Origin of the sequence: Planomicrobium sp. CPCC 101079 (genome assembly GCF_007859275.1) — a bacterium.
In the GTDB taxonomy this organism is placed as follows: Bacteria; Bacillota; Bacilli; order Bacillales_A; family Planococcaceae; genus Planococcus.
In genome coordinates this window covers 229,622-286,653 of sequence record NZ_VOHC01000028.1, presented here as the reverse complement: position 1 = coordinate 286,653, position 57,032 = coordinate 229,622, and the positions used below count along the sequence as shown (strand labels likewise).

General features: G+C 44.6%; 55 protein-coding genes (1 of these 55 cut by a window edge). 39 read left to right on the top strand and 16 right to left on the bottom strand.

What is annotated here, in order from left to right; all coding sequences use genetic code 11:
- The 4 genes from FQV28_RS13530 to FQV28_RS13515 form a co-directional block, all read left to right on the top strand.
- Window positions 1-915, top strand: partial view of a S8 family peptidase gene (locus FQV28_RS13530; protein ID WP_146497025.1) — the 3' portion only. It extends 57 nt beyond the left edge of the window; 915 of the gene's 972 nt are visible here — the last part of the coding sequence; the start codon falls outside the window, past its left edge; the stop codon is at window positions 913-915.
- Window positions 916-993: 78 nt separating this feature from the next.
- On the top strand, window positions 994-2,421 hold the full coding sequence (locus tag FQV28_RS13525) for an anion permease (RefSeq protein ID WP_146497024.1): 1,428 nt from the start codon (window positions 994-996) through the stop codon (window positions 2,419-2,421).
- A gap of 402 nt (window positions 2,422-2,823) precedes the next feature.
- Window positions 2,824-3,231: a DUF485 domain-containing protein gene (locus tag FQV28_RS13520; RefSeq protein ID WP_255472947.1), complete on the top strand. Its 408-nt coding sequence runs from the start codon at window positions 2,824-2,826 to the stop codon at window positions 3,229-3,231.
- Window positions 3,228-4,763 (top strand): solute symporter family protein, encoded by a 1,536-nt coding sequence (locus FQV28_RS13515; protein WP_146497023.1) that lies wholly within the window; start codon window positions 3,228-3,230, stop codon window positions 4,761-4,763. Before FQV28_RS13520 ends, FQV28_RS13515 begins: the two co-directional genes overlap by 4 nt.
- A gap of 107 nt (window positions 4,764-4,870) precedes the next feature.
- On the opposite strand, the gene FQV28_RS13510 is transcribed toward FQV28_RS13515, so the two are convergent.
- Entirely contained in the window at window positions 4,871-5,659 is a 789-nt protein-coding gene (locus FQV28_RS13510) for an alpha/beta fold hydrolase (RefSeq protein WP_146497022.1), read from the bottom strand.
- A gap of 199 nt (window positions 5,660-5,858) precedes the next feature.
- Here FQV28_RS13510 and FQV28_RS13505 point away from each other — a divergent pair, with 199 nt between their 5' ends.
- On the top strand, window positions 5,859-7,496 hold the full coding sequence (locus FQV28_RS13505) for an ABC transporter substrate-binding protein (protein ID WP_146497021.1): 1,638 nt from the start codon (window positions 5,859-5,861) through the stop codon (window positions 7,494-7,496).
- 67 nt (window positions 7,497-7,563) lie between these two features.
- Here the strand turns inward: FQV28_RS13505 and FQV28_RS13500 are convergent, their stop codons facing one another.
- Both FQV28_RS13500 and FQV28_RS13495 read right to left on the bottom strand, forming a co-directional pair.
- On the bottom strand, window positions 7,564-8,118 hold the full coding sequence (locus tag FQV28_RS13500) for a chloramphenicol phosphotransferase CPT family protein (protein WP_146497020.1): 555 nt from the start codon (window positions 8,116-8,118) through the stop codon (window positions 7,564-7,566).
- A 45-nt stretch (window positions 8,119-8,163) separates the two neighbouring features.
- A complete protein-coding gene (locus FQV28_RS13495) occupies window positions 8,164-8,397 on the bottom strand; it encodes a hypothetical protein (protein WP_146497019.1) in 234 nt (77 codons plus the stop codon).
- Between the two features lie 292 nt (window positions 8,398-8,689).
- On the opposite strand from FQV28_RS13495, the gene coaW reads away from it, so the two are divergent.
- Window positions 8,690-9,493 (top strand): type II pantothenate kinase, encoded by an 804-nt coding sequence (coaW, locus tag FQV28_RS13490; protein ID WP_146497018.1) that lies wholly within the window; start codon window positions 8,690-8,692, stop codon window positions 9,491-9,493.
- Window positions 9,494-9,529: 36 nt separating this feature from the next.
- Here coaW and FQV28_RS13485 read toward each other — a convergent pair whose 3' ends face one another.
- The gene (locus FQV28_RS13485) at window positions 9,530-10,090 is read right to left on the bottom strand and encodes a nitroreductase family protein (protein WP_146497017.1); all 561 of its coding nucleotides are present in this window, start codon (window positions 10,088-10,090) and stop codon (window positions 9,530-9,532) included.
- 151 nt (window positions 10,091-10,241) lie between these two features.
- Here FQV28_RS13485 and FQV28_RS13480 point away from each other — a divergent pair, with 151 nt between their 5' ends.
- Window positions 10,242-11,639 (top strand): protoporphyrinogen oxidase, encoded by a 1,398-nt coding sequence (locus FQV28_RS13480; protein ID WP_146497016.1) that lies wholly within the window; start codon window positions 10,242-10,244, stop codon window positions 11,637-11,639.
- A gap of 102 nt (window positions 11,640-11,741) precedes the next feature.
- Here FQV28_RS13480 and katA read toward each other — a convergent pair whose 3' ends face one another.
- Together katA and FQV28_RS13470 are read right to left on the bottom strand one after the other, a co-directional pair.
- Complete coding sequence (gene katA, locus FQV28_RS13475) at window positions 11,742-13,208, bottom strand: catalase KatA (RefSeq protein WP_146497015.1); 1,467 nt, start codon at window positions 13,206-13,208, stop codon at window positions 11,742-11,744.
- Between the two features lie 278 nt (window positions 13,209-13,486).
- The gene (locus FQV28_RS13470) at window positions 13,487-14,749 is read right to left on the bottom strand and encodes a C40 family peptidase (protein ID WP_146497014.1); all 1,263 of its coding nucleotides are present in this window, start codon (window positions 14,747-14,749) and stop codon (window positions 13,487-13,489) included.
- A gap of 406 nt (window positions 14,750-15,155) precedes the next feature.
- On the opposite strand from FQV28_RS13470, the gene FQV28_RS13465 reads away from it, so the two are divergent.
- From FQV28_RS13465 to FQV28_RS13385, 17 genes are all read left to right on the top strand, one after another.
- On the top strand, window positions 15,156-16,721 hold the full coding sequence (locus tag FQV28_RS13465; protein WP_146497013.1) for a fatty acid--CoA ligase: 1,566 nt from the start codon (window positions 15,156-15,158) through the stop codon (window positions 16,719-16,721).
- A gap of 40 nt (window positions 16,722-16,761) precedes the next feature.
- Window positions 16,762-17,157 (top strand): hotdog fold thioesterase, encoded by a 396-nt coding sequence (locus tag FQV28_RS13460; protein WP_146497012.1) that lies wholly within the window; start codon window positions 16,762-16,764, stop codon window positions 17,155-17,157.
- Window positions 17,158-17,318: 161 nt separating this feature from the next.
- Window positions 17,319-18,410: a CdaR family transcriptional regulator gene (locus FQV28_RS13455; protein WP_146497011.1), complete on the top strand. Its 1,092-nt coding sequence runs from the start codon at window positions 17,319-17,321 to the stop codon at window positions 18,408-18,410.
- Window positions 18,411-18,555: 145 nt separating this feature from the next.
- Window positions 18,556-19,968, top strand: coding sequence for an FAD-binding oxidoreductase (locus FQV28_RS13450; protein ID WP_146497010.1), 1,413 nt, complete (start codon window positions 18,556-18,558; stop codon window positions 19,966-19,968).
- Window positions 19,961-21,280 carry a (Fe-S)-binding protein gene (locus tag FQV28_RS13445; protein ID WP_146497009.1) on the top strand — a complete coding sequence of 440 codons (1,320 nt, stop codon included), beginning with the start codon at window positions 19,961-19,963 and terminating at the stop codon, window positions 21,278-21,280. Before FQV28_RS13450 ends, FQV28_RS13445 begins: the two co-directional genes overlap by 8 nt.
- Before the next feature lie 11 nt (window positions 21,281-21,291).
- Window positions 21,292-22,311: a DctP family TRAP transporter solute-binding subunit gene (locus tag FQV28_RS13440; protein WP_146497008.1), complete on the top strand. Its 1,020-nt coding sequence runs from the start codon at window positions 21,292-21,294 to the stop codon at window positions 22,309-22,311.
- Window positions 22,312-22,325: 14 nt separating this feature from the next.
- Window positions 22,326-22,853, top strand: a complete 528-nt coding sequence (locus tag FQV28_RS13435; RefSeq protein WP_146497007.1) for a TRAP transporter small permease — start codon at window positions 22,326-22,328, stop codon at window positions 22,851-22,853.
- Window positions 22,850-24,175 carry a TRAP transporter large permease gene (locus FQV28_RS13430; protein ID WP_146497006.1) on the top strand — a complete coding sequence of 442 codons (1,326 nt, stop codon included), beginning with the start codon at window positions 22,850-22,852 and terminating at the stop codon, window positions 24,173-24,175. The genes FQV28_RS13435 and FQV28_RS13430 overlap by 4 nt, the downstream gene beginning before the upstream one ends.
- A 14-nt stretch (window positions 24,176-24,189) precedes the next feature.
- A complete protein-coding gene (locus FQV28_RS13425) occupies window positions 24,190-24,939 on the top strand; it encodes an SDR family NAD(P)-dependent oxidoreductase (protein WP_146497005.1) in 750 nt (249 codons plus the stop codon).
- Window positions 24,932-25,501, top strand: coding sequence for a PPC domain-containing DNA-binding protein (locus FQV28_RS13420; protein WP_255472946.1), 570 nt, complete (start codon window positions 24,932-24,934; stop codon window positions 25,499-25,501). Before FQV28_RS13425 ends, FQV28_RS13420 begins: the two co-directional genes overlap by 8 nt.
- Entirely contained in the window at window positions 25,489-26,970 is a 1,482-nt protein-coding gene (locus FQV28_RS13415) for a class I adenylate-forming enzyme family protein (RefSeq protein WP_146497004.1), read from the top strand. Before FQV28_RS13420 ends, FQV28_RS13415 begins: the two co-directional genes overlap by 13 nt.
- Window positions 26,967-28,100 (top strand): thiolase C-terminal domain-containing protein, encoded by a 1,134-nt coding sequence (locus tag FQV28_RS13410; protein ID WP_146497003.1) that lies wholly within the window; start codon window positions 26,967-26,969, stop codon window positions 28,098-28,100. Before FQV28_RS13415 ends, FQV28_RS13410 begins: the two co-directional genes overlap by 4 nt.
- 5 nt (window positions 28,101-28,105) lie before the next feature.
- Window positions 28,106-28,426 carry a Zn-ribbon domain-containing OB-fold protein gene (locus FQV28_RS13405; RefSeq protein WP_146497002.1) on the top strand — a complete coding sequence of 107 codons (321 nt, stop codon included), beginning with the start codon at window positions 28,106-28,108 and terminating at the stop codon, window positions 28,424-28,426.
- A 226-nt stretch (window positions 28,427-28,652) separates the two neighbouring features.
- A complete protein-coding gene (gene fabG, locus FQV28_RS13400) occupies window positions 28,653-29,417 on the top strand; it encodes a 3-oxoacyl-ACP reductase FabG (RefSeq protein ID WP_146497001.1) in 765 nt (254 codons plus the stop codon).
- 15 nt (window positions 29,418-29,432) lie between these two features.
- A complete protein-coding gene (locus tag FQV28_RS13395) occupies window positions 29,433-29,882 on the top strand; it encodes a MaoC family dehydratase N-terminal domain-containing protein (RefSeq protein WP_146497000.1) in 450 nt (149 codons plus the stop codon).
- Window positions 29,879-30,277, top strand: a complete 399-nt coding sequence (locus tag FQV28_RS13390) for a MaoC/PaaZ C-terminal domain-containing protein (protein ID WP_146496999.1) — start codon at window positions 29,879-29,881, stop codon at window positions 30,275-30,277. The genes FQV28_RS13395 and FQV28_RS13390 overlap by 4 nt, the downstream gene beginning before the upstream one ends.
- Before the next feature lie 131 nt (window positions 30,278-30,408).
- Window positions 30,409-30,978, top strand: coding sequence for a TetR/AcrR family transcriptional regulator (locus tag FQV28_RS13385; RefSeq protein WP_146496998.1), 570 nt, complete (start codon window positions 30,409-30,411; stop codon window positions 30,976-30,978).
- A 38-nt stretch (window positions 30,979-31,016) separates the two neighbouring features.
- Here FQV28_RS13385 and FQV28_RS13380 read toward each other — a convergent pair whose 3' ends face one another.
- Together FQV28_RS13380 and FQV28_RS13375 are read right to left on the bottom strand one after the other, a co-directional pair.
- Window positions 31,017-31,535, bottom strand: coding sequence for a methylated-DNA--[protein]-cysteine S-methyltransferase (locus FQV28_RS13380; RefSeq protein ID WP_146496997.1), 519 nt, complete (start codon window positions 31,533-31,535; stop codon window positions 31,017-31,019).
- On the bottom strand, window positions 31,510-32,100 hold the full coding sequence (locus FQV28_RS13375) for a bifunctional transcriptional activator/DNA repair enzyme AdaA (RefSeq protein ID WP_146496996.1): 591 nt from the start codon (window positions 32,098-32,100) through the stop codon (window positions 31,510-31,512). The genes FQV28_RS13380 and FQV28_RS13375 overlap by 26 nt, the downstream gene beginning before the upstream one ends.
- A gap of 174 nt (window positions 32,101-32,274) precedes the next feature.
- Here FQV28_RS13375 and FQV28_RS13370 point away from each other — a divergent pair, with 174 nt between their 5' ends.
- Entirely contained in the window at window positions 32,275-33,231 is a 957-nt protein-coding gene (locus FQV28_RS13370; RefSeq protein WP_146496995.1) for a hypothetical protein, read from the top strand.
- Window positions 33,232-33,252: 21 nt separating this feature from the next.
- Here FQV28_RS13370 and FQV28_RS13365 read toward each other — a convergent pair whose 3' ends face one another.
- The 4 genes from FQV28_RS13365 to FQV28_RS13350 form a co-directional block, all read right to left on the bottom strand.
- Window positions 33,253-34,155, bottom strand: coding sequence for a LysR family transcriptional regulator (locus tag FQV28_RS13365; RefSeq protein ID WP_146496994.1), 903 nt, complete (start codon window positions 34,153-34,155; stop codon window positions 33,253-33,255).
- A 171-nt stretch (window positions 34,156-34,326) separates the two neighbouring features.
- Entirely contained in the window at window positions 34,327-36,048 is a 1,722-nt protein-coding gene (locus FQV28_RS13360) for a GMC family oxidoreductase (protein ID WP_146496993.1), read from the bottom strand.
- 22 nt (window positions 36,049-36,070) lie between these two features.
- Entirely contained in the window at window positions 36,071-36,832 is a 762-nt protein-coding gene (locus tag FQV28_RS13355; RefSeq protein ID WP_146496992.1) for a gluconate 2-dehydrogenase subunit 3 family protein, read from the bottom strand.
- A gap of 226 nt (window positions 36,833-37,058) precedes the next feature.
- A complete protein-coding gene (locus FQV28_RS13350) occupies window positions 37,059-37,313 on the bottom strand; it encodes a hypothetical protein (protein WP_146496991.1) in 255 nt (84 codons plus the stop codon).
- Between the two features lie 155 nt (window positions 37,314-37,468).
- Here FQV28_RS13350 and FQV28_RS13345 point away from each other — a divergent pair, with 155 nt between their 5' ends.
- The 5 genes from FQV28_RS13345 (at window position 37,469) to FQV28_RS13325 (ending at window position 41,127) form a co-directional block, all read left to right on the top strand.
- Window positions 37,469-37,660 carry a twin-arginine translocase TatA/TatE family subunit gene (locus FQV28_RS13345; protein ID WP_146496990.1) on the top strand — a complete coding sequence of 64 codons (192 nt, stop codon included), beginning with the start codon at window positions 37,469-37,471 and terminating at the stop codon, window positions 37,658-37,660.
- A gap of 435 nt (window positions 37,661-38,095) precedes the next feature.
- A complete protein-coding gene (gene tatC / locus FQV28_RS13340; RefSeq protein WP_146496989.1) occupies window positions 38,096-38,833 on the top strand; it encodes a twin-arginine translocase subunit TatC in 738 nt (245 codons plus the stop codon).
- A 23-nt stretch (window positions 38,834-38,856) separates the two neighbouring features.
- On the top strand, window positions 38,857-39,078 hold the full coding sequence (gene tatA, locus FQV28_RS13335; RefSeq protein WP_146496988.1) for a twin-arginine translocase TatA/TatE family subunit: 222 nt from the start codon (window positions 38,857-38,859) through the stop codon (window positions 39,076-39,078).
- Between the two features lie 103 nt (window positions 39,079-39,181).
- On the top strand, window positions 39,182-40,846 hold the full coding sequence (locus FQV28_RS13330; RefSeq protein WP_146496987.1) for a formate--tetrahydrofolate ligase: 1,665 nt from the start codon (window positions 39,182-39,184) through the stop codon (window positions 40,844-40,846).
- A 53-nt stretch (window positions 40,847-40,899) separates the two neighbouring features.
- A complete protein-coding gene (locus FQV28_RS13325; RefSeq protein ID WP_146496986.1) occupies window positions 40,900-41,127 on the top strand; it encodes a hypothetical protein in 228 nt (75 codons plus the stop codon).
- A gap of 17 nt (window positions 41,128-41,144) precedes the next feature.
- Here the strand turns inward: FQV28_RS13325 and FQV28_RS13320 are convergent, their stop codons facing one another.
- The gene (locus FQV28_RS13320; protein WP_146496985.1) at window positions 41,145-42,173 is read right to left on the bottom strand and encodes a threonine aldolase family protein; all 1,029 of its coding nucleotides are present in this window, start codon (window positions 42,171-42,173) and stop codon (window positions 41,145-41,147) included.
- A gap of 181 nt (window positions 42,174-42,354) precedes the next feature.
- Here FQV28_RS13320 and FQV28_RS13315 point away from each other — a divergent pair, with 181 nt between their 5' ends.
- The gene (locus tag FQV28_RS13315; protein WP_186763877.1) at window positions 42,355-43,872 is read left to right on the top strand and encodes an AbgT family transporter; all 1,518 of its coding nucleotides are present in this window, start codon (window positions 42,355-42,357) and stop codon (window positions 43,870-43,872) included.
- Between the two features lie 18 nt (window positions 43,873-43,890).
- On the top strand, window positions 43,891-45,195 hold the full coding sequence (locus tag FQV28_RS13310) for a M20 family metallo-hydrolase (RefSeq protein ID WP_146496983.1): 1,305 nt from the start codon (window positions 43,891-43,893) through the stop codon (window positions 45,193-45,195).
- 54 nt (window positions 45,196-45,249) lie between these two features.
- Here FQV28_RS13310 and FQV28_RS13305 read toward each other — a convergent pair whose 3' ends face one another.
- Window positions 45,250-46,689, bottom strand: coding sequence for a M20 family metallopeptidase (locus FQV28_RS13305; protein ID WP_146496982.1), 1,440 nt, complete (start codon window positions 46,687-46,689; stop codon window positions 45,250-45,252).
- Between the two features lie 175 nt (window positions 46,690-46,864).
- On the opposite strand from FQV28_RS13305, the gene FQV28_RS13300 reads away from it, so the two are divergent.
- The 3 genes from FQV28_RS13300 (at window position 46,865) to FQV28_RS13290 (ending at window position 51,640) form a co-directional block, all read left to right on the top strand.
- Window positions 46,865-48,145: a DUF4139 domain-containing protein gene (locus FQV28_RS13300; RefSeq protein WP_146496981.1), complete on the top strand. Its 1,281-nt coding sequence runs from the start codon at window positions 46,865-46,867 to the stop codon at window positions 48,143-48,145.
- A 148-nt stretch (window positions 48,146-48,293) separates the two neighbouring features.
- Window positions 48,294-48,800 (top strand): RrF2 family transcriptional regulator, encoded by a 507-nt coding sequence (locus FQV28_RS13295; RefSeq protein WP_146496980.1) that lies wholly within the window; start codon window positions 48,294-48,296, stop codon window positions 48,798-48,800.
- Window positions 48,797-51,640 carry a YhgE/Pip domain-containing protein gene (locus tag FQV28_RS13290; RefSeq protein ID WP_146496979.1) on the top strand — a complete coding sequence of 948 codons (2,844 nt, stop codon included), beginning with the start codon at window positions 48,797-48,799 and terminating at the stop codon, window positions 51,638-51,640. Before FQV28_RS13295 ends, FQV28_RS13290 begins: the two co-directional genes overlap by 4 nt.
- Before the next feature lie 38 nt (window positions 51,641-51,678).
- Here FQV28_RS13290 and FQV28_RS13285 read toward each other — a convergent pair whose 3' ends face one another.
- A complete protein-coding gene (locus tag FQV28_RS13285) occupies window positions 51,679-52,143 on the bottom strand; it encodes a GNAT family N-acetyltransferase (RefSeq protein ID WP_146496978.1) in 465 nt (154 codons plus the stop codon).
- Between the two features lie 143 nt (window positions 52,144-52,286).
- Here FQV28_RS13285 and FQV28_RS13280 point away from each other — a divergent pair, with 143 nt between their 5' ends.
- The 4 genes from FQV28_RS13280 to FQV28_RS13265 all read left to right on the top strand — a co-directional run bounded on the left by FQV28_RS13280 (window position 52,287) and on the right by FQV28_RS13265 (window position 55,534).
- Window positions 52,287-52,787 carry a TspO/MBR family protein gene (locus FQV28_RS13280; RefSeq protein WP_146496977.1) on the top strand — a complete coding sequence of 167 codons (501 nt, stop codon included), beginning with the start codon at window positions 52,287-52,289 and terminating at the stop codon, window positions 52,785-52,787.
- 112 nt (window positions 52,788-52,899) lie between these two features.
- Window positions 52,900-53,514, top strand: a complete 615-nt coding sequence (locus FQV28_RS13275; RefSeq protein ID WP_146496976.1) for a PH domain-containing protein — start codon at window positions 52,900-52,902, stop codon at window positions 53,512-53,514.
- 189 nt (window positions 53,515-53,703) lie between these two features.
- Window positions 53,704-54,252: an NADPH-dependent FMN reductase gene (locus FQV28_RS13270; protein WP_146496975.1), complete on the top strand. Its 549-nt coding sequence runs from the start codon at window positions 53,704-53,706 to the stop codon at window positions 54,250-54,252.
- A 310-nt stretch (window positions 54,253-54,562) separates the two neighbouring features.
- Window positions 54,563-55,534, top strand: a complete 972-nt coding sequence (locus FQV28_RS13265) for a proline dehydrogenase family protein (protein WP_146496974.1) — start codon at window positions 54,563-54,565, stop codon at window positions 55,532-55,534.
- A 51-nt stretch (window positions 55,535-55,585) separates the two neighbouring features.
- Here the strand turns inward: FQV28_RS13265 and FQV28_RS13260 are convergent, their stop codons facing one another.
- On the bottom strand, window positions 55,586-56,869 hold the full coding sequence (locus FQV28_RS13260) for an MFS transporter (protein WP_146496973.1): 1,284 nt from the start codon (window positions 56,867-56,869) through the stop codon (window positions 55,586-55,588).
- Window positions 56,870-57,032 lie beyond the last annotated feature (163 nt).

The window sequence follows — 57,032 nt, the reverse complement described above, 5'->3', positions numbered from 1 at the left end:
CAAATTCCAGAAGGCGTTCGGATGATCAAGGCACCGGAAGTATGGGGAAAAGCGGAAGGCGGCCAAGGCAATGTTATTGCGATTTTGGACACAGGCTGCCAATCCAATCACCCGGATTTAGAAGACCGCATTGTTGCCGGACGGAATTTCACGCCAGATTATAGTAACGATGAAGCAAATTTCGAAGATAATAATGGCCATGGCACGCACGTTGCTGGAACGGCTGCCGCTTCTTTAAGAGATGGGGGTGTAGCTGGAGTGGCTCCTGAAGCGCAGCTCCTCATTTTGAAAGTGCTGGATGCTAAAGGCAGCGGCGATTATGCAGGGATTATTGAAGCCATCCATTACGCAATCGATTGGACAGGACCGCGCGGCGAAAAAACGACTGTCATCTCAATGTCTCTCGGTGGGCCAGATGATGTACCTGAGCTCCATGAAGCGATCAAGCGTGCAGTAACTGCAGGAATTCCAGTTGTTTGTGCTGCTGGCAACGAAGGCGACTCCAGTCCTGACACCGACGAATTAGGCTATCCCGGGGCTTATAGAGAAGTGATCCAAGTAGGGGCTGTTGATTTTAACCGGAAAATTGCGTCGTTCAGCAATACGAACGATGAAATAGATCTTGTGGCGCCCGGTGTCAACATACATTCCACCTATTTGGACGGGCAATACGCCAGCTTGTCTGGGACATCGATGGCGACCCCCCATGTTTCAGGTGCTTTAGCATTGATTAAAAATATAGCAGAAAAAGAATTTGCCCGTAACCTGACAGAAGCAGAATTGTATGCCCAGCTTGTCCGGAGAACAGTGCCGCTTGGCTACCCAAAAACAGCAGAAGGGAACGGTTTAGTGGAACTGGATGCTTTAGAGAAAATCGAACAGTTTTTTGGACTTGACAATAGAGGAGGCGTATAATCTATAAGGGTTTATGGTCGCCATAAACCCTTGCTTCTTTGTTAAGAAGCAGAAAGAGAAAAGAGGAGGAAAGCAGCAGTGCCTACAGAGAAAAAACAGGGAGAAGTAAATTGGCGCTCCCTTTTAATATGCGTAGCAATTGGCCTCGTATTGTGGTTTATTCCAGCGCCTTCCGCACTAGAGACGGAAGCGTGGCATCTATTCAGCATTTTCGTGGCGACAATAGTCGCTTTGGTCATCAAGCCAGTACCAATGGGCAGTACAGCTATCATTGCTTTGACACTTATTGTTTTAACAAAAACTTTAACGTTAGAGCAATCATTGAGCGGTTTTCAAAATACTACGATATGGTTGATTGTTATCGCGTTCTTTATTTCCCGCGGGTTTATCAAGACGGGCCTCGGAACCAGAATTGCCTATATTTTTGTTCGGCTATTTGGGAAAAAAACATTGGGGTTGTCCTATTCGATGCTTTTCAGCGATCTTATACTGGCGCCTGCAATGCCTTCCAATACAGCTCGCGCTGGCGGAATTATTTTTCCGATTATCCGCTCGCTTTCTGAAACGTACGAGTCAAGAGTCGGGGACGGAACTGAGCGAAGAGTCGGTGCCTTTCTGACAAAAGTATCTTTCCAAGGTGATATGATTACGTCTGCTATGTTCGTGACTGCAATGGCCGCCAATCCATTAGCCGTTCAAATTACGCAAGACATTACAGGCGAGACGATCACATGGGGAGGATGGGCATTGGCCGCAATTGTGCCTGGTCTTATCAGTCTTTTTATCATCCCTTTAGTTATTTACAAGCTTTATCCGCCGGAGTTGAAAGAGACACCGGAAGCTGCAGACATCGCCGGCCGAAAATTAAAAGAGATGGGATCGCTGAAACGAGAAGAAAAGTCCATGATTGGCGTGTTCTTCTTATTGCTTTTTCTTTGGATTTTTGGCACCCAATTCGATATTAGTGCCACTACCAGCGCATTTGTAGGCCTATGCGTTCTTTTGCTGACGCAAGTTCTTACTTGGACGGACATCAAAAAAGAACAGGGGGCCTGGGATACACTGGTCTGGTTTGCTGTACTGGTCATGATGGCAACTTACCTGAATGAATTGGGGATGATTCCTTGGTTCAGCGGGTTGATGCAGGAATCTGCAAGCCAGTTATCGTGGATGACTGCTTTAATTGTATTGGCAATCGCTTATTTTTATTCCCATTACTTTTTTGCGAGCAACACCGCGCATGTCAGCGCGATGTATGCAGCGTTTCTATCCGTTATTGTGGCGGCCGGGGCTCCGCCTCTTCTATCCGCTTTGATTTTGGCGTTTTTCAGCAACTTATTTGGCTGTTTGACCCATTACGGGGCTGGTCCTGCGCCTGTCTTTTTCGGGAGTGGCTACGTAAGCCAGCAAAAATGGTGGATGCTTGGATTTATTATTTCCGTCATTCATATTGTTGTCTGGATAGGTGCTGGAGGACTTTGGTGGAAATTGCTGGGCCTTTGGTAAAGCTAGATGAAATATGAAAATTAAAAGAGCAACTTAGTAATTCGAAAAAATCCCTCTCTTATTTATTAAGAGAGGGATTTTTTCAGGTTTTAGAAAGTGTTCATTGCGCTCCAGCCGGACGCGTTCCGCTCTAATCAATTTGGTGAGCCATCGGCAAGCGCAGCTGTTTTGCAAAAATAGCAAGAACGATAACAGTTTCAATGCAGCAAAGAATAAAAGTTTTTCGACAAGCTACAAAGATTCTTCCCCTGTATATGGAGAGGGATCTTTGTATTAAAGCCTCCTTCAACGATACAAGTAAATTATCATACCGATCGGTATCTTATTGTATTGACTTGTAAAATTATACATGTTTTAATTGTTTTTAGATTCAGAAAATTAAATCAAAGAGGGGTGTTAGTATTGGCGAAAACCATTGCAGGAAGTAAAACACGTGCTGTTCAGGTCAAAGGAAAAAAGCGCGGCGAATCGGAAAATGGCAATGTTGTTAAAGAAGCGGGGCCAAATTTTGATGCAATCGAAGCGTCGGCTGGTTTTAGAGACCTGATGAAGAAGAAAAAGGCGTTCTTGATACCAGCCATTACATTGTTTTTAGGCTTGTATCTGCTTTTTAATTTCGTCATTTCGTATACAGATTGGTTGGACAATCCGTTCATTGGAGATATTTCATGGGTATGGGTATTTGCTTTTGGGCTATTCGCCATGACGTGGATACTTGTAACCGTTTACATGAAACGGGCGGAAAAATTTGATGAAATGGCTACAAAAACGTTAAAAGAATTCAACTATGACAAGGAGGAAAACCGATGAATGCTACTGTAATCATTATCTTTTTAATCATCGTGGCGATGACCCTTGTCATTACTTACTTTGCGGCAAAGCGTACGAACACTACCAGCGATTTTTATACGGCAGGCGGCGGTTTGACAGGCTGGCAAAACGGAATGGCGATTGCAGGGGATTATTTGTCGGCAGCTTCATTCTTGGGGATTGCCGGATCTATTGCATTGTTTGGTTTTGACGGATTCTTATTTTCCATCGGATATCTGGTAGCCTATTTGGTTGTTTTGTTCGTAGTGGCAGAGCCTCTTCGCAACCTTGGGAAATTCACCTTGGCGGATATGATCAATGCCCGTTTTGATGCAAAGAAAGTGCGCGGAGCGGCGGCTCTGAGTTCTATCACAATTGTTATTTTCTACATGATCGCCCAGCTTGTAGGGGCAGGCGCACTTATTCAATTATTATTCGGCATCGATTATTTATGGGCCGTTTTGCTTGTAGGAATCATGATGACCATCTATGTATTGTTCGGCGGCATGACAGCAACAAGCTGGGTTCAAATTATCAAAGCGGTCTTGTTGATGGTCGGTACGGTAATCTTGTCGTTCTTGGTGCTGCAGCGTTTCGATTTCAGTATCCTGGAGATGTTCGCCCAAGTGAAAACAGCCACTCCGCACGGGGAAGCTTTCTTGAATCCTGGAGTCAGGTATAAGATTCCATTGGATACCATCTCTCTTATGCTTGCGTTGGTACTGGGTACAGCAGGCTTGCCGCATATTCTGATGCGATTCTTTACGGTAAGGGATGCAAAAACTGCGAGAAGTTCAGTTATGTGGGCAACTTGGATTGTCGGGATTTTCTATGTTATGACGATTTTCCTTGGATTCGGTGCTGCTGCATTTGTTGGTTCAGAAACAATCATCAGCACAAATGCTGCAGGCAACATGGCGGCGCCGCTGCTGGCTCAGGCACTGGGCGGAGACATTTTGATGTCCTTCATTTCTGCGGTCGCTTTTGCCACCATCTTAGCGGTTGTGGCAGGCTTGGTCTTGTCGGGCGCTTCAGCATTTGCCCATGACATTTACGGCCAAATCATCAAAAAAGGGAAAGCCACAGAGCGCCAGCAAATGCTGGCTGCCAGATATGCATCTGTTGGAGTGGCGGCATTATCGATTTTACTGGCAATTTTTGCACAAAGCTTGAACGTCGCATTTTTAGTATCATTGGCATTTTGTATTGCGGCGAGTGCAAACTTGCCGGTTATCGTTTATACGATTTTCTGGAAAAAATTCAATACAACGGGAGCAATGGCGGCTATCTTTACTGGTTTAATTTCCGCCCTGGTTCTTGTATCGATCAGCCCAAGCGTTATGAATCCAGAAGCAGGAGCTGCCATTATTACAGGTACGCCAATTTTCCCGCTGACAAACCCGGCGATTGTCTCAATCCCACTTGGCTTTATCGGTGGAGTAGTCGGTACGCTGCTTTCAAAAGAAAGCGACGTCAGAAAATATTCCGAAGTCAAAGTCCGGGCCAATACCGGCGGTTTCAGACAGCTTTAAATAATTTTATCAATCAGAAGAACCGCTTTCTCTATAGAGAAGGCGGTTTTTTGTTGAGACTGGAACCAATGACGGAACACCTAGGCAGAAAACAAGCCATCTCCCTTCTAGGAAAGGGGAGATGGCTTGTTTTGTTTTTGCAAAAATTTATGGATGGCCCTGTTGAATTTAAGGAAATGCCGTGGGGGCACTCTATGAGAAGCCCCTTTTATATACTGTATTTCCGTTTGAGAAGCCGCTTTTTGAAAATCTTTTCCATAGTGGTGCATGGCCACTTCAAACGAGCCATATACCAATAAGATCGGCATCTCTAAACGATGAAGGGAAAGACTGGCATTATAGTCAAGTCCTGCCCGGCAATATTCATAGACCTTTTGGGCATCGGCGTTTTTGCCGTAATTGAAAAACTCTTGTTCATCTTCTTTAAAATACTTATGAGTTCTGGCTTGCAGCTTGGCGAGAAAAGGGACTTTACCCAACTTTGCCATCAACATAGCGAAATGAAGTAAACCGTATAGGTTGGGGCTGTTTACCCGGGAATATCCACCGCTTAATATTAAAGCGGCTGTCCGTTCAGGGTACAACAAAGCAAATTCCTGTGCAATGGTACCTCCATTTGAAAAACCGCAAATCACCGCTTTTTCGACGCCGATTTCATCGAGCAATTTTTTTAAATCAGTAGCTAAGAGGAAGATGGACAGAGGTGCCTCTCCATTCGAGCTTTGGCCGTGGCCGCGGAGATCATAAAAGATAATTTGATAATGCTTGGAAAGCTTCTGCTGATGCTTAAAAACTCGATGGCCAATGACAGGCGGATGGATGAAGACAATCGGCAGTCCGGTGCCATGCGTCTCAAAATAAAGGGAAACTGATTCTTCTATAGTTGCATAAGGCATAAATATCCTCCACTTCTCATGGGAATGTAACGATGGGTACAACCCTAATGTGATTGTTCCTCTATACCCTTATCAGCAAAAGCTAGGCTAATAAATAGAAGGAAAATAAAAAAACATAAAAATTTGCTAAGGTTATAGAAAATTGCTCATAACTTTCGTATAATTAAAAATATTTCGACAACCGAAAGGGGGAAGAAAGATGAAACTAAAAAAATTTGGCCAGTTTCACTTAATGCTGGTGTTTACATTAATGTTATCCGCTTGTTCAGGGGGAAACGAAGCTGCGCCCGCTGAAAGCGGCGGTACGGTTTCTGAAGCAGAGAAGCAAGGAGGGACGCTTGTTTATGGGCGGGGAGCTGATGCCGTAAGCTTAGATCCGATTAATGTGACGGACGGAGAGTCCATACGAGTGACGCATAATATTTTTGAAACGCTGCTTGAGTATGATGAAAACTTAGAACTGCAACCAAAGTTGGCGACGGAATACAGTTCAAGTGAAGATGAATTAACATGGACGTTCCAGCTGCGTAAAGGAGTTAAATTCCATGATGGAACCGATTTTAATGCTGAAGCCGTCGTGTTTAACTTTGAACGATGGATGGATCCGGAAAATCCATACCACAAAGGTGATTTTCCTTACTATCCATTTCTATATGGAGGATTTAAAGGGGATGAAAACCATTTAATCGAACATGTAAAAGCGACCGGTGAATATGAACTTGAAATAAAGTTGAAGCGGAAAACTGCTCCATTTTTGAGCTACTTGGCTATTTCGATGTTTGGAATCGCCAGCCCAGCAGCGATTGAGCAATTTGAGGGCGATGTAAATGAGCATCCAGTCGGTACAGGACCATTTACATTTGAAGAATGGAACCGAAACAATACCATTACATTAGCCAAAAACCCCGATTATTGGATGGAAGGCAAACCCTATTTGGATACAGTCATTTTCCAAGTAATACCAGAAAACTCCGCTCGGCTTAATGCATTGCAAACAGGGGAAATCGATATATTGGATGGCATGAATGCAACCGATACGGATATGGTTGAAGAAACGCAAGGACTGGAATTATTGAAACGCCCAAGTTTCAATATCGGCTATATGGCCCTCAATACCGAAAAAGAGCCGTTTGATGACCCAAAAGTGCGCCAAGCAATTAATATGGCTATCAACAAGGAAGAAATCATCAACGCTTTCTATAATGGCCTTGCAGAAACCGCTACAAGTCCGTTGCCTCCATCGCTATGGGGATATGATGACACATTAAAACCATATGACTACAATGTAGAAGAAGCGAAAAAACTATTGGCAGAAGCGGGTTATGAAAACGGTTTTGAAACGGAATTGTATACGATGAGCAACCCGCGCCCTTATTTGCCGGAACCGGTGAAAATTGCAGAAGCTATCCAATCGGATTTGGCTGAAGTCGGCATCACAGCAGAAATCATTTCTTCGGAATGGGCAACTTATTTGGATGATACAAAACAAGGGAAGCACAGTATGGCGATGTATGGCTGGACAGGCGTCATGGCCGATCCGGACAATTTCCTATATCCGAACCTCAGTAAAACCAATACGGAAAAGCCGGCCCAAAATATTGCTTTTTATAAGAGTGATGAATTCACATCATTGATTACGGAAGCGCGTGAAACAATTGATCAGGACAAGCGAATCGAATTATACAAACAAGCGCAGCAGCTTTTCCAACAAGACGCGCCTTGGGTCATGCTGGCATACACCACGCCGCCGCTGGCGCAGATGAATTATGTAGAGGGTTACGAGCCGCACCCAATGAGCAACGATTTACTGACTGAAGTCTATTTGACCAATCAATAAACAGCCTCAATGATTTCATGGCAAAACAAGCCACCTTCCTTTTGGACAAAGAGAGGCGGCTTGTTTTTTATGTAGTTAATTGGCTGCGGTGCTCCATAAGGGCCCAAATATGCGGGGGTTTTTGTTCTTGGAGTTTATCACAGATTTTCTTTGCGGAAGCCGCATAACTTTCTTGGAAAGTATTTACTTCGATATCATACGGTTCGTTTTGCTGATGAACAAATTGCAGTTGCCGTTTTGATAAGCCTGGTTCCCGGTCTCCTCTTGCTCGTTCTCTTTGCTCGAGCTCCTGAATCGGGCAATGAACGCCGACGAAAAAAACAGGATAGTCTTGAAGCACCTTAAAACAGTCGTCCATGGTGAAGCGGTCGTGCAGCAACTGGTCTACAACAAGGTTTGTACCGCGGTCCGAAAACATCGCAACGGTCCGATGAAAAAAATATTCCGTTGGCACCGGGATTAACCGGCCCTTTTCACGGTCTTCCATCTGTTCGATGACAAGATCAAAATCATCGATGCTTAGATGGAAATAATCGGGCAGCAAACGGACGATTTCCTTTGACAAAGTAGTCTTTCCGGAACTGGATACTCCATTTAATAAAATGATGGTTCCTTTTTCCATACTTCTTCCTCCAACACGATAATAATACAGATCTTAATTATACTATTACATAAAAGTAAACAATGAGAATACGGAAAAAAGTAAAAGAAGGTTGGCGGTAATGTACTTCCACATGTTTAACTTCCGGTCTTCATCAAAAATAAACACTTCAATAATTAAGGCTGTTACCATTATATACAAAAATTCATATCTGGCAGACAAAGAAGCACAAGAAAAGCCAAGGACAAAAGTAATGCACATAATAATCGGCAATCGTTTGTTATCCATAATCATTTCCATAAATCAGTCTCCTTTTAGGTAATTTAGCGCGGATGCTAATACTTATGCCTTAATAGAATGAATATACTGAATATATTGTAAAATAAAATCTGGGTAATTTCTAGCAGAATTTTTAAAAAATTGGAAGTGGGTCGAAAAGTATGCCATAGGGCAAATTAGTATGATAAAATTCCATTTGTGTGTATAAAGAGAAATTTTATTAAGTAGGGGTTTCTTCATTCCAGCTGACCGTTAAGGCGGGATAAAAAGCTGGTATTTTCATTGGAAAACGCGAGAAAGAGCAGGTGCGAAAATGATTTTCGGAATAGATGCGGGCGGTACGCTGATTAAAGTGGCTTACGCCGAAAACGATACGCTTCACTTCACTAAGTTTCCGATTGCTGAAATCGAGAAGGTAGCTTCTTGGGTGAACAACCATAGCGGAAGCCGTGTTTGCGTAACGGGAGGGAAAGCGGGAGTTCTTCTTTCTTTGTTAGATAAAGAGGTTAAGGAGATAGTAGAGTTTGAAGCAACCCACCTTGGCGTGAAGTTGTTGCTAGAGCGTATGGAGCGCAGTGAAGATTCCTATTTAGTCACAAATGTTGGAACGGGGACATCCATTCATTGCATCGAAAACAATCGTCAAGAACGAATCGGCGGAACAGGGGTCGGCGGTGGGACTTTACTTGGACTAGCGCATTTGTTGACCGGTGTAACCGATTTCGAGGAAATTGTAAGGATGGCAAGCGCCGGTTCAAGAGATCGAATCGATTTAAAAGTAAAACATATTTATGAAGGAAAAGAACCGCCGATATCTGGAGAATTGACGGCCAGTAATTTCGGAAATAACCTTATGGGAGTTGCAGGACAACTGTCAAAAGAAGAATTGTTAGCGACAGTCATCGGATTGGTCGGCGAAACAGTCAGTACGGTTAGTGTCCACGCCGCTAAACAATGCGGAGTTTCGACCATCATTTACATCGGATCGTCGTTTTACCAAAACCCCCTGCTTAAAGAAGTGGTAACTAGCTATACCGTGCTGCGCGGTGCCGAACCGCTATTTCTTGAAAACGGAGAATTTTCAGGAGCAGTGGGAGCCTTATCCCTTGTAAAATAAAAAGATGGCGCATATCTTGCGCCATCTTTTTTGCGTTTATTCATTAATAATAATCAATTTCTCGCGGATATCGGTGCGTGGCCGTTTCTCCGGCACATGCTTCGGGTAGCCGATCATTAATGTTGCGACAATTTTTTCGCCAGGCGCTACGCCGATTGCTTCACGGAACTTTGGATCGTAAATCCAATCATTCGACCGCCAAATCATGCCAATTCCGCGCTCCCAAGCGGCAAGCTGGAAATTTTGGATAAGAGAAGAAATAGCGCCATAGTCTTCATCCCATCTTCTTTGGCGAGGATCTTCTGGCATAATTACCACCAAATGCAACGGAATGTCCCGAAAATACTGCGCCTTATTCTTCACCTTCTGTGAAACTTCCCCTTCGACGGTCGGCATAGCGTCCACATAAGCCTGGACGAATTTGTCTTTCCCGGCACCCGCATATAACTGGAAACGCCATGGTTCATTTACTTTATGGTTTGGTGCCCATTTTGCGATATTCAACAATTCAATAATTTCTTCCACCTCAACAGGGTCTTGTTTAAAAGCCTTAATGGTGCGTCTGTTGACGATATTTTGATCCACTGCATTTAACATCTTAGTCTCTCCTTTAAAAAAATCCGTTTCTTTAATAAAACCAGTCTTAACAGGGAATAGCAATAAAAGCGTGCCTAAAATGACAAAATATCTTGTCTCTATGCCGTTTGATTGTTGGTAAAATAGAGACAACAATAAGGAGTGAATGTGGATGAAAACAGCGGTTGTTATCGGTGGAGGCATTACAGGCCTCTCCGCCATGCATTATTTGCAGAAGTTAAAAAAAGAGCAGAGCCTTGATTTGGACTTGGTGCTCATCGAACAGCAAGCGGAGCTGGGTGGGAAAATTCGAACCGTAAAAGATGGGGAGTTTATCATGGAGACCGGTGCCGACTCTATTGTAGCCCGAAACGAAAGCGTAATGCCGCTCATTCAAGATTTGGATTTGGAGGACCGGATTGTCTATAACGGCACCGGTATTTCGTATTTATACGCCAACAATGAACTTCATGCCATCCCTGCAGATACGGTATTTGGCATTCCAATGAACGAAGAAGCATTATTTAGCTCAACTCTGATTTCAGAGGAAGGGAAGAAAGCAGCACTGCGCGACTTTGAAACCCTAAATGAAAACTACACACGCAATAGCTCGATAGGCGATTTCCTAGAAGAGTTTCTTGGGGAAGAACTGGTCAAAAATCAAATTGCTCCAGTTCTGTCCGGCGTTTACTCAGGAAACCTATACGAGCTGACGCTTGCTTCGACATTGCCATATCTCGTCGATTACAAAAACAAATATGGCAGCATTATCAAAGGGTTAGGGGAAAACAAGCAGCGTTTCCAAGGCGCAGCCAATAAAAAATTCATATCGTTTGATGAAGGTATGAGTGTACTGATTGACCGGCTGGAGGCGAGCTTGGATAGTGCTGTAATTCGAAAAGGCATCGGTACAAAACGGATATCAAAACAGGGAGGCCGTTATAGTATTGAACTCGAGACTGGAGAAGAACTTGTTGCTGATTATATTGTGTTGGCTACGCCGCATGCTGCTGCACAGAAAGTGCTGGGACTCCACGAATTGAATCCGGAATTCGATCAATTGTTGGATTCTTCATTAATTAGCATCTATTTAGGATTTGAAATTCCGGATGCTGAACTCCCTGCAGATGGCACTGGCTTTATTGTTACGCAAGAAAGCGATTTACAGTGCAACGCATGTACATGGACGAGCAGAAAATGGGCGCATACATCTCAAAAACATAATTTACTTGTCCGCTTATTTTATAAGAGCTCGCATCCCTCGTATGCAAAGCTGAAAGATTTGTCAGAATCAAAATTGGTTGAAGTTGCCTTAAGCGATATCGAAAAAAGCTTAAAAATAAAAGCCGCACCTTCAGTTATCCAAGTGACAAATTGGAAAAGCTTAATGCCAAACTATCATATGCACCATAAGTCTGCCATTAGCGCATTAGAAGAAAAGATGGCTGCCCTGGTGCCGAATATCAAGCTTGCCGGAGCTTCCTATTATGGTGTCGGCATCGGTGCCTGCATCCAGAACGGAAAAAACTTGGCTGAGAAAATTGGAAAAGAGCTAGTGAAAGAAAGATGAAAAGAGGGTGCCAAAGTCTGGCATCCTCTTTTTTGTATATAAAAAGCAGCCGCCCTTTGAAAAGGCGGCTGCTAATTGAGAATATCACGACAGAAATAAGAATCAGATAGTTTCAGCCAGCCCAGGAACTGGCAAGCCAAGACCTTCTGCAACACGAGTTCCGAACTCAGGATCTGCTTTGTATAGGTGGCCGATTTGGCGAAGTTTTATTTCCTCAACAGTTACTGCACTTAAGCCGCCGACGAACGTAGCAACAAGGCGTTCTTGTTCTTCTGGGCTTTGCAGGCGGTAAAGGTCGCCAGGCTGCGTGTAATAATCTTCTTTAAAGTATGGAACTGAATCTGTAACGCCTGAGATTTCAAGCGGAGCTGGTTTTGCAGCTGCAGTTTCAGTTGGGCCGCTAAAGCTGTTTGGCTCGTAATAAACAGAGCCACCGCCGTTTTTGCCAAAGTTCATTTGGCCGTCGCGCTGGTAATTGTTCACTTGGTTTTTGGCTGCATTGATCGGCAGCATTTGGTGGTTAGCGCCTACACGGTAACGGTGAGCATCATGATACGCAAATAAACGGCCTTGCAGCATTTTGTCCGGTGACACATCGATGCCAGGAACCAATGTTCCAGGTGAGAACGTCGCTTGTTCAACTTCAGCAAAGTAGTTTTCCGGGTTGCGGTCGAGCACCATGCGGCCAACTTCGATCAACGGATAGTCTTTGTGAGACCAAGTTTTTGTTACATCGAATGGGTCGAAGCGATATGTGTTCGCATCTTCCAATGGCATAATTTGAACATACATTTTCCAAGCAGGGAAGTCGCCCTCTTCGATGGCGTTGAACAAATCTTCCGTATGGAAATCAGGGTTTTCGCCGGCAATTTTATCAGCCACATCTTGCGTGATGTTTTTGATGCCTTGCTCAGTCAACATATGATATTTAACCCAAACAGACTTGCCTTCTGCGTTTGTCCATTTGAATGTATGGCTTCCGAATCCATGCATATGGCGAAGAGTAGCAGGAATTCCGCGGTCGCCCATTAAATATGTAACTTGGTGCAAAGATTCAGGTGACAATGACCAGAAGTCCCATACAGCGTTAGGGTTTTTCAAGTGAGTTTTTGGATCGCGTTTTTGTGTATGGATAAAGTCAGGGAATTTGATTGCATCTTGGATGAAGAAAATCGGTGTGTTATTGCCGACTAAATCATAGTTTCCTTCTTCAGTATAGAACTTCAATGCAAACCCTCGAGGATCGCGAACTGTGTCTGCAGATCCGTTTTCACCAGCTACTGTTGAGAAGCGCGCGAACATATCTGTCTTTTTGCCAACCTCTGACAAGAAAGCGGCTTTTGTGTACTTGGTCACATCGTTTGTAACTTCAAAATAACCGTGTGCACCTGCGCCTTTTGCGTGCACTACGCGCTCAGGAACCCGTTCTCTGTTAAAGTGAGCCAATTTCTCAAGAAGATGAACATCTTGCAATAGGACAGGGCCGCGTTGTCCAGCTGTCTGTGAGTTTTGGTTGTCTCCGACTGGGGCACCCCAGCTAGTAGTTAGAGCTCTTTTATCTGTACTCATTAATCGAACACCTCATTCTCATTTTAGTTATAATACTACAATAACAATGATAACATTTTTCATTTAAAAATCAATACTTATTAATAATCATTATAAATAAAGGAGGGTAAGCGATTGTTTTACTTGGTTAAGAAGGTCAACTAAACGATTAGAATATTTATAAATTTTTACTAATATTTAGTTTATTAAGGTAAAAAAAGGGTAATTACTTAATGAAATACATGAAAAACCCACTGCATTTTGCCGAATGCAATGGGCATGATTTTTGTGTATTCTAGTTAGTCCATGGCGTACAAGCGTTTAAAGCTGTCAAAATGCTTGCCCCAGTAACTATCGTTCAAACTCGTGATTTGAACGCGGTCACCGCCTGCGTGGATGAACTTATTGTTGCCCATGTAGATGCCGACATGTGAAATGCCTTGGCGGTAGGTATTTTTAAAGAAGACCAAATCCCCGACTTGAGGTTTGCTCACATCATACGAGCGTGCATCAAGTCCAGTCGTATTTGTGCGTGGCACACTTATGCCCGCTTTGTTGTATACATAATAAATGTATCCACTGCAATCAAACCCCCGAGTTGTTGAACCACCCCAAACATAAGGAATGCCTTGTAGAGATGTAGCAGTAGAAATAATCGTATTGACGGTGCTTGAATTTGTCGGAGCAGTTACAGGAGCGGAGACCGGAGTCGTGCTTGGCTGTGTCGCTACCAGTGAATTCTCAATTTTGAGTGTCTGTCCAACGCGGATCAAGCTGGAAGTCAAGTTATTCCAGTTCATAATTTGTGTGACCGAGACACCATGTCGGTGAGCGATGCCAGATAACGTATCGCCGCTAACTACTTTGTATGTTCCAGTTGCTGAAGTCGACGGGGCAGAAACTGATGAAGCAGGAGCGGTTGCCGCCGGGCTTGTATTACTGGAAGAAGAGTTCTCGATTTGGAGCACTTGCCCCACACGGATAAGGCTGGAAGATAAATTATTCCAATTCATAAGTTGTGTTACGGAAACCCCAGCCTTTTTAGCGATGCCAGACAATGTATCGCCGCTTGCTACTTTATAAGTAGAACTTTTTGACGTTGAGGTAGTAGTTGCGGGTTTAGTAGCCGCAACAGATGAAGCTGTGCCAGTCACTTTCAGTTTTTGTCCAACATAGATCGTGGAACCGGAAATGCCATTTGCTTTTTGAAGCGTGCTGACACTTGTCTTGTATTGCAGAGCAATCTTTGATAAGGTGTCTCCCGATTTTACTATGTATGTACTTGAAGAAGCTGTACTTTTAGTTGCGCTTGATTTACTTGCTGCTGTTGAAGAGGTGGCCGATTCGGGTGCTGATACCGTTAATTTTTGATTGGGGTAGACGATATCGGATGTTAAGTTATTCCATTGCTTAAGGCTAGAAACAGAAACATTGTTATCGTTAGCAATCTTCCAAAGGCTATCCCCCGACTTGATCGTATAAGAACTTGCCTCAGTATCCGAAACTCCGAAAAATAAGGCTAAAGAACCTGTCGCGAGGACTGAAAAAGCGATTTTTTTCATTTTTTCTCTCCTTTTTAAAAATAAGTGATAAAAATAAATACATTGAACTTAAAGCACGAGCATGTCTTATTCTAACTAACTAGGACAGAATAGGCAATATGATTTACATTAATGTCATATGATTGATATCTTTAGCTTAAAATAAATCTAAATATAGGAAATAATAGGAAAGATTTGAGTATCATACTTATGCTCAAGTCTTTTTATGTTTTAGAGAGCATTTTCTTAGTATGGAGCGGCTTCCCGTAAGTTTTTCGGATTTGCTGAAATGAATGAAAAATATTAACGGTTAATTTTAAGTCGAGACTATTTAATCATTTTTAAATTAATTAAATATTTTATTTAGTCTGACATTATAATGTGGATTAAGAGGCTGAATCATCATTCATAATGAGGGGGGAAATAAATGTATACGACAATTGGAAGCATTTTTGATCAGACAGTGAGCAAGTATCCAGAGAAAGAGGCATTGGTGGATTTAAGGAAAAATCAGCGTTTGACCTATCGGGAATGGAAGGATAAAGTGCATCGCACAGCAAATGCATTGATTGAGGCTGGTGTTGAAAAAGGCGACCGGGTATCGACATATTTATTCAATACTGAGGAACTGGCAACCTCCTTATTTGCATGTGCAAAAATCGGTGCTGTTTTTAATCCAATTAATTTCCGGCTGAAATCGGAAGAAGTTGCATATATTCTAGATGATGCTAACCCAAAAGTTGTGATTTTTGAAACACAGTTAAAAGAGGCTATTGCATCCATTTGCGATCAATTCCCGGCTATCCAGTTTTGGGTGATCGATGGCCAAAAGTTAGATTATGCTAAGAGCTACCATGAATTAATAGAGGATTCCAGTACACACTTAGCAACAATTGAAGTAAATGAAATGGATACATACGCCATCATGTATACGAGCGGAACGACCGGGCGGCCGAAAGGCGTCATTCACCGACATCGGGATATGGCTGAACAAAGCCTTATTTGCACGGCAGCCATCAAGTATTCCAAAGACGATGTCGGGCTTGTTCTTGCCCCGATGTTCCATTGCGCTGAACTGCATTGCTGTATCATTCCAAGGGTTCACGCAGGAGCATCGAGCATTATCATGCACCAATTCAATCCTGTGGACGCACTGGAAGCGATTGAAAAAGAAAAAGTTACAGTCATGTTTGCGGTACCGACAATGTGGAGCATGATGGCAAGGCAAGAAGGAGCAGGAGAAAAAGCGAAAAGTTTGCAGCGAGGCTTATACGGAGCTGCTCCGATGGCTCCAATCCTTGTGAAGGAAGTGAAAGATGTTTTAGGCATTGATTTGATTCAGGCTTACGGCCAAACGGAAATGGGGCCTGCCATTACATTCCTTGCCGAAGATGAGCAGTTGGCAAAAGCCGGATCTGCCGGAAAAGCTGCTTACAACCATGAAATCCGGATTGTGCGTCCAAATGATGAGGGCCCTTCCGAACCGGAGGACATTTTAGGGCCGGGAGAAGTCGGTGAGATTATTGTCAAAGGGCCATGCATGATGAAGGGGTATTTTAACCGGGAGAAAGCTACGGAAAAAGCATTGTACAAGGGCTGGTATCATTCCAGCGATCTGGGTTATATGGATGAAGAGGGCTATTTATATGTAGCGGACCGAGTGGACGATATGATCATAAGCGGCGGTGAAAACATATATCCAAGGGAAGTCGAGGACGTCTTGCACGAACATCCGGCGGTTGATGATGTGGCAGTCCTGGGAACTCCGGATGAGAAGTGGGGAGAAAGCGTCTTGGCGTTTATTGTCTCGAAAGATTCAAGTCTTACAGCAGAAGAGCTGGAAGAGTTCTGCAAGAACAATAATAGTCTGGCAGGTTATAAACGTCCAAGGAGCTACCGTTTTGTTGACGAACTGCCTCGCAACGCAAGCGGAAAAATCCAAAAGTTCCTGCTTCGGGAGCTGGGTGTGGAAAGCGGCAGCAATCAACCTTAATATATTTCAATAGCCGAGTCGGGAAGGAGATTAAGCGGAGATGAACATGAAGCCGTTCGAAGAAACAATTGTAGGTGTATTGGGCATCGAATTTATAGAGGTGCAACCGGACCGGGTGGCGGCGACAATGCCTGTCCATGCAGCCACCCATCAGCCGCAAGGCCAGCTTCATGGTGGAGCGTCCGTCGTGTTGGCGGAGTCCGTGGCAAGCGTAGGAACGTGGAATCTTATAGACCAAGAAAACGAATTAGCGGTTGGCCTTGAAATAAACGCAAACCATATCCGGGGAAAAAGCGAGGGGCTGGTGACAGCCATCGGCACTCCATTGCACAAAGGGAGGACAACGATGGTATGGGATATTAAAATTGTTGACGAAGAAGAAAACTTGATTTGTGTTTCGAGGTGCACAGTGGCGATTGTTAAAAAGAAAAAATAACTTATAAGCCAGTGACATCCCTCTTCTGCCTAGTAGAAGAGGGATGCTTTGTTTTAGATTTTCTTCTGCAAACTTATTGCCCTTTCATTGTTTATTATTTTAGCAAAAAAGTATAAAAATCGAGCGAAGAATAGTTTATAGTAATTTACAGGGGTGATGTGATGTTCGACTTTCAAATACTCGGAACGCAAATTGTGGAAGAACTTTCTTCCTTAATCGACAAGAATGTATTAGTGACAGATAAAAATGGGTTTGTGATAGCGAGTACGGATCCGGTGCGATTGAACACCTTCCATGAAGGGGCTTCGCTCTCGATGAAAAACCAAGTCGAAATAAACATGACAAAAGAGATGTGTGAAAAATTAAGGGGCGTCAGGCCAGGCATCGTAATGCCGATTATTATTGCCAATACGCCAATAGGCGTCATAGGGATTACCGGCAAGCCGGCTGAAGTGGAAAAATATGCAAAATTGGTCAGAAAAGTTGCAGAGCTTTTTATCACCGATTTTATGTCGCGCCAAGAAAAAGAGCGGGATATCCGAGAAATTGAGTTTTTCTTTTTTGACTTAATCACGACTGAGTCAACTAACGAGGCTATTGAAGACCGCGCAAAGGTTTTGAATATTGACAGTTCGCTATATGAACAAGTAGCGGTAATTCAAACGGACCGGCAACTTGAAATTGCGGATGTTGAAAATCTATTGCGCACCCAAACGGTTCATCCCGATTTAAAAATCGTCCGGTGGGGATTGGAAAAGCTTGTTTTGATTTTGCCGAACATACCAAAAGAGCGACTATGCGAAGGACTACTGAGCATTTCAGCAAAATTGCAAAAGAAGACAAAAAGAAAGCTTCCAATCGGTGTTGGAAAAGCTACTGGTTTTTACAATATAAAAGAATCTTTCAAGCAAGCTGAAATGGCAGCTGCTATTTCGGCAAGGCAGAATCGCATGGTCTTTGAAGAAGACCTAAAATTGGAATTGCTGTATTACTCGATTCCGCAAAAAGTGCAGGAAGAGTATTTAAAGCGCACAATCGCGCCGCTCCTTGAAGAAAAGGAGCTGCTTCATAACCTGGAAGTGTGGATCCAAAAAAAGACATCGCTTCAAGAAGTAGCAGATGAATTGCATATCCATAAAAACACCTTGAATTACAGGTTAAGCAAAATTGAAACGATTCTTGGGTTAAAGCTTACAAATAGTGAAGATATAGCTGTTATTTATACAGCCTTGCGCTTATATAGAAAGAAATGACACTCTGATAATAGGGTGTCTTTTGTGTTTTTATACAAAAAACAAGAATGAATTATGAAAAACTTTGTATTCTGCACACATAGTTTCAGAACAGTTTGAATATTAATATAAATGAAAGCGTTAACACGAAAGCGAGGTAGAAGCCGTGGATGCAAATTTAGCAAAACCGTTCACCTCAATAGTAGGTGAATCCAATATAAAACACTCTCAAGCTCAATTGCTGGCCTATTCATATGATGCAACCGCAAATTTTCAAGCAAAACCGGATTTGATTCTTTCTCCTAAAAATACAGAAGAGATAAGGGAAATCGTTAAAATTTGCGCAAGCAAAAAAATCCCGATTGTTTCCAGGGGGTCTGGAACTAATTTGGCTGCTGGTACTGTGCCGACGCAAGGCGGCATTGTTCTTTTGTTTAACAATATGAATAGAATTCTGGAATTGGATGAAGAGAATTTGACGATCACCGTCCAGCCTGGTGTAATCACACAAGATTTGAGCAATTTTGTTGAAAAGCATAAATTGTTCTATCCGCCAGATCCCAGTTCCATGAAAATTTCCACAATCGGTGGAAATGTGAGTGAGAATTCCGGAGGGCTCAGGGGATTAAAATACGGCGTAACAAAAGATTATGTGAAAGCGCTTACTATTGTGCTGCCGGACGGTGAAGTATTGAAGTTGGGCGGCAAGTTGGCCAAAGATGTTGCAGGCTACGATCTGATGTCCTTGCTCGTCGGAGCGGAAGGCACACTCGGCATCATCACGGAAATCACTTTGAAATTGATTCCGTTGCCCATTTCGAAAAAAACAGGCATCGCCTATTTCAATTCGCTGGAAGATGCAGCAAGGACTGTATCTTCGATCATTGCCCATAAAATCATTCCGGTGACCTTAGAGTTCATGGATAAAGGAACCATCGGCGCTGTTGAAGATTTTATGAATATCGGATTGCCAAGGGATGCGGAAGCCATGCTGCTGATGGAACAAGACGGCAACGCAGAACAAGTTGATCGGGATATCCAGACGATGATTGCCATCGCAAAAAAAGAAGGGGCTACTTCCACAACCATGGCATCTTCCAACGAAGAAGCAGAAATATTAAAAACGGGCAGGCGGGCAGCGCTTTCTGCGCTTGCCCGAAAGCGGCCTACCACAATATTAGAGGATGCAACGGTTCCACGATCTGAAATTGCAAGAATGGTCAGGGCCATCCAGGAAATTGCAGAAAAATACAATGTGCAAATTAGCACCTTTGGGCATGCCGGAGATGGCAATTTACATCCCACTTGTTTAACGGATGTGCGCGATAAGGAAGAAATGGAGCGTGTGGAACAAGCGTTGGCTGAAATTTTCCATGTTGCGCTTGAACTTGGCGGAACTATTACAGGAGAACATGGTGTAGGGGAAATGAAAGCCCCTTACCTGGAATGGAAGCTCGGTGCAAGCGGTATCGACCTTATGAAAGCAATCAAAAATTCGATTGATCCTTTTAATATTATGAATCCCGGAAAACTGTTTGCGAAAGAAACCAAAATGAGGCTGGTGATTCACAATGGTTAGTGAATTGCAGCAGCATATGCAGGAGTCTTTCAAAGAACATGTCAATGAAGAATATTTAATGGATTGCATGAGATGCGGTTTTTGTTTGCCGGCTTGTCCGACCTACTTAGCGACAAACCAAGACGAAACCCACTCCCCGCGTGGCCGCATCGCTCTTATGAAAGCGATGCGCGACGGGGACGTCGTATGGGATGGTTCTGTTGAAGATGCGTTTGATATGTGCCTTGGCTGCCGGGCATGCGAGCCGGCTTGTCCGGCAGGGGTCCAATACGGGGTGCTGATCGAAGAAACCCGCGTTGCTATCCAACAAGCAAAGCCGAAAGACTTGATGGAAAAAATCGTTCGGAAGGCCAGTTTTGATGGCGTCTTTGCAGATCAGAAGAAAATGGCGGCAACGGTGAAGTTAGTCCAGTTTTATCAAAAGTCGGGTTTGCAAACTGCAACACGCAAAATCGGTTTTCTAAGCCTTTTCCCGCCATTCATGAAAGAAATGGAAGGTGTATTGCCTAAAGTCGAGACGAAGAAAAAGAAACCTCCTTCATTAAAACCGAGAACGATGAGAGTTGCTTTCTTCGCCGGCTGCCTGATGGATACGCTGTTTCAGGAAACCAACCGCAAAACCATTGAACTGCTTGAATGGCTAGGGGTGGAAGTGGTTGTTCCTAAAGAGCAGCAATGCTGTGGCGCTTTGCATGGCCATAGTGGAGAAATGGACAAGGGCTTAAGAAACGCCAAAGCAAATATAGATGCCTTTGACTCCGACGATTTTGATTACATCGTTAATAATGCCGGCGGCTGTGGCGCTTTTTTAAGCGAATACGAAAAGCATTTGGTAAACGATCCGCATTATGCCGGAAAAGCGGCTAGGTTCTCTGAAAAAATGCTCGACATTTCATCCGTATTCGTAAAGCTCGGAATGAACGCTCGGCTAAAGGCATTGAAGTCTGAAGAGAACGCAATTGTCACTTATCAAGATTCCTGTCACTTGCGGAACGTCAACAAAGTATTTTTAGAGCCTCGTTCGCTCCTGCAAGACGCGCCGGGCTTTGAATATAAAGAATTAATCGATGCAGGGAGTTGCTGCGGGTCCGCGGGAATCTATAATTTGCTTCAACCGGAAATGGCGAAAAAAATCCTGGAGCTGAAGATGAAAGGAGTGCGGGAGCTGCAGCCGTCAAAAGTTGTAACCTCCAATCCAGGATGCCTCATGCAAATGCAAGTAGGAATTCAGCGAGAAGGCTTACAGAAGGAAATGCAGGCTGTCCATATTGTCGACTTTTTATATGATGCAATTCAAAAAAACCAAAATTAGGGGTGGATCGAATGTTGAAGAAAAAATTCAATTTAGCAGCGATAGGCTTATCGGCAGCATTAATTTTAGGGGCGTGTGGTTCGCAAGCGGAAAGTGGCGTAGATGCTGAAGGAAAAGAATATGATTTGAAAATGTCGGTAACTGTATCAGATTCATCGACTTGGTATGAAGCAGCTGAGAAGCTGAAAAAAGATCTCGCTGAAGAATCCGATGGCCGCATCAACCTTGAACTTTTCGCCAACGAGCAATTGTCGGGCGGAGATTCTGCAAAAGCAGTTGAAAGTTTGGCAAAAGGTTCAATCGATTTGACGTTCAACTCGACCATCATCTATTCAGTTTTGGATGATCGCTTTGGTGTAGCAAGTGCTCCTTTCTTATTCGATAACGTTGAAGAAGTGGATCCGGTATTTAACGGCGAAGGCGGAGAGAAGCTGAAAGCCATCTTAGATGAAAAAGGCGTCCACGCATTAGGATTCGGCCAGAACGGTTTCCGTCAGCTGACGAATAACAAATTGGAAGTGAAAACGCCTGAAGATTTAGCTGGTTTGAAAATCCGTATCCCTGGCATCACAATGTACACAGATCTTTACCGTGAGCTAGGAACAGATCCACAAACTATGACATTCTCAGAAGTATTTACAGCGTTGCAGCAAGGCACAATCGACGGACAAGAAAATCCGGTTGACGTTATCTCTTCTTCTAAACTTCAAGAAGTCCAAAAATACATGACAATGTGGAACTATTCTTATGACCCACTAGTACTGGGCATGAACAAGAAATTGTACGAATCAATGAGTGACGAAGACAAAGAATTGTTTGACCGTCTAGGAAAAGAAGCGGCAGAGTACCAAGTGAAAATTGCACGCGAAAAAGAAGAAAAACAAATTGCCGATTTAGAGGCGGCGGGCATGCAGCTTTATACACCAACTGAAGATGAACTTGCTCAATTCAAGGAAGCTTCGCAACCGATCTATGACAAGTACACAGATATTTGGGGTGCGGATTTGCTAAAAGCGTTCCAAGGTGAATAAGGAGGTAGTTCCTAATGAAAGTTTTAACGTATATCGAAGAAGTCATTTTATTTGTTGCCTTCTTGGTCATGACCGTCATCACATTCGCTAATATTGTTTCCCGAAATATAGCGAGTCTGTCTCTCTCTTTTACCGAAGAAATTACCATTAACTTGTTTGTTCTGCTGACATTTGTCGGCACGGCTGCAGGTGTGCGTCGATACGCACACCTGGGCTTTACTTTAATATTCGACCATATGAACAACGGGTTGAAAAAAGTTCTAATCCTATTTTCGGCATTGATGGGACTGACCCTGTTTGGTGTACTGCTATGGTACGGAATCCAGATGGTAATGTTCCAAATGGATATGGGGCAAAAAACACCTGCTTTAGGCTGGCCGCAATGGATATTATCTATGGCTTTGCCACTCGGGGCCTTGTTGTGTGTCATCCGCACTATTCAGGTTTGTGTAGAGGAAATCAAACTGGTCAATCAAACTGCCCGTGAAGAAAAGCAGAAGATACTGAAACGTTCTGCATTGGAAGGAGATGGGCTGGCATGACAGCTGTATCCTTATTTGGAACATTCTTTGCGCTGGTATTTTTGCGGGTGCCGATTGCCATTGCATTAGGTGTCGCATCGCTTGTGGTTCTTGTGGTTTCAAGTGGTGTTTTCGGGCTGGAAATGGTGACGGACATCATGTATACGAGTGTCGCGAAATTTACATTGCTAGCGATTCCTTTTTTCATTCTGGCAGGCGTCATTATGGAACAAGTAGGGATTTCCAAGCGCCTTATTGATTTTGCCCAAGCGCTAGTTGGGCACCGGAAAAGCGGAATTGTACTTGTAACGGTAATTGTAGCAATTTTCTTTGCGGCGATTTCAGGATCAGGCCCGGCAACGGTGGCTGCAATCGGGGGAATCCTTATTCCGTCGATGGTCAAGAACGGCTACAAAAAAGAAACGGCAGGCGCTTTGGTGGCAAGTTCTGGAGCGATTGGCATCGTTATTCCTCCGAGCATCGCGTTCATCGTTTTTGCAGTTGTAGCAGGCGATCAAATACCGGTTACGATCAACCGGCTATTTGCGGCAGGTGTAATTCCAGGGATTCTTATGGGTATCGCCTTTATCATCGCGGCAATGATTGTCCGCGCCAGACAAGAAAAAAAGGGAGAATTTATCCTGCCGGAAGGCTTGGAAATCCGTAAAGCGACTAAGAAAGAGCAGTGGTCCGCCTTTGTTGGAGCCCTTCCTGGGTTGATGATTCCGGTAATCATTCTAGGCGGAATTTACGGAGGATTCTTTACTCCGACAGAAGCTGCTGTGGTAGCGGTTGTTTACGGTCTGCTCGTCGGAATTGTAGTGAACCGCAAAGATACGTTTGAGAAGATCTACAAAATTTTTGTAGAAGCAGCAATCCAGACGGCGGTAGTAATGATCATCGTCAGTGCCGCCTCCGTATTTGCTTACATTATCACGACTGAACAAATTGCACGGGATCTTTCAGATAGCATAATGGGGTTAACGAGCAACCCGATTTTGATTTTGCTGTTGATCAATGTATTGCTGTTGATTGCCGGTGCATTTATCGATGCAATTTCAGCTTATTACATTTTCGTGCCAATCTTGTTGCCGCTTATTATCTTCCTTGAAGTGGATCCGACGGTCTTTGGAGTCATCATGACGGTAAACTTGGCGATTGGGCTGTTTACGCCACCTGTTGGTTTGAATTTGTACGTGGCGGCAGGAATCTCGAAAACAAATATTGTGGAAATTTCAAGAGGAGTTATTCCTTTTGCAATTGCTGCAATCATCGTACTGATGCTGGTTACTTACATCCCGGCATTATCAACTTTTCTACCTGATCTATTAAATGTGAAATAGGGAGCTGAAGATAAATGAGAATGCAAAATGAAGTGGCGATCGTAACAGGAGCGGCAAGCGGCATCGGACAGGAGGTATCAGTTCAGTTTGCAAAAGAAGGCGCAAGGGTGGTCTTGGTGGATTTGAATTCGTGTGAAAAAACGATTGAACTGTTAGGAGGAGCGGATTACTTGGAATGTCTGGGAGATATCCGAGATCCCGATTTCGTAAAGGCCGTGGTAAACCGGACAATCGAGAAATATGATGAAGTCCATGTGCTAGTGAATAATGCGGGCACTTGCAGCCGTTTGGATCTTGAAGACATGACGCTTGATATGTGGGAGCGGGATCTGGATACCAATTTGAAGGCGACATTCCTGTTCACGCAAGCCGTCATTTATCCGCATATGAAAGAGGCGAGGTATGGCCGCATTGTCAACATCAGTTCTGTTTCAGGCATAAACGGTGGAGTGGTATCCGGAGGGGATGAGAAAAATGGCCGCTCAGGCCCGGCATATGCGGCATCAAAAGGCGGCGTCATTGCGTTAACCAAATGGGTGGCGAAAGAAGTCGGCAAGTATGGCATCACGTGCAACTCAGTAGCCCCTGGAGCGACAGCGACGGCCATTACTGCAGGTGTCCCTTATGATACGAGCAATCAGGTCATCGACCGGATGGGAGAGCCGAGTGATATAGCCAATGCCGTTCTTTATTTTGCAACGAAAGAAGCCAGTTATACAACTTCCCAGATTCTGAAGGTCGATGGAGGGGTTAGTATTGGATAACATTCGGACTCAGACGGCGTATGATGAAGCCACTCACCAATTTGCTGGACAGGAAGAGGGAATGTTAGATCCCGCTCGCATCCAAGCGGTATATGATGGGCGATCTCACCGAATTGTCGGACGTTTGATGAAGGATGTTGATTTGTTTGGGGGAATCAAGGAAATCTGCAACCATTTCAATATAGAGGCGGCTCATTTCCAATGTTTTGGATCATTGAAGTATGCAACATTTGTCCAAATGGAGCGAGGCGATGTTGAAGGCGCAGTAAGATACTCAGAAAAAATAAAATCCGATTCAGCTGTGGAACTGCTTTCTGGAACAGGGTTTGTCGGCTGCGGTGAAGATGGAAAACTGGATGTTCATTTTCATGGCATGATGATTGACTGCGATCGGCAGATTAACGGCGGCCATTTCTTGGCAAATGAAAATCCTGTAGCCGTTACTGTTGAATATATTATATTTCCGTTGGACGGTGTTGAAATGCAGCGCGGAAAAGATCCTCATTGGGGGCTGCCTGTTTTCCAGTTTACAAAAGGAGTGAAGAGTAAATGGAAACTTTAGGACAATTAGCTTTAAAGTCAGCGGATGCATATCCGGGCAAAGTGGCAGTGAAAGATGAAAGGCGTTCATTCACTTATCAAGAGTTTATCGAACGTGCGAAAGCATTGGCTGCTTACTTTAACAGTTTGGGATATAAAAAAGGTGACCGCATTGGTGTATTAATGTCAAACCGCTTGGAGCATATCGAATTGGATATCGCTGTCGCTTTAGCTGGAATGATTAAAGTTCCCCTTAACTATCGCCTTCATCCGAAAGAACACCAGTACATGATTGATGATGCCGGGCTCAGCATTTTGATCGGTGACCAGTTATTGATTGATGCTGTTGAAATGGATGTGCCGGTGCTTTATATCGGGCAGCCGTATGAAATGGTAATTGAGCAGTTTAAAGGAAAATCATTTTTTGAAACTGTTGCTGAAGATGATTTATTCGCAATCATGTACACCTCCGGAACTACGGGAAATCCGAAAGGGGTCATGTTGTCCCATCGGAACATGATTGCCGGAGCCCTGTCGCTTGCTCAAGTATGCGAAGTGGGTTATGAAGACATCGTCGGCCACGTTGCGCCGTTGACCCATGGCTCCAACTTCTTGAGCCATGTTTCCTGGCTGTACGGATTGACGCAAGTGGTCTACAGCAAATTCGAGCCGGAAGAGTTTTTGGACCATTTGGCAGAAGACAAGATATCCATATTGTTTTTAGTCCCGACAATGGTCAATCTCATGATTCAGCATCCGGGGTTTGATGCTGCTAAATTGGCGACTGTCAAATCGATCAATATGGCGGGATCACCGATTGCAGCAAGCAAACTGCAGGAAGCAATTGAAAAAGCCGGCACTATTTTTGTGGAGACGTACGGGCAAGTGGAAGCGCCGATGTGCATCACGATGATGCCGCGAAACGAAATTCTTCATCGCCTGGATTCGTGCGGGCGGATTGGCATGTTTGTTGATGTGAAAATAGTGGATGATGAAAATAAAGAAGTGGCGCATGGCGAAGTTGGGGAAATCATTGCAAAAGGTTCGCTCGTCATGAAGGGTTATTGGAATAACGAGAAAGCGACCAATGAAACGCTGCAAGATGGTTGGCTACATACAGGAGATTTAGGCTGGCGCGATGAACAAGGATTTGTGCATATCGTGGACCGCAAAAAAGATGTTATCATTTCCGGCGGCGTCAACATCTATCCGCGCGAAGTGGAAGAAGTGCTGAATCTGCACAAAGGCGTCAAGGAAACGTGCGTCATCGGTGTACCTGACGACAAATGGGGAGAAAACGTCATCGCCTTTGTTGTGCCGAATGGGAAAGAAGAAGTGACGGTGGAGCAGCTTATCGAATTGTGCAAAGAAAACTTGGCCAGCTTTAAAAAACCGAAAGAAATTTTCCTGGTCGAAGAGCTGCCGAAGAGCTCATACGGCAAAATCTTAAAGCGGGAAATGAAACAGCAGCATGTGGAGGTGAGCAAATGACGAACGTATACGTCCATGGTATTGGAATGACGAAGTTTGGGAAGTTGGATTCTTCTTTGAAAGAGCTATTGCTGGAAGCCAGTACAGAAGCGTTAAATGATGCGGGGCGCCCGAAAATCGATGCGGTATTTGTCGGCAATTTTATGGGAGGCAGCATTTCAAACCAGGAAATTTTAGGAGCGCTTATTGCAAATGATCTGGGCCTTGGCTATATCCCCTCTACAAAAGTGGAAGGAGCTTGTGCTTCAGGCGGAATCGCTTTCCGCCAAGGCGTAATAGGGGTGTTAAGCGGGGAATATGATACCGTATTAATCGCCGGAGTAGAAAAGATGAAACACGCTTCTACACCGGACGTAACCCAAGCAATCAATTCCGCAATGGATACAACTTCTACAGAAAAGCACGCAGGGCTGACATTCCCAGGTTTTTTTGGGGTGCTGGCGAACCGCTACTTTTATGAAACAGGAGCTTCGAAAGAACATTTGGCTCGCGTAGCCTTGAAAAACCGGGAGAACGGCGTCCGGAATCCGTTAGCGCAGTTTCCAAAACCGACAAGTTTGGAAGAAATTATGGCAGCTCGCATGATTACCGATCCGCTTGGCTTGTTCGACTGTTCGCCGATGACCGACGGCGCCGCTGCCATCGTCATTTCCCGCAAAAAATCGCCGATTCATGTCCGTTCTTCGGCCCAAGTTTCGGGACCGACGCAAATGCAGGATGCGGTGGACTTGTTGTCGATACCGGCGATCGGCGAATCTGGACGCTTGGCTTACGAAAAGGCAGGCGTAGGTCCTGAAGACATCGACGTCGTCGAAATCCACGACTGTTTCTCCATGACTGAAATCATCGCAACAGAGGAACTCGGTTTCTTTAACCGTTTGGAAGGCTGGAAGGCAGTTGAGGAAGGCCGCACAAAAGTGACAGGCGATAAGCCGGTCAATACAAGCGGCGGCTTGTTATCGCGTGGTCATCCAATCGGAGCCACCGGTATTGCGCAGCTCTATCAATTAGTGCGCCAACTGCGAGGCAATGCGGCCAACCAAGTGGCGAACACTCCGCGTTTGGCGCTTGCGCAAAATCTAGGTGGAACAGGATCTTATTCGACTGTCCATATTTTAGAAAGGGTGTAAGGGATATGAAGATTTATTCATGCTGTGGCACAGATTCCATTACAAAAAAACACGCTTGTCCAACATGCAGAGAAAGCAAGCACGAGGAAAAAGAAGTGTCCGATAAAGGAACGGTTTACAGCTACACGAAAATCCATATAGCCCCAGCGGAATTTGCGGACATAGCCCCGTATAATGTTGTGTTGGTCGATTTAGATGAAGCGAATGCTAAAGTGACGGCGCGTATTCAAGAAGATGTGGAAATCGGGGACGCAGTCAAACTGAGCCGCGTCGAAAAAGGTGCCTATGTCTACGAAAAAGTATCGAACACTTCAGCAGTTGTGTGAAACAGAGAAGGTGGCTTATAATAGCGGCCTTCTTTTTATAGAGTTGAAACTATTGTTGAATGCCGTTCGGAAAGTAGGTTATACTGAATTTCAAGACGAATAGAAAGCGCTTTCAACATTTTCCGGGTATTAAAGAGATTGTTTTTTGGCATTTACATACCGGCCGTTCAGTATTAAAAACTAAGACGCTTAAACATATACAGCAGATGAAAAGGGAGGAACTTTAATGGGAAAAAAATTTGCAGGAAGAACGGCGTTCGTGACAGGCGGAAGCCGTGGCATTGGCAAAGAAATTGTGGAACGTTTTGCGAGCGAAGGAGCCAATGTCGCAATCATTGATGTGAACGAAGAAGCGCTGGCGTCAACGGAGAGCGAATTAAAGGAAAAGGGCTATTCCGTTTACACAAAAAATGCCAGCGTAACCGACCGGGAACAAATCGAAGGAGCGATGAAGGAAGTGTTCGACCTTTTTGGCTCCATTGATATTCTGGTAAATAATGCAGGTGTCATCCGGGACAATATGCTGTACAAAATGACGGATGAGGATTGGCTGACGGTAATGGATGTTCACTTGAAAGGGGCGTTTTACGCTTCTCGTGCCGCGCAGCAATACATGACACAAAGCAAATACGGCCGCATCATCAATATTTCATCGACTTCCGCACTAGGAAATCGAGGGCAATCCAATTATTCGACTGCAAAAGCCGGCTTGCAAGGATTAACGAAAACGTTGGCGATCGAACTTGGGAAATTTGGCGTAACGGCAAATGCAGTGGCGCCAGGGTTTATCGAGACGGACATGACTAAGGCGACTGCGGAACGAATTGGCATTCCGTTTGAGGAACTGATCAAAGCAAGTGTATCGCAAATTCCGGTGGGGCGCAGCGGAAAGCCGGAGGATATTGCAAATGCAGTGGCGTTCTTTGCAGATGAGCGCTCATCTTTTGTCAGTGGGCAAGTATTGTATGTGGCAGGTGGACCGAGAAACTAGCAAGGGGGTTAAAAAATGTTGAAATCAAGTATCGGCAAGTCCTCGAACAAAGTGAAAAATACCATTGAGAAAGAGGCCGTCCGTAAATTTGCAGAAGCGATCAGCGATCCTGCTCCGATATACTCAGATGAGTTCACAGGAGCAAATTCGCGCTACAAAACTGCAATTGCGCCGCCTACTTTTCCTGTCACATTTGATGCCGGAATAATTCCGGATTTGCACTTGCCTGCTAAAGGCTTGATCCATGGAGAACAGATTTATCATTACAATCGGCCTTTATATGTCGGTGAAGATGTGTATTGCTGGATGGAAGTAAAAGACTACTTCGAGAAAAGCGGCAATTTTGGAGATATGGGGTTTTTGGTGTTGACGAAATTCGGAGAAGATGAATCCGGAGCGCTTTTGTTTACGGAAGAACGCACTGTAATTATCTCTGAAGCTGCGCAAAAGGAGATGCTGCCATGAAGTTCCTGGCTGAGTTGCAAGCAGGAGAATCGCTGCCCTCCATCCAATTGAATCCAGTAAACCGTCTGGATCTGATCAATTACTCAGAGGCATCAAGTGATTTCAATCCGATTCATACCGTAGATGAAGAGGCCGAAAAAGCCGGTTTGCCAGGAATTATTGCTCATGGCATGTGGACGATGGGCAATTTGGCGAAATTATTCACACCTTATTACGAAGAAGGATTCATTCAAGACTATGCTATCCGCTTTAAAGGGATGGTCTTTCTCGGCGACACCGTCACCTTAAAAGCGACGGTTGTGGAAAAGAGAGAGCAAGAGGTGAAATTCACAGTTGAGGCTGTCAATCAAAACGGCAAGAATGTCTTAAAAGGCCATGTTATTTTCTCCTTGTAGTCATATCTTAGGTTGCCGTTTCTGAAAAGACTCGGCATATTCTTTTGGCTTTTCTGCCGCGGAATGAGGATAGAGGAATGGTATAATAAGCTAAAAGGCAGTTAGGAAAAAGAGAAAGGCAGTGGCTCTCTATGAAAGCAGAATTGATGAAGCAAAGCACCGACCTGTTTGTGGAAAAAGGGTTCAGTGCAACATCCATCCAAGACATCGTGGACGCATTAGGCGTCACTAAAGGCTCGTTTTATTATCATTTCAAAAGCAAAGAAGCTCTCCTTATGGATATCCATCTTCGCTATATCGATGATTTATTGAGAAGGCAAAAGACGATGTTGGAAACCGAATCAACAAATCGGGGGAAACTGGTGAAAGTTGTGGAACTGCTTATCCACGACATTGAAACTCAAGGGGCGATTGGACGAGTGTATTACCGGGAAATCCGCCATTTATCACCTGAAAACGCGGCGACCATCCGGGCAAAACGCGCCGAGTTCCGAGAGAATATTGAACGGGTCATTGAAAATGGCATTAAATCAGGTGAATTCCGGGAAAGCTTGCAACCGAAGATGATCACTTTCGCAATTCTTGGCGTCACCAACTGGAGCTACCAATGGTTCAATCCAGAAGGCTCGCTTTCCGTGGCTGAATTGGCAGATATGTATGCCGATTTTATCTTGAGTGGCATTCTCGCACCCCAAGCGTAAAGCGCAATAAAACCCCGCCAAAGTTTTGGCGGGGTTTTTCATGTCTTTTGAAGCTCTAAGTCCAACAGGAACCGCTTAAGTTCCATGCCGCCCCGGTAGCCGCTGATAGCTCCGTTTTTACCGATTACGCGGTGACAAGGCACCAAGATAAGGAGAGGGTTGGCCCCGATAGCGCTGCCGACTGCTCGGGCGGCGGATGGCCGGTTAATGCGTTCTGCAATTTCCGAATAGGAAACTGTTTTTCCGTAAGGAATCGCCTGTAAAGCGCGCCAAATTTCTTCCTGAAAAGGAGTTCCTTTGACGTCGATGGGCAGCGAGAAAGTTTGTTTAGCTCCGCTAAAGTAATCTGTCAATTCTTGGACATATGGCGCTAACGTTTCAGGGTTTTCGATCAGGGCAAAAGCGGGATAGCGTTTGGCGAAATAGGCTTTGAATTCTTCAAAAGAACTGGCAGGGGACCCGATATAGCAGAGCCCTTTGTTTGTTTTCGCCACATAAAGCTCCCACTGTCCATGTTCTAGAACTGTCCACTCAATCACTTGTTCGCTTTGCTTCATTGTGGTTCACTCCTCTTCGGAATTGGGCCGGCGTTTGGTCGGTCTTTTTTTTGAATAACGTTATAAAATAAGGCGTATTCAAGAATCCAACAGCTCCGGCGATATCAGCGACAGAGCGGTTGGTCGTTAATAGCTCTTGTACGGCTTTTTCCAACCGCTTTTGTTGGAGATAAGATAAAGGCGAACGTCCTGTTGATCGTTTGAATGATCGCTGTAAATGATAGGGACTGCTATGAAAAGTATCAGCAAGTTTTTCCAGTGTTACATCTTCGGCGAAATAGATGTCTAACCATTCCATGATTTGCTGGCTCCATTCTTCCGCAGGCAGCTTCAATCCATCCGGTTTGCACCGTTTGCAAGGCCGGTAGCCTTGTTCGAGGGCGATAAAAGCATTCTTGAAAATACGGACATTTTCTTTGTTGGGCAAGCGGGATTTGCACGAAGGGCGGCAAAAAATACCGGTTGTTTGAACACCGTAAAAAAACTGGTCGTCGAATGCCGGATCGTTTTCCATGATGGCTTTCCAGTAAATCGCTGGAATTGAAAAAGTTTTTTGCGTTTTCATTCTTCCATCACCTCTACTCACAGTATACACTCAGCAGTTGTCCTATCAACGCTTTTGCAATGAAAGCGCAAGATAACGAAACTTGGATTGTATAAGCTGAAAACTTTCCGTTTTATCATTTTTCAAGAGGGAATAAAATAATAATGACATCAATTGGAAAAGAGAGTGGAACTTATGATTGATTCCTTGGCAGAATTGCTCGAAGAGAAAGGCTATAAAGACAAGCGTTCGGTATCATGGAACGCCGTCAGCAGAGATGAAGAGCTGTCAGAAAACTTTTTGCGAGAAAATAGTGACCAAGTAAACTGGAAGTTGGTTTCTGAATTTCAGGTATTGCCTGAAATATTCGTCCGGGAATTCGGCGGCCGCTTATATTGGAAAGAAGTAATACAGCATCAACAAGTTTCGGAAGGCTTCATCGAGGAGTTTGCTTCAGAAGAAAAATGGCAAGTAGAGACAGAAAAGTTAAGCAGACGCCAGCAAACCTTATACGAGAAGGAAGGGCTGCCATTTGATGAACGCGAATATTGGACGATTGTCTCGATGAAACAACAGCTTGCTAATGGCAAAGGGCTGTCCCCGGCGTTTATTGAGCGGCACCAAGAAAAGTTATCATGGCATTGCCTTTCAAAGTGCCAAAAATTGCCGATGCAGTTGATCGACCGCCACAAACGCCATGTGGACTGGCATGAAATTACCCGCATGCAGGTGTTGTCAGAAAGATTTATCGAAAAGCATCGTGACAAGGTGGAATGGGGGACTATCTCCTTCCATCAACAGTTGACAGAGCGGTTTATCAATAAGCATCATGAGAAAATGAGTTTTATCTCAGCGGAGCAAAAACGCTCGGAAGCTTTTTTGTATACTTATCTGAATAAAATGGACGCAGCTTCGATTATTGAAAACCAAAACTTGCAAACTGTGAGAAAGTATCACGACATGGATGTTTATGTGATTGCGAAAAATAGAAGGAAAAAGTATATTATCGAATTTCACAATCCAGAAGATTCCCGTAAATTCTGCAAAGCGGGAGAAGAAGAGCTGTTCGAATACTTGGCAGAAAATGATATGTTCGAAGTAATTGAAAAGGATTTCCCCGAACTCACCCTCGCGGAAGGCGATGGTTATTAATGGGGAAACCCTTTACATAAGTTATTGCTTTTCAAAACTGGTTTTTGCTTTTTCTAAAAATTCGATGGTGTATGCAATGAATTCTTGTGCAGTCTTGGTTTGGGTCCGTTCTTTATGCCATATCAATCCGACGGAACGGGTGCATTTGGGTTCAATAATATTGAGTTCGGCCAGCTTTAAAGAAGAGAGGCGCTGGCTTCTGATCATGGAGGGGCTAAAGGCGATGCCTAGCCCTTTTTCTACGAGTTCATATGTGACCCCGGTTTCGTCTCCCTCAAAAGCAAAATCCGGATAAAATCCTGCTTCAGCACAAAAGTTTTCCGTCATCTGCCGGAATCCATAGCCAGGAGGCATGACGATGAACGGATCATTTTCCACTTCATGCAAATAGATGCTTTTTCGCTCCGCTAAAGGATGGGATAGTGGAACCGCCAACAGAACTTCTTCTTCGATGATTGGATACCATTCGATATTGTTTCCTTCGATAGGGAAAGTCGAGATGCCGACATCGATTTCTCCAGTCTCAAGCTGCGTCTTCATCCGATCGGCGAAAGCTTGATACTGGCGGAATCGTGCTTTTGGGCGATGTTCCAGAAATCCTCCCAGCAGTTGTGGCAGAATCGTTGGAATGGTTACCGCAACTGAAATGAGTTCGTTTTGTTTTTCGGTTAAAAATGCAAGTTCTTTTTCCCCTTTTTGCAGCTCCAAAAAGACATTCTCGACTATTTTCAAATAGGCTTCCCCTAAATTATTCAGCCTGATTTGGCGTCCGGTGCGATCAAACAACTGATAACCCAAGCGCTGTTCCAGTTTAGATATCATTTTGCTTAAAGCGGGTTGGGAAACATTCAATTCTTGTGCGGCTTTTGTTAAGTGCTGGTGTTTTGCCACCTCTTGGAAATACTTTAATTGCAACAAATCCATGCGGCCTACCCCTTTCGAAACATAGAACCAATTCTCCTATTGTAGTCGATGTGAGCCGAGTTTCGCAAATAAGTAAACCAACTGCCAGCAAAAGGCTTTTTAGAAGGAAAAGCGGGATATAAAAAAAGCTGCAGGTTCTATAGACCTGCAGCAAAAAGATTAGAAAGCTGACTAAACAAGAGAGCCGCCTTTTTTCAGGAACATTTGTATTCCTTCTGATGCCCGATAAGAAAGGGCGCCAAGCGTAGCGGTCGGATTGAACGAGCTGTTGTGAGGGAAGGCGGATGCTCCCACCACAAAAACGTTTTCTGCATCCCACATTTGAAGGTAAGAGTTTACTGCAGACGTTTCCGGATCCGCGCCCATAATAACGCCTCCTGTGTTATGGGTGTTCGTATCTTTGTTGACATTAAAATCATTTTGGACGTCATTGGTTTGAATAATATCGGCGCCAATTTTCTCCGCGATTTCATGAGTCTTTTTAGCCATGAATTTGACTAGCTCTTTGTCTTGTTCTGTATAATCGAAAGTCATGCGCAATAACGGCTTGCCGTAAGCATCCTTATACGTCGGATCCAAATCAAGGTAGTTGTAGCGATGTGGCATGCTCGCCCCTTGGGATTTGACCGGGAAATAGCTATTTGCATATTTAATAGATGCTTTTTTGAATTCCGCTCCCCATTTTGGCGTGTCGCCTGGAACTACATTATTGGCAATCGGGCGGTTGCCATACTGGGTTACGCGAATGCCGGCGCCATGAAGGAACTTTTCATTGGTATGGTCAAAAGCATCTCCGACAAAATCAGGAATTTCGATGCCAAGCGCTCCAGCTCCACCGTATAAGTTGAATTCCTTATCTTCAAAGAACAGCATCGATGAAGCTGAACTTACTTGATAGCAGTAGTTTTTGCCGATTACCCCAGTTTGAGTGGCTGAATCATAAGGACGGCCTAGACCAGAGTTCAACAACAGTCTTACATTGTTATACACATAACTTGCTATAACAACAACTTCCGCCGGCTGCTCGAATTCTTCACCTGTAATTGAATCTACATAAACGACACCAGTCGCTTTGGAGCCGTTGTTTAAAATTTCAATGACATTCGAGTGGGTGCGAAGGTCCAGGTTTCCTGTTTGCTGCGCTACAGGAATAACCGTAACGGCGGGATCGGCTTTTGCACCGTACTCACATCCGAAGTTTTCGCAGTATGCGCAGTATTGGCAGGCACCGCGTGAAATGCCATCTGGATTCTTGTAGGATTCAGATAAATTGCCGGATGGAATGACGTATGGTGAATAACCAAGATTTTTAGTCGCAGCTTCAAACATTTTCATTATTGGTGTTTTTAACATAGGACCGGTCGGATATGGATTTTGGCGGGGACCATAGCCAAACCCTTCGACGGTTTCCCCGGAAATGCCAGCCATTTTCTCGAATGTGTCATAATACGGTTCAATCTCATCATATGTAATGCCCCAGTCTTGAAGTGGCATATCCTTGCTGATTTTATCTTCTCCGTATCGTTCAACTGTTTTGGTTTTGATTTCAAAATCGTATGGAAGGAAGCGGTAAGTTTGGCCGTTCCAGTGGCTGCCGGCACCTCCAACGCCGTCTCCGACAATAAATGTACCGTAATCGCGCATTGGAAGAGCACGCATTTTTTCATTGTTTCGGCTCGTAATTGTCTCTTTTGAAAGATCCTGCATCAACTCTTCGCGATGCTGATAACGCAATTCGTCATGTCCCATGGCATAGTCGGCGGTTTTTCTCTCTTTTCCGCGTTCTAGTCCAACCACGTTGATTCCTGCTTTTGTAAGTTCAGCTGCTACGATTCCACCGGCCCAACCCATGCCGACGATGACAACGGGAACTTTAGGTAATTTTTTTGCCATTAGTTTTCAATCCTTCCTATCATCAATGACCCATATGGCTGTTAAGGCCTTGTGGATCCAATTTTACAAATTCTTCTTTTTGGATTTCTTGGGTATAGCTCATCCGGGAACCAGGGAATTTCCGCATTGCCCAGCCCTCCATGTTTTTGTTGCCGCCGTATAAAGGATCGGCGTACACGCCTTCGATTGTAAGTGTGCGTAATAAATTAAAGAAATTGCTGGATCGGACTGAAGAGATTTTAGGGGCTTTATCTTCACTGAAATCTGTTAAAACCTGGTCTTGTTGTTCAGCTTCCAGGTCGACAAATCTTGCATCGAATTTTTTGGTGCTATATGAATCCAAAGCTTTTAACCCCAGCAAAAATAGGTCTTTGCGCAAAATCCTGATTTGGCTTCCTTGAGTTTCTTCGGCTTCGTAAAATGGGCCGGACATATATTCCTTGGCGTTGATGCCCCATGAACCGGCCAATTGGTGGTCGATATAGATTGCTGCATTCAATTCCATGGCCCCAGGCCCGTTTTCATCTTTCGGATAAATACGCTCAGCAGCCGCTTGGGTCAATTGATATTGTTCGGGTGTGAAGAACATCAAGGCTTCTGCTGGATTAACCGTTAATGCAGGGGATGCGGGGTGGGCTGAGGATTTTGAAGTGGTTTCAGCATTGACGCCAAACAAACTGCCGACGGCCCCTCCTAATACAATTCCGCCTACTGTCATTCCTGTATTTTTCAAAAAGGTTCGTCTAGTAGTCCCTTTTTTGGTGATTTCTTTGTTTTCTTCCATAAGTAAAACCTCCAGATTTGTTAAAAAGCTGAGAAAAACAGGGTAAAGCAGATATATAAAACTTGAACATCAGCTGACGTACATACAAAACGAAATTATACTCCGATAACAATTAAAAATATAATACCAATTTATATAAAAACAGATAACCTATAGGTTATGAAATGAATTTCAAAAAAGAAAGGCCTTCATCGGAAATGAAGGCCTTTCTTTTAGAAGCGGAGATTTAAAGGATAGCATTGAAGTTGTATACCACTGAGAACACCGCTGTGCTTAGCAGCAATATGGTGTTGAACAGCCAATATTTTGTGCCAGACCAGCAATATACGATAATAGCTAACCCTACAGCTGCCCCTGCTAATGTAAACCATGGGAAAACGGGATGGTTCAAATATAAAAAGTAGCCAAAATCTGTTACTAGAAATATGGCTAAGAGTAATTGGTTGATCAATCTCAATTCCTCGTTGCTATGTTGTGTCATTTTATTCACCTGCCTCTTAAAAATAATAACCTAAAATATATGATTTACAAAATACTACTCACGAGTATAATAACAAATAGAAACAAACGTCAATCCTTCTTTTCCTGGTTGTCATTGGAAAAGAAGAAAAGGCCAGTGCTTGCAAGGAGGAATAAGTGATGCCAAATATCGGTGTGCCAGGCTTAATTTTGATCTTGATTATTGCTTTGATCATATTCGGACCGGCGAAATTGCCGCAGCTCGGCAGATCGGTCGGCTTAACATTGAGGGAGTTTAAAAATTCGACAAAAGAAGTTGTGGATGAAGTCGCAACAGAATCCCGACCTGAAGAAAAAGCTCATAAATAAGCCATTGATAATTTTCTTGCATTTTGATGCACAATAGAAAAAGGCAACTCTTTCTCAGTTAAGAGAGGTTGCCTTCTTTTGGTGGAGAAAAGTTATATGGAAGAAAGTCGGTCACACAGATGATTCCTGAGCTTCAAATGCTTTACAGCTGTTTTGCAGCATAAGCTTGCTAGGAGCTTGGCTGATCACTGTTACAGCTTCTTGCAGAGGAATTTTGTCTGTTTTGTTTACTAGCTCTTCACAATTTAATAATAGGAATGTCTATATGATTTACAAATTGTGCATGAGGAGTATAATTACAAGTGGAATAGAGCAACAATCAAAAATTTATTCATTTAATTCCACATGATACAAGCCTTTTGACGAAAGACGATGGGGTTTTTCGCTGTCAGAATTGACATGTTTCCCGAGTTAACGAAGTAGGTGGTTAAAGATATGGATAAGGAAGAAACAGTTGTCGAGCACTTAGCTGAGCTAAGAAAACGGCTTATCATTATTGCGGCAGCATTTATTATTTCCCTGGGAGTCGGTTTTGCAACTGCTGCAAGAACTTTGCAGTACATCAAGTCGCAGCCGACAGCAGTCAATGTAGAATGGAACGTATTCGGGTTTACAGATGGAATCTTGATCTACTTCAAATGTGCGTTGATATTGGCCTTGTTGATTACATTGCCGATTGCTTTGCATCAAATCTGGCTATTTGTAAAGCCGGGTTTATCGGAACAGGAAGCAAAAGGAACGTTCCTTTTTATCCCGATATCTTTCCTGCTATTCATAGCAGGTGTAAGTTTTAGTTATTTTGTTTTGTTTCCATTGATGTTGAATTTCATGTCAGACGTTAACCAGTCCATTGGGGCAACGGAGACGTACGGGATGAACCAGTATTTTACGTTTATGTTTAACTTGATCATTCCGGTGGGTATTGTGTTCGAAATGCCGGTCGTCATTATGTTTTTGACGAAATTAGGCGTTGTTACTCCATATACATTGCGGAAAATGCGCAAAGTCGCGTATTTCGTATTGGTTGTAGTCGGCGTTGTCATCTCGCCGCCTGATTTTGTTTCAGATATATTGATCATCATTCCGCTATTTATATTGTTTGAAATTAGTATCTTCGTTTCAAGTTGGACATATAAGCGGACATTAAAACAGTACGAAGAGCTTGCAAAATAAACAGATCCTCAGGAGGGAAACCCATGCCAAATATCGGTGTACCAGGTTTAATCTTAATTCTTGTTATCGCTTTGATCATTTTTGGACCAGCTAAACTGCCGCAATTGGGAAGAGCAGTCGGCCAAACCTTGAAAGAGTTCAAAGATTCGACAAAAGGAATCGTAGAAGATGTAACTGAAGAATTTAAGACAGACGATAAAAAAGACAGCGACAAAGACAAAGTCGTTATCGAAAAGAAAAAATAAAGTTCACAAAATAACCGCCTTTCGCATCTGCGATGGGCGGTTTTTCTTTCATTTAGCGGCTAACACGTTATAATAAAAGAAAAAATTGAAAGTTGGGCGATTGATGGCGTTTACGGATTTGTCGATAGCGAAAGATGCGAAAATTTTACCGATTCAAGTTATTGGGAAGCGAGCGGGAATTCCAGAAGATGCGCTAGAGTTATACGGAAAATACAAGGCGAAGATCAATGTAGACTTATTGCCGGCAGCCGAGAAAACAGGGAAAGTGGTGCTTGTCACGGCAATTAGCCCGACTCCAGCTGGGGAAGGGAAATCGACGGTGACAGTAGGGCTCGCTGATGCGTTCAATCAACTTGGCGAATCCGTGATTGTGGCGTTGCGTGAACCTTCTTTAGGGCCGGTTATGGGAGTGAAGGGAGGCGCAACCGGCGGCGGTTTCGCACAAGTGTTGCCAATGGAAGATATCAATCTTCACTTTACTGGCGATATCCATGCAATTACTTCAGCCAATAATGCGCTTGCCGCATTTATCGATAATCACTTGCATCAAGGAAATTCATTAAATCTCGATCCGCGGCGAATTACTTGGAAACGTGCTTTGGACATGAACGACCGGGCGCTTCGCCAAGTGACAATTGGTCTTGGAGGACCAGCACAAGGGATTCCGAGACAAGACGGGTTTGACATAACCGTTGCTTCTGAAATCATGGCTGTACTGTGCTTGGCCAGCACGCTGGAAGATTTGAAAGAGCGTCTAGCCCAAATGGTAATTGGCTATACTTACGAGAAAGAACCGGTTCTGGTGCGTGATTTAGGAGTTGAAGGGGCGCTTGCGCTGCTTCTAAAAGATGCCTTCAAACCGAATCTGGTGCAAACGATCGAAGGGACGCCTGCCATTATCCACGGGGGGCCGTTCGCTAATATTGCGCATGGCTGCAATTCTTTGATGGCGACGAATACAGCGCGTCAGCTGGCTGATGTAGTTGTGACCGAAGCTGGATTTGGCGCTGATTTGGGTGCCGAGAAGTTTATGCATATCAAGTCAAGAAAAGGCGGCTTCAACCCCGATGCAGTTGTGATTGTTGCGACAGTCCGCGCTTTGAAAATGCATGGCGGCATTGACAAAAAACTTCTTGGAGAAGCAAATAGTGAAGCGGTCCGGCGCGGGATGGTCAATCTGGCGAAGCACGTTGATACCATCCGCCAATTTGGCATAGAGCCGGTTGTGGCGTTAAACCGCTTTGTCACTGACACAGTGGAGGAAATTGCGGAAATCATGGATTGGGCGAAAGACCACGGAGTGGCCATCGCATTGACGAATGTTTGGGAGCAGGGCGGAAAAGGCGGTGTGGAACTGGCGAAGCTTGTGAAAGCAGAGCTGGAGCGGCCGACAAACTTTGCGTTTCTTTATGATGAAACCGATTCTGTTGAAGAAAAGCTGCGTGCGATTGTTCAGAAGGTATACGGTGGAGCGGATGTTCTGCTTTCTGACAAAGCACAAAAGCAATTGGTCGATATTAAGAAATACGGCTGGGACACATTGCCGATTTGCATGGCGAAAACACAGTATTCGTTATCAGACCAGCCTAAGCTATTGGGGCGTCCTGAAGGATTCACCATTACGATCCGTGAAATTATGCCGAAGCTAGGTGCCGGCTTTTTGGTTTGTTTGACGGGTGACATCATGACGATGCCGGGCTTGCCGAAACAGCCGGCAGCTTTAAAAATGGATGTAGGGGCAGACGGCGAGGCAATCGGATTGTTTTAATAACGAAAAGCCCAAAAGCGCTGCTTTTGGGCTTTTTTTCAAAGGAGAAAAGAATGGCTGCAAACCATTACGTAACTGTCATTGATTTTGTTGATCAAGGAAGTTCAATCTATATACAAGTGGAAGTGTTTGATGCAAAGAAGGATCAGCATTTTCGTGAGGAAGTCCGGTTTTTAGACGATCTTCTGTATGGTGAGTTGGTGCATCCTTCCAAATCACCGCTTTCGGAACCATGCCGTTTGATGATGGTTGAATATTTGAGAAAACACTTCGGGCGATGAGCTCGAAGTGTTTTCTATTAAGCAAATACTTTTTCGGCTGTTGATAAAAAGAGATCCACGTCTTCTTCTGTTGTATCAAATGAGGTGACGAGCCGGATTTCGTTTTTTCCGGCATTCCAAAGAGCGAAAGCGTATGATTTTTGCAATCGCTGAATCTGCTCATCCGGAACACTGGCGAAGACGGCATTGGATTCAACTGGCTGAGTGAGTACAATGCCCGGCAACTTTTGCAGTCCTTCTGCAAGCCGAAGGGCCATGCAGTTTGCGTGGGTAGCATTTTCTAACCACAATTCATCTGTCAGCAAACGTTCAAATTGAGCGGAGATAAAACGCATTTTAGACCCTAGCTGCATGCCTTGTTTGCGGATGTATTTCAGATCCGGCGCGAATTCTTTGTTCAAGCACACGATGGCTTCACCGGCCATCATGCCGTTTTTTGTGCCGCCAAATGACAGCATATCGATGCCCGCATCCGTTGTCATTTCTTTCAAGCTGCATCCAAGAAAAGCGGCGGCATTGCTGATTCGCGCGCCGTCCATGTGAACATACAAGCCGTTGGCATGAGCGAACGAAGTCAGCTGCTTTATTTCGTCGACCGTATAGACAGTGCCAAGTTCTGTGCACTGGGAAATGGAGATGGCCTTCGGCTGGCTGCGATGCTGAGAGCCAATATGGTGCAGTTGCTGTTCGATTTGTGCGACGGTCAGTTTGCCGTCTGCAGATGGAACAGTCAACAGTTTCCCGCCGATAAATCCTTCAGCAGCTCCGCCTTCATCTGCATGAATATGCGCCCCTTCCGTACAAATGATGGCTTGGTGAGCGCGTACCATCGCTTTTAGGCCAATCACATTGGCTCCGGTTCCATTAAAAACAAAAAGGACATCGCTTTCTTTTCCGAAGTGTTCAACAAACTTGGATACCGCAGTTGTTGTGAAAGAATCATCGCCGTACGCGGGAGTGTGGCCATCATTGGCTCTTGAAATCGCTTCTAGAATCGATGGATGGATACCGGAATTATTATCACTTGCAAACATTTTTTTTGCCATTAAAATCGCCTCCTTTTTTAGTTTAAGGTAGTTTCTATGCAATGAACAATAGCCAAAGTGCTCCTCATGGAGAAATGAGCAGTTGAATTTAAGAGAAAATTCTATAAAAAATGAATATTACTAATAAAAATACAGAATTTTTATGTTATTATAAATTTTATTAAAAAGAGGGGGATGGAAGATGGAAAATGCAAAGAAACCCGGAATGTTTATACGCATATTAAATGGAGTGGAACGGATTGGGAATAAGTTGCCGGATCCATTTATGTTATTTGTTTATTTAGCGGTTCTAGTCATGATAGCGTCGTTTATCTTCGCTCAGTTCAACGCAGCAGTTATTCACCCGGGTACAGGTGAAAACTTGGCTATCCAAAATTTGCTGTCGGGAGCAGGACTTCAATTTATATTGACATCGATGCTTGAAAACTTCACTGGCTTCGCTCCGCTTGGCCTCGTGCTTGCAATGATGCTGGGCATCGGCCTTGCCGACAAAGTGGGTCTTCTTGAAACAGCGATTAAAAAATCAGTGCTAAAAGCGCCAAAGTCTATTATTACGTATGCAATTGTTTTTGTGGGGATTATGGGGAACATCGCTTCTGATGCTGCCACCATTTTGATTCCGCCTTTGGCTGCTATGGTTTTTTACCGAATTGGCCGCCATCCTCTAGCAGGTTTGGCAGCAGGCTTTGCCAGTGCGGGTGCTGGATTTACCGCCAACCTTTTGATTGTTGGAACAGACGCGCTTTTGTCTGGTATTTCAACTGAAGCGGCACAGATTCTAGATCCGAACATGGTCGTAACGCCGGTTGATAACTGGTATTTTAACATTGTTTCTGTTTTTGTTTTGACCCTTGTGGGCGGGCTCATAACAGAAAAGATAATCGAACCAAAACTGGGTACGTATAAAGGGGAAGCGGTTGAAGCGGACATTGGAGAAGAAAATCCAAAAGCCAATAAAGGGCTCCGCAATGCTGCAATTGCGGGACTTTTATATCTTGCTGCCCTGTTGGCGCTTATCCTTCTGCCTGATTCACCGCTGCGCAATGAAGAAGGGGGCATGATTCCATCGCCATTTCTAAGTGGTATTGTCCCTATTATTTTAATTTTCTTCTTGGTACTAGGGGTGGCGTATGGAGCAACTACGGGTGCCATCAAGCAAATAAGTGACATATCAAAATACATGACAGAATCCATTAAAGATTTGGCGGGCTATATTGTCCTTATTTTCGCTGCTGCCCAATTTATTGCTTATTTCACATGGTCGAATATCGGAACGTGGATTGCCGTAAACGGAGCAGAATTTTTATCAAGCATAAATTTGACCGGCATAACGGTAATTATCGGGTATAGTATCTTTACTGCTTTGCTCAACTTCTTAATTACATCCGGATCTGCAAAATGGGCATTGGAAGCCCCGGTGTTTGTGCCGCTGTTCATGCAGCTTGGCTATCACCCGGCATTTACTCAAGTAGCATACCGCGTTGCCGATTCATCGACAAATATCATAACGCCATTGAATCCTTATTTCATCGTTGTTTTGTCGTTCATGCGCCAATATGATCCAAAAGCGGGGCTTGGCACGTTAATTTCACTGATGATTCCATATTCAGTTATCTTTTTTATCACTTGGATCATTTTAATATTGATTTTCTTCTATGCAGGAATTCCTTTTGGACCGGGGATTACACCTTATTTATAAGAGAAAGAAGGAGAGCGAATGGTTACAGATATAAAGCAAGCAGTGGAGGAATTGCGTCCGCAGCTCCAGACATGGAGGCGCGATTTCCACAAATATGCAGAATCAGGTTTCTTGGAAATGCGGACTGCCTCTATTGTGGCCGCGCATTTGGAGAAGCTGGGCTATGAAGTAAAAGCAGGCAGTGAAGTGATGAAGGCGGAAGCGCGCATGGGCGTTCCGGATGAAAGCGTGTTGAAACAACATGAACAGTGGGCAAAAGAGAACGGAGCCAATGAAAATTGGCTGCAGAAGTTGACTGGAGGAATGACGGGGGTTGTCGGCATTCTTGATACCGGCAAACCGGGTCCGGTCGTAGCGTTTCGGGTGGATATGGATGCGCTTGATATCCAAGAAGAATTGAGCGAAGGCCATATTCCGTTTGCGGAAGGGTTTGCCTCGGTCAATGCCAATATGATGCATGCGTGCGGCCATGATGGTCACACTGCTATAGGCCTTGGGCTGGCATCTCTTCTTATGCAGCAAAAAGAAGAGTTTAAAGGAACCTTTAAATTGATTTTCCAGCCGGCTGAAGAAGGGACTCGCGGAGCCAAGTCAATGTCAGAAGCGGGCGTCGTTGATGACGTGGATTATTTTATCGCGACCCATCTAGGCACTGGGGTTCCTGCAGGCGAAATCATCGCGGGCAATGCCGGGTTTTTAGCCACGACGAAAATGGATGTTGTGTTCAAAGGAAAAGCATCCCACGCCGGAGGCCGGCCCCACGAAGGGAAAAATGCCTTGATGGCCGCCTCTACTGCGGTGCTCGGATTGTACGGGATTCCGCGCCATGCAGATGGCGCTTCCCGGGTGAATGTCGGGGTGCTTCAAGCTGGAAGCGGGCGTAACATTATTCCCTCACAGGCTCTTTTGAAAATTGAAACACGGGGCGAAACTTCGGAAATCAACGATTATATCCGCGAGCAGGCATTGAATGTCTTAAACGGAGCCGCAGCGATGTATGACACGGAAGTGGAAGTGGACATTGTCGGTGAAGCGCGGAGTTGTATGCCAAGCCCGGAACTGGTTGAAATTGTAGCAGAAGCGGCAGCGCAATCGCCGTTTGTCGAGAAGGTTACCAATTTAAGCACCGATGCGGCCGGTTCTGAAGACGCCACTTATTTTATGGAGCGCGTAAAAGAAAAAGGCGGCCTCGCTACCTACATTATCGTAGGAACGCCACTTGCTGCGGGACATCATAACGAACGGTTCGACTATGACGAAGAGGTATTGCCGACAGGGGTTGACGTGCTATCCCGAATTGCCGCCTCTCTTGCAAAAGAATAAATGAAAGATAAGAAGCCCGCCAAGAGAACTCGGTTCTTTTGGCGGGCTTCTTTTTTAGCTTTTAATAGCAGAAGGTTTCACGTCTGCTGGAATCGGGCAGACGTACGGGTTTTTCTCCCGTTTCCTTTCATGTTCTTCTTTGATCGCTTTTAGTTCGTCCGTGTTCTCGAGCAGGTGGATTGCCGTCAGCGCCATTGCCGTACCGGCGCGCAGCATTCCGGAATGGGCAAAAGGCGTGATGCCTTGGGTTACCATTTGCCATGTGTGAAGAGGCGTTCCAAGTGCAGCCGTTGCTGTTGTGCATTGTGCAGTCGGTACAAGCCAGCTGACATCTGAAACATCGGTCGATCCAGACAGCACTTCATCAGAAGGAATGTATTCTGATACATCGTCGTATAAATACTTGCCCTCGAATTCAGACCCATCCCCCGTATACCCGAAGCCTTTCAGCACTTCAACAGCACTTTTTTGTTCCCCTTCATTCAAGGATTCCCAAATGGCTTTTGCAAACTGCTGATCTTCCTCGCTTGCGGACCCTGCGCCGGTTTCCACAAGATATTGGTGGAGTATTTTTTCCAATGCCCGGTTCGGCTCATAGTTTGAACAGGCTTTATCAAATTTTATGGTAAGTTGGGTTTCGGTCATGAGTGCGGCACCTTCTGCCACTTTACAGACCCGTTTATAAATTTCATCCACTTGCTCAACTTTTGGCGCCCGGATCAAGTAAAGGACTTCGGCGTCTGCTTGGACAACGTTCGGCGAATAGCCTCCTGTATTGGTGACGGCGTAATGCATGCGTGCATCAGCGGGCACGTGCTCGCGCAAATAATTGACGCCGACATTCATCAGTTCAACGGCATCCAATGCGCTTCGCCCGAGGTGCGGGGAATTTGCGGCATGGGAGGTGATGCCTTTGAACCGGAAATACACTTGGTAATTGGCGAGCGTGCTAAGGTGCATAATGCTGTTTACTGGCGACGGATGCCAAGACAGCGCGATGTCAAGGTGGTCAAATACGCCTTCTCTTGCCATAAAGGTTTTGCCTGAACCGCCTTCTTCGCCGGGACAGCCGAAAAACTGGACCGTCCCAGGCAAGTTGTGTTCTTCCATATAAGCTTTTACTGCGAAAGCAGATGAAAGAGCGCCGGTGCCGAGCAAATTATGGCCGCATCCATGGCCAATTCCCCCTTCGACAATCGGTATCTGTTCAGCCACATTTGCTTGCTGGCTAAGGCCGGACAAGGCATCAAATTCTCCTAAAAAGCCGATGTACGGTGCTCCTTCTCCAAAGGTGCCGATAAAAGCGGTTTCGATGCCAGCTACATTTCGGTCAACCTCAAAACCTTCCGCTTCCAGCGCGTTTGCCAAAAAGGCAGCCGATTCGTGTTCTTGAAAGCGAGTTTCAGGATGGTTCCATACGTAGGCGCTGATTTCTTCGAAATGAGCTCTGTATTTTTCCATATAATCTGTTACAAAAGACTTGGTGCTTGCCATTTGTTAGTCACTCCTTTAAAAAGTATTAACTTTATTGTACAGGAAATTAAATGAATTGCTCTAAATAATCTGAAAACATATTTAGTTCTTAACAGAAAATGATAAGATGACCATAATATATAAAATATCTATACTGTTTTTTCACAGCTGGTTGTTTAAAGAAAGGGGCGGCAAGATGAAATACCAATCGACAAGCGAAGAACGAGTATCTCTCAGTTTAACCATTTATCAAAGTGGCTTTGGCATGGTTAAAGAAGTGCGCCAAATCGCAACCAAAGATGAAATCAGCGAGATTTATTTTAAAGATATAGCAAAAGGGATTGCAGTCGATTCGGTTTTGGTAAAGGGTTTAAATATGCTTGAACAAGATTATATCCATAACTCGATAAGCAAAACCAAGCTGCTCGAAAACTACATTGGCCGTGAAGTGACGGTGCGCAACCACGATACCGGAAAAGACATACAGATCATCTTGATAAGCAGTGTAGATGGCCTGATCGGAGAGCGGCAAGATACGAAAGAAGTGATCATTGACCCCGAAGGAGAACTTATAGTGCCATCGATACCAAAAAGCCTGTCCGCTAAACCGGTGCTTTTTTGGAAAGTAGTTCCTGGCAAAACGGATGAACACATTAAAGTCTCGTATATAACGCAAGGCATTGAATGGCGGGTAAACTATATAATGGAAATTGAAGGAACAGCACTCCAATTGACAGGATGGATGGAAATCCGCAATGATACAGGAACCGATTTCAGCGACGCGGCTGTAAAATTGATGGCTAGAGAAGTTTATCGGCAGACAAGGGCCAATGATTTTTCTCTTGAACCGAGAATGTATGAAAACTCAGCCAAACATCCGCAAGTTGAAGAATACGATTTTAGAGACCAGCCCGCTTATAAGTTAGAAAGATCCGTTACGCTTCTGGATGGACAGACAAAACAGATCCCGTTCTTGGAAGCACATGTAGCATCGTTTCGAACCGTCTATGAAGTGGATAAATGGAGCGAACAGGCACGTGTAAAGCTGGAATTTGCCAATAAGAAAACCAATGGGCTTGGTATGCCGTTACTAAAAGGCACGGTAAAACTATACGAGCTGGACGCCGACAAAGAACTGGAATTTATCGGAGAAGATGCAATCGCTCCTTTAGCCGTGGAAGAAGTCGGATCAATCCGAATTGGGGAAGCGTTTGATATTACGTGTAAAAGCAATGAGAAAAAGCGATGGAAAAAAGAAGGCGTGGAGTATGTTACTCATAGCTATGCCTTGACGAATAGAAAAGAGGAGAATGCCCGTATCCATATTAACCATTTCATGAATGAACCGGTTTGGGAGATGGAGTCATCGTCGCACGATTATGAAATCAAAAATACGGGCCATATAATGTTCGTTGTGCGTGCGGCTGGGAAGAAAGAAGTGCCGGTAGAGTTTACGTACCGTGTGGATAGGGAGTAGCAAAAAAGACAGATACCGGCTATCTGTCTTTTTTATGACGTTTTAGTGGCAATAGTTGTAATTGACAGGAAAAAGTGGTTTACTATTTGTGGATATAAAAAGTCCATAATGGATAAGTTAAGTCGATAAAGAATGAGGTGAAGAAGTTATGCAATTGACTAAAGGCGTAGAACAGGCAATCTGCATTATTGTCTTGCTGGCGACGCAGGAAAGCGAAGCCCCCTTAGCGTCAGACGAAATCAGCAGGCGGTTAGGCGTTTCACCGTCTTACTTGAAAAAAATAACTAGGAAGCTTGTAGTAGGAAAAATCATTTTATCGGTCCCAGGCAATAACGGGGGCGTATCGCTGGGAAAACCGGTGGCAGAAGTGACAATGCTCGATGTCATTGAGGCGATGGAAGGGCCGATTGCGATGTATCCGGACACAGGCCTGATTAGCCGTGCGTTTCATGATGGACAATATGCTGAACGCGGACAAGATGTATTGCGCAAAGTATTTCAGCAGGCGGACCAGTTGATGGTGGATTATTTTTCAAAAGTGACAGCCGCCGATTTGCTTGAAGAAGGATTAGGGACAACAAACTTGCCAAGGTTGGACTGGAATAGAGAAACCTTGAGCGATGTATTAAATAGAGAACGGGATGAGAAAAAATGAAAATGTTGAAACAGGAATGGAAACAACTGCTCGCTAAACCACTCCTGCTTGGAACGATGATCGTTATGATGTTCATACCTATAATTTATGGCGGCTTTTTTCTGGGATCATCATGGGATCCATACGGCAAAACAGAACTGCTGCCAGTAGCTGTCGTCAATGAAGATGAACCAGCCGAATATGAAGGGCATACGCTTTCTATCGGCCAGGAACTAGTTGATAATTTAAAAGATAATGAAGACTTGGAATGGCATTTTACCAATGCGAAAGAAGCGGAACGCGGGATGGAAGACGGCCACTATTTTATGGTATTGACGATACCGGAGGATTTCTCGTTCAATGCTTCTACTGCTACAGGAATACAGCCGAAGCCTATGAACTTGCAGTTTGAGACCAATCCCGGGCGCAGTTTTTTTGCCGAAGCTGTCAGCAAGCAGGCGACGGCGAGCATCCGGGAAGAAATAGCGGAAAATGTTACGCAAGAATACGTTAAAGCGGTATTTGCACAAATTGAAGCGATAGGCAGCGGCATGGAAGATGCTGCGGATGGCGCAGGGCAGCTAGAGGAGGGCTCGGCTGATTTGGCTGAAGGAAACGCCAAGCTGACTGCCAGCTTAACAGAGTTGGCTGCAGGAACCTTGAATTTCCAAGAAGGTGCCGATCAATTAGAAATAGGCGTCCGCCAATTTGCAGACGGTGTCCTTCACTTGGATAGCGGAGCGGAACAGCTTGGCAAAGGAGTTCTGGCTTATACGGAAGGTGTCGGCAGTTTGCAAACAGGCATCAACGGGCTTGCTGAAGGAGCATTCAAATTAAGTGATGGCGGCTCTGCGCTTATCCAAGGATCTGCTGATTTGGCAAACGGCATCGGATCGCTTTTGCCGGGCGCGCAACAGTTGGATAGCGGGCTATCGAAAGCCCAAACCGGCAGCAGCCAGCTGAATGACGGCTTGCACGAGCTAGCTTCCCAAACCAGCCAACTTGCAGATCCAGCTTCTGGCATCGGGCAATTGGTTACAGGACAGCAAACATTGAATGCAGGGCTAGCTGAATTGGAAACAGGAAGCCAGACACTCAAAGAGGGGCTTGCCGCATTAGATGGCAAGCTGCCTGCTAATGGGCAAATAATAAGTTTGCAGCAAGGTCTTGCTGGAATCAAAGAAAGCATGAGCCAGTTGAATAATTCAGTTTCAGCCGGAGGGGCTGTCGGCGTTTCCGGATTGCAGGAAAATATAGCAGCGGCGCAACAAGCTTTGGAAAAGTTGGAAAATGACGACGGGGCTTCAAATGCAGTTGCTGCTTTAGAAGCTGCACCGGCCTATGCCGCATTAACGGCAGAACAACAAGCTGAACTATCAGCAGCGGTAAGCCGAAGTGATGCAGAACAAAAGGCGGCACAACAAGCAGCCTTTGAAACCCTATCCGCCAGCTTATCTGCAATCTCTGCTGATTTGAGTGATTCAATCATACCGGCGTTTCAATCACTTGGCGCTTTGCCGGAACAAATTGCCGGTTTAAATAGCGCAGTTGCTCAAGTCGCTCCAGCGGCGAGCGAGGCATTAAACGGCTATGCGTCCATCCACGGTGCGCTCGGGGACCAATTGATTCCGGGAGCTGCAGCTTTGAATAGCGGCATTGCAGAAGCTTCGCAAGGCAGCGATGAATTGCTGGCAGGTACAGCAAAAACAGCTGAAAAAATTCCACAACTTGCAGCTGCGGTAAACCGGCTGGCAGAAGGCAGTTCGTCGCTGAATGACGGCGTATCTGCTCTAGCTTCGGGTTCTACCGGATTAGTTCGGGGAGCCAGTGAACTGCAGGAAGGCTCACAACAGTTACAGGAAGGAACAGCTGCTTATACGGCTGGTGTCAGCAAAGTGGCGGAAGGCGCAAGCCAGCTGCAAGAAGGTTCCAATGAGCTTGCTGAAAATTCAGCCGGCTTGAATGCAGGTGTGAATGAATTGAAAGAAGGCACCAACCAGCTCGTCGGCGGGCTGCCTTCACTTACAGGCGGTGCTGGGGAACTGGCGAACGGTGCTGGCGCAATCGGAAAAGGGGCAAATGCAATTGAGAGCGGCTCTGAAGAAATTGGCAGCGGGATCGGCCAGTTGCTGAAAGGCTCCGATAAATTAGCTGGCAGCCTGGAAGGCGGAGCCGAAGAAATCAGTGAGCCACAGTTGACAGATGCCAATATTGAAATGATTGCTGCGCCAGCAAAAGCCACCGAGCATAAACTCAGCGAAGTGCCAAATTACGGGCATGCACTCGCTCCGTATATTTTATCGCTTGGCTTGTATGTCGGCGCTTTATCCTTTAATTTGGTCTTTCCGATCAATGTGCCGGCAGGACGCCCGACATCAGGCACCGCTTGGTGGCTCAGCAAGTTCTCGCTCGGTGCGGTTCAAGCGACTGCATCGGCCCTGATTGTTGATGCCATTATGTTGTTGGGCTTTAAGCTGCAAGTTTTGCATATTGGGGAATTTATCGGCATTTCCATCGTGACATCTCTCGCTTATATGTTTTTAATTATGTTCCTTGGCATAACGCTGGGAAATCCTGGCCGCTTTTTAGCCATGATTATTCTTGTAGTGCAATTGGGAGCAAGCGGAGGGACTTTCCCGGTTGAATTGACAAACTCATTCTTCCAAACGATGCATGATCTAGTACCGATGAGTTATGCGCTGCTTGGTTTCCGTGAGGCAATGTCTTCGGCCTATGGCACCGAAACGTTTGTAACAAGTGCGTTGGTATTAGCCGGCTTTGTTGTGGCCTTTAACTTCTTGTTATGGGTTGTGCTGAGTGTTAGGACCCGCAAGCAATGGAAGACTACTGAAGCAATTTAATATAAAAAAGGGGTGCGTGGATTTTACGCAGCCCTTTTTTATTTGACCGAAAAGGCCATTACTTCCTCGTGTTCACCGAAAACTTCGCCGGTCGGAAGGAAGCCGAAGTGCATATATAGAGCCCGGGCAGCGGTATTGTCTTTGTGGACGGTCAGCCGGATTTCCCGGCATTCAATGAACCGCCTTGTTATCCAGCGCATCATCTCAGCCAAAGCAGCTTTCCCATAGCCTTTGCCTTGCAGCTTTTCATCAATTAAAAAGCCATTTATCCAATACATAGTGTCTGTCCCTTTTTCATAAGCATGCATGATAAATCCAACTAAGTTATCTTTATCATAGATGGCAAAGGGCAAGTAAGTAACATTATCGCCGTCCGGTTTGATGGCAATTTTCGCGAGCGATACTGCAACAGAAGGAGTAAAGCTGCGTTGGGTTTCTTTCACTTGCAGCGTTAAAGCCTGCTCCCAATTTTCCCGTGTCACGGGCTCTAAACGAATGTCCATTCCAACACCTCTTTCAAGTTGATACAGTAAAGGTTCGATATGCTGGAATAAATTCCTGCCAACTTTAAAAACGCATCATGTTTATTATTTGCGAGAGAGGATAGAGTAATACAAAAATCAAAGCGAAAAGAGGAGTGGGAAAAGTGGAGCTAGTGAAAGTGAATGGACAAGTCAATGTGAAAAAATTGGCTATTGATGTGTTGGTTCCCGTTGTCGGTGGATCGATTGTCGGGGCGTTTGCTAACCGCGACTCGCAGGAAAAGTATGACAAACTGAAGAAACCATCGTTTTCTCCGCCCCCGTGGGTGTTTCCGACTGTCTGGACCACGCTATATGCAATGATGGGGATAGCAAAATACCGGGCGGATGAAAAAGCGAAGCTTCAAAACAAGCGCGCCAAAATAAATTTGCCGTACGATGTACAACTGGGCTTGAACTTCTTATGGTCCTTCCTGTTTTTTAAATGGGGACTGCGCGGCACCGCTTTAGTGGAAATGGCCTTCTTGCTTGCGGCAATAACTTTTACAGCGTATAGATTCAGCAAATACGACAAAGCCGCTGGAGCGCTTATGGTTCCATACATCGGCTGGGTGGCTTTCGCGCTCGGATTGAACTATTCCATTGTTAAACTGAATGCACAGTAAGTTGAAAGGGGGCTTATCCCCTTTTTTATTTTTAGATGTAGCTATTTTGATTCTTTGTTAAACTGGTTATAGAAGGAAAATCTTTTCCGGGCAAAGAAGGAGTTGCATACATATGTTCAAAAAGATGGCTTCAGACGCTTTAGGATTATCGGATGTAGGAAGGATTATTGATCCGCAGGATTATGACAAGACCGATGCTGACGATTATGTTATGCATGAAGATGATGAGAAAATTTACTTTTTGATCAAAACCCGTGCCGACGAGTACTGCTTCACAAATTTGGCGCTGATCCATGTCGACGGAGAAAGTGCCATGTCTTCAAAACGAACGCTGCGGCGCTATCCATATTCTCAGCACGCTATTTCAGAAGTGGTGCTTGAAACGGCCGGGAAAATCGACTTGGACGTGGAAATCGGATTCCGTTTGGGATCTGCTGCGTTTAAAATTGATGTGCAAAAAGACCAAATCGAGAAATTGAAAGATTTGTACAAAACCTTGTTGCGCATCGCCGAAATGACTTATGAAAACACGATTCTTATCGACATGGCAGGGCAAAGTTTGGACAAGGCGGTGACAGTCCTGCAAAATTCCCGCCCATCAAATGTTGACCTTGATGTCCAATATTCAAAGCTGACGGACTTTGGCTTCACATGGCTGACTTCAGTACGGAACCAGTACCATGTCAAAGACTTCGGAGCTGTTTTCGAAAAATACATCAATAACTAATTCGAACAATCCTGAAAAAACTGCTATGGGCGTCAGTCCATGGCAGTTTTTTGATTTTCAGGAATGCCAGAGGACGAACACAAACTATCCCTTTCGCCGCCAATAAAAAGTTATTATTTTTTCAGTTCGGGTATCAATACGATAACAACATTTTAAGCGGCAGCTAAGCCGGCTGAAGGAGAGGACAAAATGGCGATTAAAGTGGCAGCTATTATTGGAAGCGTAAGAAAAGACTCAAACAACTTGAAGTTAGTGGAATACATGAAAACCCGCTATGCAGACCAAATGGATATTGAGCCTATCTCGATCAACGACATCCCGATGTACAACCCTGATACAGAAGAAGATGCACCGCAAGAAGTGCTCGAGTTTAGAAATAAGATCAAACAAGCCGACGCAGTTTTGTTTGCAGTAGCAGAATATAATTTTTCAATACCGGGATCTTTGAAAAATGCGATTGATTGGTTATCGCGCGGTGGATTTGTGCTGCGGGAGAAGCCGGCTTTTATCGTCGGGTCCTCTATGGGCGTGCTAGGCAGTGTACGCGCACAAATCCATTTAAGGGAAATATTATCCAATCCTTCACTTTCACCCTGGCTGCTTCCGAATAACGAAGTATACATCGGATCGGTCCATCAAAAATTGAACGACCAAAACGAAATGGTCGATTCGGGTACAAGAGGATTTTTAGATCAAGTGGTCGAGAATTTCGTGTCTTTTTACAACAGAATGGCTTGACGCTAAAATGCCGCATTAACCTTTTGGTTAGTGCGGCATTTTATGCGGCAAAAAAGTTAGAAAAATATTTGTGATATATTGCATTTAGGTGAAAAGCGAAAGGCCTTGCGGCATAAGGTTTTTTTCTTATAAACGCCGTCAAGCCGGCAAAAAACAGCCATTATTTTTTTCATTTAGGAAAATAAAAGCAGTGCTATTTTCTGTGGAAACGGCTACAATTAAGCTTGCGTGTATCAAAAGAGATAAGCTGAGGTTTAGCGTCTATTTCTTGCGAGCAGCTTTTTGGTCAATTGTATCAGGAGGGAAGAATATGTTAAAAGAGATCTTTATTGGATTGTCTACAAATCAAATGTTGACAGCTGCAGCGAAAAAATACGGCTTGAAGCTTGGAGCCCAAAATGTTGTGGCGGGAACGAATGTTGAAGAGACAATCAAAAGCATACAGGAATTGAATGCGTTGGGCATCAGCTGTACAGTTGATAACCTGGGTGAATTCGTTTTCGAAAGAGAAGAAGCTTTGAAAGCGAAAGACAGCATTCTAGAAGTGATTGAGGCGATCCACGCAAATGGTGTAGACGCCCATATTTCATTAAAACCTACACAAATCGGTTTAGACATCGATTATGATTTCTGTTACGAGAACTTGAAGGAAATTGTAGCTGCCGCAAGCAAATACGATATGCACATCAACCTCGATATGGAAGACTATGGCCATCTCCAGCCTTCATACGATTTGCTGGAAACCCTTTTGGAAGAGTACAGCAACGTCGGAACTGTAATCCAAGCTTATTTTTACCGGGCACAAGAAGATATTGAAAAACATAAAGATTTGCGTTTGCGCATTGTAAAAGGCGCCTATAAAGAGCCTGTTGAATATGCTTACCAAACACGTGAGGAAATTGATGCAAACTTCGTTAAATTGATCGAATACCATTTGATGAATGGAAAATTTACATCTATTGCCACTCATGACCACCACATCATCAACCACGTTATTGATTTTGTGGAAGAGCATGGCATTTCACGCGATAAATTCGAATTCCAAATGCTGTATGGCTTCCGCAAAGACATGCAAGTGGATTTGGCGAAAAAAGGCTATAACTTCTGCACATATGTACCGTTTGGCGACGACTGGTATGGCTATTTTATGCGCCGGTTGGCAGAACGTCCGCAAAACTTGAACCTTGTCGTTAAACAAGTGTTCAACAAACGCACGAATACAGCAATTGGCCTGTTTGCAGGCGCTTATGCGCTTGGCCGTCTAACAGCAAAGAAAAAATAAATATTTTAAAAGGCTGCCGAGAGTTTCTCGGCAGCCTTTTTCATTCAGCTTTTAGCGGACGCTTTCTGCAGGCGTGGCCTGCTCCTCTGCCAATTTTCTTTTGCCGAAGATGAAGTAGTAATACGTTGATGAAACGATGTAAAGGCCGGCTGTAATGGTAAAGGCATAAGCATAGCCCCAGAAAGATCCGAACGCAATAACAAGGCCGGCGGCAACCGGCCCCATTGTGGCCCAGCCGATGTTAAAGACCATCTGGTTGATGGAATTGGACAGTCCTTTGTATTTATCGTGGACCAATTCCATGGCGACGGCACTTTGAATGGGATTGGCCGCATTCATCAATGCCTGCCGGAATAGGAACCCGACGGAAGCGAGCAGGAGAGATGTCGTAAAGGCGGTTAGCAGCAAGAACGGAATAGACAGCAGTTGAAAAAAGATCAGCGCCTTAACTTTTCCGACTTTGCGCACCAGCATCGGACCGATCAACATAGCCACTGCCGTCATTGCAGAACCGAGCGACAAAATTAACCCGATATAAGCATTTGAAGCATCAAACCGGTTGGAGAAGTACAAATTCAAATAGGGAACCACCAAGCCGGAACCGATGCCTATCAACAAGCTGGCAAAGGAAAAATGAAAGATGACAATCAAGTTTTTCTTTAAATCCATGTCTGCAGGATCGATTTTAATAGGGGCTTCCACTTTTTTCTCAGCGGCAGGCAGGCTGTAATTCAAGCGGAATAGGGGAATAAGCCCCGTGGCAAAAAGCGCGGCGCCAAAAAGCAGCGACCACCGAATCGCTTCGACTGCAGCCATGGAAAGGAAGGTTTGGAACACATCTGAAACGACGCCGCCAAGCAAACTGCCGATGACGTTTGCAACAGTCATTAAAGCGAAATAGATGCTGAATAAGTGTACGCGTTCTGCTGACTTCGAATTTTCGGCCAAGAAAGGCACGCTGGATACTTGAACAAATGCCATGAAAAGCCCTGTAAAAAAAGCTGCGTAAATGAGTGGTGTTTCCGCGATGGCAAAACTTCGGTAAAAAAGAGTAGCGGCGGTCAAAATGGCTCCGCCGATAATAATCCATTTGCGTCCAAATCTATCACTCAAAAAACCGGCTGGAATCAGTATGATTGCCGATGCCAGAGCGGTCATTGAAATCACTTGCCCATTCACCGTTTCAGGCATGCCTAATTCTTTTATGTATAAATTGTACATGACCATAAATACACCCATCCCGATTTGGATGAGCACATTGGCCAGCATGAATAATTTAATGTTGCGATTGAAGGACAAGATTTTCATCTTCCAGTCACGAAGCCAGTCTGCCATAATATCCCACTCGTTTCATTGTGTATTTATTCCAATTTATTTCGACTCTCTAAATATAAAGGCTGCATGGAATTAAATCAAACATATTTTGCGGGTGGGCACACTAAAGTATGGCGTTGCCTTCAGAAAATTCTAACGGGAGCGTTGGGAAATGATAAAGTAG

Excerpts from the sequence above, each read along its gene's own strand:
- FQV28_RS13515 (WP_146497023.1), top strand. The coding sequence starts at position 3,228 with ATGAATGCTACTGTAATCATTATCTTTTTAATCATCGTGGCGATGACC.
- FQV28_RS13310 (WP_146496983.1), top strand. The coding sequence starts at position 43,891 with ATGGTTACAGATATAAAGCAAGCAGTGGAGGAATTGCGTCCGCAGCTC.
- FQV28_RS13485 (WP_146497017.1), bottom strand. The coding sequence starts at position 10,090 with ATGTTAAATGCAGTGGATCAAAATATCGTCAACAGACGCACCATTAAG.
- FQV28_RS13410 (WP_146497003.1), top strand. The coding sequence starts at position 26,967 with ATGACGAACGTATACGTCCATGGTATTGGAATGACGAAGTTTGGGAAG.
- FQV28_RS13470 (WP_146497014.1), bottom strand. The coding sequence starts at position 14,749 with ATGAAAAAAATCGCTTTTTCAGTCCTCGCGACAGGTTCTTTAGCCTTA.
- FQV28_RS13375 (WP_146496996.1), bottom strand. The coding sequence starts at position 32,100 with ATGAAAACGCAAAAAACTTTTTCAATTCCAGCGATTTACTGGAAAGCC.
- FQV28_RS13260 (WP_146496973.1), bottom strand. The coding sequence starts at position 56,869 with ATGGCAGACTGGCTTCGTGACTGGAAGATGAAAATCTTGTCCTTCAAT.
- FQV28_RS13460 (WP_146497012.1), top strand. The coding sequence starts at position 16,762 with ATGAACATGAAGCCGTTCGAAGAAACAATTGTAGGTGTATTGGGCATC.
- FQV28_RS13500 (WP_146497020.1), bottom strand. The coding sequence starts at position 8,118 with ATGGAAAAAGGAACCATCATTTTATTAAATGGAGTATCCAGTTCCGGA.
- FQV28_RS13380 (WP_146496997.1), bottom strand. The coding sequence starts at position 31,535 with ATGAAGCAAAGCGAACAAGTGATTGAGTGGACAGTTCTAGAACATGGA.
- FQV28_RS13290 (WP_146496979.1), top strand. The coding sequence starts at position 48,797 with ATGAAAATGTTGAAACAGGAATGGAAACAACTGCTCGCTAAACCACTC.
- tatC (WP_146496989.1), top strand. The coding sequence starts at position 38,096 with ATGGATAAGGAAGAAACAGTTGTCGAGCACTTAGCTGAGCTAAGAAAA.
- FQV28_RS13320 (WP_146496985.1), bottom strand. The coding sequence starts at position 42,173 with ATGGCAAAAAAAATGTTTGCAAGTGATAATAATTCCGGTATCCATCCA.
- FQV28_RS13465 (WP_146497013.1), top strand. The coding sequence starts at position 15,156 with ATGTATACGACAATTGGAAGCATTTTTGATCAGACAGTGAGCAAGTAT.
- FQV28_RS13285 (WP_146496978.1), bottom strand. The coding sequence starts at position 52,143 with ATGGACATTCGTTTAGAGCCCGTGACACGGGAAAATTGGGAGCAGGCT.
- katA (WP_146497015.1), bottom strand. The coding sequence starts at position 13,208 with ATGAGTACAGATAAAAGAGCTCTAACTACTAGCTGGGGTGCCCCAGTC.
- coaW (WP_146497018.1), top strand. The coding sequence starts at position 8,690 with ATGATTTTCGGAATAGATGCGGGCGGTACGCTGATTAAAGTGGCTTAC.
- fabG (WP_146497001.1), top strand. The coding sequence starts at position 28,653 with ATGGGAAAAAAATTTGCAGGAAGAACGGCGTTCGTGACAGGCGGAAGC.
- FQV28_RS13480 (WP_146497016.1), top strand. The coding sequence starts at position 10,242 with ATGAAAACAGCGGTTGTTATCGGTGGAGGCATTACAGGCCTCTCCGCC.
- FQV28_RS13390 (WP_146496999.1), top strand. The coding sequence starts at position 29,879 with ATGAAGTTCCTGGCTGAGTTGCAAGCAGGAGAATCGCTGCCCTCCATC.
- FQV28_RS13405 (WP_146497002.1), top strand. The coding sequence starts at position 28,106 with ATGAAGATTTATTCATGCTGTGGCACAGATTCCATTACAAAAAAACAC.
- FQV28_RS13505 (WP_146497021.1), top strand. The coding sequence starts at position 5,859 with ATGAAACTAAAAAAATTTGGCCAGTTTCACTTAATGCTGGTGTTTACA.
- FQV28_RS13300 (WP_146496981.1), top strand. The coding sequence starts at position 46,865 with ATGAAATACCAATCGACAAGCGAAGAACGAGTATCTCTCAGTTTAACC.
- FQV28_RS13455 (WP_146497011.1), top strand. The coding sequence starts at position 17,319 with ATGTTCGACTTTCAAATACTCGGAACGCAAATTGTGGAAGAACTTTCT.
- FQV28_RS13415 (WP_146497004.1), top strand. The coding sequence starts at position 25,489 with ATGGAAACTTTAGGACAATTAGCTTTAAAGTCAGCGGATGCATATCCG.
- FQV28_RS13365 (WP_146496994.1), bottom strand. The coding sequence starts at position 34,155 with ATGGATTTGTTGCAATTAAAGTATTTCCAAGAGGTGGCAAAACACCAG.
- FQV28_RS13355 (WP_146496992.1), bottom strand. The coding sequence starts at position 36,832 with ATGGAAGAAAACAAAGAAATCACCAAAAAAGGGACTACTAGACGAACC.
- FQV28_RS13495 (WP_146497019.1), bottom strand. The coding sequence starts at position 8,397 with ATGGAAATGATTATGGATAACAAACGATTGCCGATTATTATGTGCATT.
- FQV28_RS13360 (WP_146496993.1), bottom strand. The coding sequence starts at position 36,048 with ATGGCAAAAAAATTACCTAAAGTTCCCGTTGTCATCGTCGGCATGGGT.
- FQV28_RS13440 (WP_146497008.1), top strand. The coding sequence starts at position 21,292 with ATGTTGAAGAAAAAATTCAATTTAGCAGCGATAGGCTTATCGGCAGCA.
- tatA (WP_146496988.1), top strand. The coding sequence starts at position 38,857 with ATGCCAAATATCGGTGTACCAGGTTTAATCTTAATTCTTGTTATCGCT.
- FQV28_RS13510 (WP_146497022.1), bottom strand. The coding sequence starts at position 5,659 with ATGCCTTATGCAACTATAGAAGAATCAGTTTCCCTTTATTTTGAGACG.
- FQV28_RS13430 (WP_146497006.1), top strand. The coding sequence starts at position 22,850 with ATGACAGCTGTATCCTTATTTGGAACATTCTTTGCGCTGGTATTTTTG.
- FQV28_RS13295 (WP_146496980.1), top strand. The coding sequence starts at position 48,294 with ATGCAATTGACTAAAGGCGTAGAACAGGCAATCTGCATTATTGTCTTG.
- FQV28_RS13385 (WP_146496998.1), top strand. The coding sequence starts at position 30,409 with ATGAAAGCAGAATTGATGAAGCAAAGCACCGACCTGTTTGTGGAAAAA.
- FQV28_RS13265 (WP_146496974.1), top strand. The coding sequence starts at position 54,563 with ATGTTAAAAGAGATCTTTATTGGATTGTCTACAAATCAAATGTTGACA.
- FQV28_RS13425 (WP_146497005.1), top strand. The coding sequence starts at position 24,190 with ATGAGAATGCAAAATGAAGTGGCGATCGTAACAGGAGCGGCAAGCGGC.
- FQV28_RS13395 (WP_146497000.1), top strand. The coding sequence starts at position 29,433 with ATGTTGAAATCAAGTATCGGCAAGTCCTCGAACAAAGTGAAAAATACC.
- FQV28_RS13350 (WP_146496991.1), bottom strand. The coding sequence starts at position 37,313 with ATGACACAACATAGCAACGAGGAATTGAGATTGATCAACCAATTACTC.
- FQV28_RS13435 (WP_146497007.1), top strand. The coding sequence starts at position 22,326 with ATGAAAGTTTTAACGTATATCGAAGAAGTCATTTTATTTGTTGCCTTC.
- FQV28_RS13445 (WP_146497009.1), top strand. The coding sequence starts at position 19,961 with ATGGTTAGTGAATTGCAGCAGCATATGCAGGAGTCTTTCAAAGAACAT.
- FQV28_RS13275 (WP_146496976.1), top strand. The coding sequence starts at position 52,900 with ATGTTCAAAAAGATGGCTTCAGACGCTTTAGGATTATCGGATGTAGGA.
- FQV28_RS13325 (WP_146496986.1), top strand. The coding sequence starts at position 40,900 with ATGGCTGCAAACCATTACGTAACTGTCATTGATTTTGTTGATCAAGGA.
- FQV28_RS13330 (WP_146496987.1), top strand. The coding sequence starts at position 39,182 with ATGGCGTTTACGGATTTGTCGATAGCGAAAGATGCGAAAATTTTACCG.
- FQV28_RS13305 (WP_146496982.1), bottom strand. The coding sequence starts at position 46,689 with ATGGCAAGCACCAAGTCTTTTGTAACAGATTATATGGAAAAATACAGA.
- FQV28_RS13370 (WP_146496995.1), top strand. The coding sequence starts at position 32,275 with ATGATTGATTCCTTGGCAGAATTGCTCGAAGAGAAAGGCTATAAAGAC.
- FQV28_RS13315 (WP_186763877.1), top strand. The coding sequence starts at position 42,355 with ATGGAAAATGCAAAGAAACCCGGAATGTTTATACGCATATTAAATGGA.
- FQV28_RS13270 (WP_146496975.1), top strand. The coding sequence starts at position 53,704 with ATGGCGATTAAAGTGGCAGCTATTATTGGAAGCGTAAGAAAAGACTCA.